Source organism: Legionella nigrisilvae (genome assembly GCF_977063395.2).
The window spans coordinates 461374-519044 of the sequence record NZ_CDRUGZ020000027.1; the positions used below are offsets into that span (position 1 = coordinate 461374).

Sequence of the window (57671 nt, forward strand, 5' to 3'; positions counted from 1 at the left end):
ATGGTTGGAAAACCAATGATGGGGTAGCGCAGAATGCTAAATTGGTGGGTTCACTGCATAAACGTATTCAAATGAATCCTAAAAGACCCAATTATTACTATTCACAGCTCCTTGCGCATGGAGTCAAACCAATAACCGCCGCGCATAACCACCCCTCGCGCGCAGCATTGATTGAATTGGTTACTGCAGAAGGAAATGAATATTGGATAGCTTATCCTAACTTCTTTGTTATAACCCGATACAATTCCAGTCCTCAATATGCGCTAGTAGTTTATCTTTTAGCACAACAATTGAAGCAGCAGTGGACCGTAATGAATAAAAAAAAACTTAGAGCATATGCTTAGGAATGGATACTCTTTTTCTCTTTACTAAACATCTTGATGAAACCGGATGTTTTTGTCTTCAATTAAATGAAGGTGGGACATTAACTCTCCCACCCTCACAACGAAGTTTTGCAGAAATTAAATCATTGCAAACGGATTGCAGAACTTTAGTGATCGAAACTTGTGAGCAAGTTAGTCTTCTTGATCTGGAGTTTTCATGGCTTCCTGAAAGAAAAGCAAGAACCGCAATTCCTTATGCTTTGGAAGAAAAGGTAGCACAACCCGTAGATGAGCTTCATTTCGCTTTCGATAAAGCTAGGTATCAAAACAACCACTATCTTGTTACTGTCATAGGAAAACAGCGAATTCGATATCTGATGGAATTATTCAATCAACAAAATATTGAATTTTTTGCAATTACTGTAGATTGGTTTGCCTTGGAACCCCAGGAACTATGTATCAATGAAACCACTTTACTCATCAATACAGATGACTTCAAAGGTGCACTTTCTGGAGAGTTAGCTAATATCTATCTAAAGAGCCATCCACAATACCAACCCTTACTTTTTACAGACAGCGCAATGCAAGTTGATACATCATCTGCAATAAACCAGGAATCATCATATACCTGGATTGCTCAACGGATATTAAAAGTCAAATTGATGAATCTCTGCCAAGGAGAAATGCAACACGGGAATAAAAGTGATTTAATTAAAAAAGGCTATCAGCTAGTCGGCCTCCTTTTTTGTATCTGGTTAATTTCCCTACTTGTTGTAAATGGAATCAAGTTGCATCTCTTAAATAAAGAAACTCAGAAAATTGATGAGCAAATTGCAGTGATCTATCATGAGTTTTTTCCCGATGCCAAACAAATTATTAGTCCTAAATTTCGCATCACCCAGCTTTTAAAAAATAGTAACACAGAGGAACAAAATCGTTTTTGGTTTTTACTCAATCAATTAGCTAAAGTAATGAAGAATGATCGTAATACTGTAGAGCAATTGCGATATCAAAACAAAACCTTATCTGTAACTATAATAAGCATGGATTTCGCCAGTTTAGAAGAGTTGGAAAATGAATTAAAAAAACTGCAACTCAAAGTAAAACAAACTCAAGCATCAACTCGCGAACAACAAGTCGCCGCCACCTTGGAGTTAATGTGAAAGCTTATTTAAGTACGCTTAATGAAAGGGAAAAATGGATGCTAATTGGAGCAACACTTTGTCTTTTGCTCTATATTTATTATTTATTTTTATATAGCCCATTGAGCCTGAAGGTCTCCCAAAAATCAACTCAGCTCGTAGAAAAAACTGCCACATTGGCATGGATGCAAAAAATAAAACAACAACATCTACTAAAAAAAACAAAGAAACAATCAGTAGATAACAGTCAACTCTTGACGACGCTAGCGACCCAACTAAAAAATGATCCTACGCTGAAGTTTCCTTATCAATTACAACAAACTGGCTTAGGAGATATTCAACTTACGTTTGATGCCGTAGCTTTCAACTTATTTATTGCTTGGTTGGAAAAATTAAATCAACGTTACGCAATTACAGTGAAGCAGTTTGAAGCAGACCGCTCAAAAACCCCTGGCGTAACTCGTTTAATGATTCTAATTAGTTCCGCTTCTAAAACAACATAGCCTCAATTCACCGCAAATTAAGATATCTCCTAATTTGCGGTGAATTGTTCGGTTTATTGTTGTACATTACCCCAGTTAATTACTGTGGCATTACCCCTAATTTCAGGTGGTAACGTACTTAGGGCCTTTTGTGCTTCTTCCGCTGAACCGTAAGTTCCATACACACCCTTATAACGTGTTTTGCCATCACGCTCATATTTGATCTGAGCCATCCGATCTTTTTTGGGGGCTTTATAAAGGACTTGCGCTACTTGAGATGCCTTATCACCCTCTGTCAACTCAATAGTATACCCTTGTGGATTTTGGCTATTTACCCAATTCTGATCTCTATCCTTAAAAGAAACAGGAGAATGTAATTCACCAACATGATACGAATTGGGAATATTAACTTCACGTCTTTGTTGATACTTATAATCATAATTTACCATACGGTAGCTATTTATAGCATAGGGTTCAGTAATGTCCGTATATGAGTAAGCGGGATAGGAGAGATATTCACTATCCTTGGTACAAGAAGACATAATAAAAGCACACAGTACCATAAGTGCTAAGTTTATTTTCTTATCCATTGTTCTTCCCCTAGTTTATTGTTCTTATTATTCACTTCTTGATAACTGTATCTACATATTTAGAAAAAACTTTAGAAAATTGTGTTGTTAAAGAACAAATTTTGTCTTACAGTAATTATTTTTTCATTTCTACGGCCAAAAACTTATGTGGACACATCGACGTTCGGGACAAACTAATCAAAGAGGAAATCTGGATCATCGAGATCCTTATGAACGAGATCGAACCCGAGTGATTCACTGTCCTGCATTCAGACGACTGCAAAGAAAAACACAAATTTTAGGAACTGACGAAGGAGATTTTCATCGAACTCGATTAACCCATTCTCTGGAAGTGGATTCTATAGGACGAAGTATTGTCCACAATCTCTTGATGAATCAAGAAAAGCAGATTAGCCTAGCTGGCTTGTTACCCAATGATGATCTAATCTCCGTTATTTGTTTACTTCATGATATTGGTCATCCACCTTTTGGTCATGGGGGTGAAGTAGCGCTAAATTATATGATGCGCGATTATGGTGGATTTGAAGCTAACGGCCAAACACTAAGATTGCTAACTAAAGTAGAAAGCAGCTATGGAACCTATGGTCTTGATTTAACCCGACGTGCACTGCTTGGCATTTTAAAATATCCAGTGAAGCGCTCTACGGTTGTTGCACCCAACCAAGCGCCAGTTCATGAATCCATCCATAAAACCATTAAGATTAATGATTGGCTACCGCCCAAAGCTTATTTTGATTGTGAGCAACCCGAGATCGATTGGTTGCTATCGCCTTTTTCCAATAGTGATAAAGAATTATTTCAATCCCTGTCGCAAAAGCCTCAGGGCACAAAAACAGGAAAATCGGCCTATCATAGTTTTGATTGTTCTATTATGGACATCGCAGATGATATTGCTTATGGGGTTCATGATCTTGAAGATGCGATCCATTTACGTCTCATCAATCCCACACACCTAGATACGCTTGAATTTCGACAGTTATTAAACAATACATTGTTATCCGGTCGTCAAAATCAATTAATTGAGTCTCTTTTTTCTGCAGATCTTTATTCAAGGAAACAAACCATCGGAGAAATGGTTAATTATTTTATAACTTCAACCCAAATCATAACCACGAATGAACAATTCGAAAATCATTTACTTAAATACAATTTAGCCCTTACTCCTGAAGCAAATGCACTTTTGAATTATTTAAAACAATGCATCTATAATAATGTCATCGATTCTCAAGAGGCCCGTACTTTTGAGTATGGAGGCCAAACCGTGGTATTAAGACTCTTCGATGCCATCAGCTCCAATCCCGGTAGTTTATTAGACAATAAAAACAGAGTTTTGTTTAAACAAGCCGAAGATGAAACAACGGCTTATCGAATCGTTTGCGATTATCTGGCTAATATGACAGATGAGTATGCCTATAGGATGCATGAGCGCTTATTTGGATTTAACACAAGAACAATATTCGAAAGATTATGATCATTATCTATGGGGGTGTCTCATTCATTAAAGGTGGACAATACCTCTAGGAAATCTTCACGATGATTGGATAAAAGAAGAAACAATAGAATGATAAATGTGGCGTCCCCAAGGGGGTTCGAACCCCTGTTACCGCCGTGAAAGGGCAGTGTCCTAGGCCGCTAGACGATGGGGACCTGGATCTTTATATTTTATACTTCTTACTACTAAACTACAACACCAATAATGGCGTCCCCAAGGGGGTTCGAACCCCTGTTACCGCCGTGAAAGGGCAGTGTCCTAGGCCGCTAGACGATGGGGACCTTGAACGTTTTCCCCATCAACATCAATGATGTTGATGGTGGAGCTAGGCGGGATCGAACCGCCGACCTCTTGCATGCCATGCAAGCGCTCTCCCAGCTGAGCTATAACCCCAAAATTAGGTTCGCAGTTTAATGAGCTCCCCAAGATCTGTCAAGTAAATTTTTGCACTTTTCCTAAAGAAGTTAATTTTGTAATCGAAAAACCAAGAATAAACTTTTTAAACGCCTTATTAACAGAAAAATCAATAGATGTGATAGCAAGAAGGAATAAAAACACGAACTATGGGTACAAAATTAATCCTCAAAAAAATACTCATTAAAGTTCGACCTTAAATGAATAATTTTTTTACATATAGCATTGTATATATTCTTTTTTTTCCAATATAATACGCTTCACCATCAGCGAAATAAAAAAATATTCATTACATCTTTAACGCTTAATCTCCTGTTAATAATAACAATGTATTCTTTTATTTCTTTTGATTCTGGGAGTTTTTGCTGTGCCACAATATTCAGAAAACAAATACATTCAGTCCCTACTAGAAAATCTAATAAGTTCATATGAAACTGAAATAAACTATACTCCCTTAGAAATAGAACTTGATTCAAAACAATTCGCTGAAAAAGATATTGACGCCCTCCTCAACTTTATTAACGATGATCGTAAGCGCCTCTTTATTTTTAAAATTCCAGAAAACCAACAGGCATCAAATCGACTTGGACTTATTGCACGTCGAATAATATTAAATAAAACAGCAGAAACCTTACTTAAAAATACATCCAACGAACCCAAAATCAACCCTTTAAAGTACGCATTAAGTTCTAGCTCTCCTGCAGTGCGTGCGCGCATCCAAATTCAAAAAAGCATTCTTTTACCTAAACCCCCAAGTATCCAGAAAGTCATTCACCTCGAACAGAGTGAACATGTAGGAGGCCCCGACCTCAATCTTGTTCCAATTGAATCAACTGAGATTCCTGAATTAATCAAACAACTCAAAGCTTTAGGGATTGATAATCTGCAAGAATCAGCACTCCCCTTGATAAAAGAACATATTTACGCGTTTAGTGACGGTATCATTCCTGGAAATCTTCCTAAAGGATTTTATATAAACAAAGATAAAAAAGCGCTTTGTTATACGGATGCACCAAGAAAACTACCCTCTGGTTTAGCCCCTGTACTCAAAAAACAAGAATTGTTAACCTTACCCTCAATTGAGGAGGCAACGGCACTGTTGCCCCATCTTCCTCAAAATACTCTTTCTCTACTTTTGAGATCTAAGTTCTCATTAGCCAAAAAAAATATGCTTCTAAGTCTTATTCCTGCATATGAAAATGAAATTAAAACGTTTTTAATGGAGCTGTATAAATCAAATGGCTCTCTCTCCCCTAAACAACACGATGAATTCATCGTTCCTCTCCTTTGTAAGCAATATATACTTGGAGGTGAAGCACATACTGTTTTATTGGTCAGACTGCTAAATACTTGTTTAAATAAAAAAATAGATCTTGAGTTTCTTAAAAATCCTGAAGTACAAAATTCACTTTTGAGTACGCGTGGAATTAAAAACCTACAAAAATTAACCCAGCTTCCATCAGAACAAAAAGAATGGTGGAATACACTGGTTCGGTCGCATTTAGAGTATGATAAAAGCAGTTTTGATTTTAATACCTTCTTTGATGCTTATACGCAAATCATTATTCCCCGTATCGCTGAAAAAAATCTTACGCTTCCCAATCCGTGTCCGATTCATCATAAGGGACATTTCCTCGTTACATTAAATAGGGTATTGGATGTAATCGAACATGCAAAAAATCCGCAGGAGCAGTGTCTCTCTTTATCGGATCTTAATTGGGGATCAACAGGTGTACATTATGCCATGTTGCAAAAACCAGCTTCAGAGCAATTTAGGCAGGTTGCTGCGTGTATGCAGCTTGAAAACCCTGAAGATACAATCACAGATCCCCAACTCATTTATCAGAAAATTACACCGGAACCCTATGAGCTTACTCCCTGGCTATTTCGATACATGGGTCAGCATTGGAAAGCTGAAATAAGATTAGCCGACATTCAGGAACAACTTCGTGAAATTGAAAAACTTACTTCATGGACTTCAGCCCAGAAGAATCAATTAACATTTATTTTGGCCTGTACTTTTGCAAATAATGCGGCTTTGGATCCTGCGCAATGGAAAGAAACTTTAATTCATTGTATCCATTCATTACAAGGTCTGGAAGAAAACGAGCGTACTCATTTATTGCAAGCATTCTCTCGATGTTTTTTATTCAAACCTCAACCTTCATTGGTGCAAATTAAAACATTAATGAAACAATGTCGGGAATTTAAAACTGAATTTCCTGATAAAGACCTCAACGTCGATTTCATTGTTCCCCTGGTTTCATGTCTGGAAAATGAAGGGTTTGAATTACTCAATACACTGCAAGAACGTATTCAAAAAACTGCTCCAGCCGAAATCGATAAATTTTCTCTATCCGTTACTGCCGCATTTACAGCGATGCTGCAAAAAAATCGCCAAAACTTCTCTCCGGAGATCATTAAATTACTCGCAAAGCTCAATGAACCTGATTTAAATCAGGAAAGTCTTGAGCGATTATTAGGAACAATTCAAAGCATAAGAGATAAGAAAGGCGAGCTCTTTCATCACGTTATATTAAGTACTTTAAGTCAAATTAATCTTTCAAAGTCTCAAACTTTGCCTAAAGCAGAACAAATTCAACTCCTGCTCCAGGGACTTGCGGATTCAGCAGAGACAATCCCTTCTGAGTGCAAAACTTTAGAAAAACAGGAAGCATGGTTAAAAGCGATCATCATTGAAAAAAATCCTTTTCCGGGTTGTGTGCTGGGTAATGGAGATATTTCTAAGCTCGATGATTTAATTGTTGATGCCCTAGTTGAAGCAATTAAAAAAAGAAGTGCTGTATTCAAAATTGATCTCCTCAAAAAGGCATTACAAAAAAACCTAGACAATTTAATTGTTCCTAAGCAATTACGTGATCAACTGAATAGAGAATTAATACCCCTATTTGATGCAGTTGAGGACTTAGTTAATCTATTACAAAGCCCCAATCCCAAATTTTCTGAAGTGATCGAAAAACTTCGATTTTTCGAAGAAAAAAAACCCCTCTTACTTGAAGGAATGTATAGTCTTCTCATTGGAGAGACTAAAGGGGAATATATTTTAAGTTTCCTACTAACTGGAAAAAGAAAAGCTACCGATCAAACAACTAACAAAACGTTTGCTACTGTTTTAGGTCAAGTACATAACCTGTTTCTTTCACAAATGAGACCTTTTTTTGACAATCCTTTGAATAAGCAAATTGTCAAAGATTTGGATTTGAATACTTGCCTATCGTGGATGGCCGCTTTTAATGAGACACATTCTTTGACATTCTTCTTCAAAGAGGAACTGATTCAGAAAAAAGTACTACCTGCCCTGAAAAAAACCTTACAACAATTAAATACTCAAGATTCTGAATTTGAAAAAAGCATTCTTGAGGAAGCGGCTTTAATCGATGAAAATGCTCCCGCAGATCAAGCATTAGAAGGTTATAAAAACAAAATTGAGTCATTGGCTAATTATCTCAACTTGCTTATAGAGATAAATGATCGACTTCCTCAACAATTTATTAAAATTTACAAACAACTTAATACAGGAAGCTTAGCTCGTTTAAATTATCAGCAAAAACATACCTTAGTTAATAAATTAATTAGTGACAGTTCGGAGAAACTGGATCTTTATTTGAAATTAACAACCCAAACTCTAGATGAACATCCTAATGCAGATAATATTTCCATTGGACGCGCTGTTGATGGCCTAGTTGAGCTTTTTGATTTACCGGATCTTGATCCCGAAACTCAAACCATGTTTTTCAAAATGAGCATGGCTCATAACTTGAAAAGTACTACAGCCTTCCCACTTGCAGCATTAAATAAATTCAAGAAATCAGATCTTTCAGAAGAGACCAAATCATTAATTATCAAACAAATTATTCAAATTTTAGTTGGGCTATCGACTACGGAATCGGGACTCATCCCAGAATTGGTTGAAAAGACTCAATTATTTTTAACTCATAATATCAATCAACATGAACTTTGTATTGCACTACTCAATAGAATCTCTCAGGATAATGCCACACAGAATATGAGCACTTATCCTCATATTCTCGAACAATTAGCTGAAATCAATCCAGAGGAGAAGAGAGCAAAAGTAGCTACGATTTTGACTGGTTTAGCTAAAAATAAAAAAGACTCCACCGTAACTCTAGCTTCTTTGTTAGAAATCACTAAGGGATTAAAACGGCGTTTGTCTGCTGATGTCGATCAGGTCCTTAAATTATTCAGTACACCTCCTTACCCCAATGCACAGAGTCTCAACGCTGCATTACTTGCGCACGACTCTGAAAAAATTAACGCCTATTACCTGAGCTTTGACACGAATCCTTTTGCTAAACCGGGAGAAAAAAGAGATTTAGTAAAACAGTTTGCAACCGATCGAATAAAAGATGCCTTAACTAATCTACAAGATTTGCTACGTGAAGAAGATTTACCGCACGCACTGCAAATGAAGCTTGCAAGACAATTAACCTTCATAGAAACTTTAGGCTATACCGATCCACTCAATCCTGGTGATTTTACCGGCCTAAAAGGTTTAACTGCTTGCTCGCGTCATGACTTAAAAGTACAAGCCGACCTGCGACTTCAACAGCTGCGTTCGCAAAAGTTAGGCCCCAAAGAACGAGAGATAGCTCATTTAGAACTTTTAGCGTATTTAAGAGAAATCTATTTCCGCACCACAGGAATCTTCCCAAACACCACACAAATGCTTGTCCTATTGCTTGCATTAGAAGATCCATCATCTAATTTATTAATGCGTATCAAAACGGGTGAAGGGAAAAGTATAAATACTCCGATGCTTTCTGTTATACAATGGGCCCAAGGGGGTACGGTAGTTCAATGGACAGCAAACCCGACTCTACTGATTCGAGACTATGAAAACAGCTGCGAACCTTTTTTTAATTTTTTAAACATTAGATCGGCACTTATCCAAAGTAACAGCCCTATCGACCGATTCATCCCTAATGGAATTAACTGCTCTACAGTTGAGGACATGGCCAGTTTTCACTTAGCTGTTAAGATGGACCAAAATGAAAAATTACTTGAAACCATTGGTCCAGTACACATTGTTTTGGATGAATGTGACGACGCTCTTTTGGATCAAGTAACGCTTTATAAACTCGTTGCAGAAGTCGAGGATGCTAATGTAAACAATCCTGCACAGTGGATTTATCCCCTTGCATACCAATTTATTAATCTTCCCGGATTTCGTAAACTCAACCCCGCCTGGGATGAAGATGAAGATTTGGATCAATTCAGACTGTTTCTCAATAAGCAAATTAATGAGCAATTTAATGGCGATGTTGAAAAGCAAAATTATTTGATGGCATCGAGTAACACCCAATTGAAGCAATGGATTCATGCCAGTTGCATCGCAGCAACTCTGGTTGAAAACAAGCATTTCATCATGCAACCACTCAAAGAAAAAAATGAGGCTGGGCATGAAATTACGAAAAAAATTGCCTGTATCCCTTTAATTCGGAGTACCCCCAAGACTGGCTCAATTTTTACTGAGTCAGTTCAACAAGCGCTAGAAGCACGGCTTAAAGCAGAACGAAAAGATCAAGCCCAATATATTTGCATTGATGCTGTTCCCTCAGTACTTGGCAGTCAATCTGCACGAGGGTTAATCAAATTCTTCCAAAAAACTTTAGGTCGCCTCCTTGGAATCTCGGCAACTCCGGGAGATAAAACGGAACTGGAGAGTTTGGCTACATCAGTGGGAACTCAAGCAATCAGTGTGGCTCCGTATGCGGGCGATAAACGTATAAACCATCCTCCAATATTCACCTTCAATCGGGATGAGACCGTCAAGGCAATACATGAAACGTTTAAAAAAATTAAGCGCCCCGTCACAAAGCCAACAATGGAAATTAATCCTGATGAAACAATTCTTCCCTATGATGAAACCTTAATTTTACAAAGAAAAAATGCCATTGAAAAATGGAGTCACACACAAACTCAACCTATCCTTATCGTAAATGAAGATTTTGATGAAGCCCAGGCTATTGGTACCAGTTTAAAAATTTATGAGGAGCAAGGGTTTAAAGTTCAAATTATTACCGGAAAAGAATCCGCGGCAGAGTTAGATAAAATCATCAAGCAAGCAGGTCAAGCGAATACTATCACGGTAGGCACTGCAATGCTTGCAAAAGGCATAGACATTAACACAGGCGATCATCCTAAAGGTTTATTTGTAATACAAACTTATCCTGATACTGAAAGAATGACCACCCAAATCGCTGGCCGCGCTGCACGTAATGGAAAACCTGGTGAATGGCTGCCAATCTACCAAGTAAAAACTCCCAAGGATTTACTTAATAAGTTTTTCTATTATGTGTTCCCCTGGACCCGCCAACGTATTAATGAACATACTATTGAAGAAGTGAGAGATAAGCTCAAGCTACAGGCTACAGTCGATAGAACCTATACTCAGGCTATTGATGAGGCCCAACAAATTTTGATGCTGCAAATTGAAGCATGGGAAAGCTTACTTCTCGAGATCTATCCGAATGATCCTAAAATGAAATATGAGCTTTATCAATGGCGTGAAATGCTGCTGAGTGAATTAACTCGCTCCCAAGACCCCGCTGTATCTGAAACTTCCTTGTATGAAAGTATTACTCAGTTTAAAAAATCAGCGTCCAAATTCTGGGAGGCTGCACGCGAAGAACAATGGGCAGCTAAAGCTGCAAAAGCTCCTATGACCAATGAGCAGGCTCTAAGATTTAAGTACTTGAAAGAATTGGATTTTGTTCAAGAATTAAACATTCAAACAAAGCTGCAACAAAGAGGCAAACCGTTTACTGCAGCAACAAAAGCATTAATGTACCAGAACCTGGAAACCGTGATTGCTGATAAAGCAGGAGCTGTTCTTGAGTATACAAATCCCTCTGAACAGGTAAGAAAAAATCTTGAATTGGCTCAAAGCAAACAAATTTTACCTAATCTAATTGGAGAGTTTTGCTCTATATGCCCCAATGCAATCAAAATATTTTTCCCTAAAAATTCGTCACAAAATTCTTCCTATATACCCGAAATAGTTAGAAACGTGATTGACAGCCTCATAAAACAAAAAAACAAAGTGCTACATGGTGATGAGCAACAAGAAGTTTCTGAAAGTATCATCCAGTTTTATCAAAAGAAACTAAAAGATGCGGACAGTAAACAAATTCGGGAATTATTGGCTAAAATGAAACCTTTAATTCTAAATCGTTGCGCTGAATTTACAAAATTTTCACTGGTAGAACAATTTAAAATGCAGGGTTTGATCCTTTCTTTTTCAACTCTTTATAGAAATTTGGAGTTACCTGAAGATGCGGATTTGAATAATCTCCAAAGAAGTTATGATGCAGAAATCATGAAAAAACTGGCAGAATATTTACGCCATGAATTTGCATGGATTAACGAAAATCCAGCTGCTTTTCATGCGATTTTTGAACGCACTGAAGCCAAGAAAGCAGCATTGGATATTTTTAACTTGGCTGGTAATCTAATCAATTCACCTCAAGATGCAGGTCTAATCGGTGAACTTTATAAGGCGCTTCAGCAACATAAAGTCATTTTAAAAGATAAATATTTATTTTCAATTAGTCACTCATCTCCTCGAAAAGTAATTAATGATGCACTTGATGCGATTGACTCATTAAATAATGCCCCGCACTGTGATCTTGATTTTCGCCAAAATTGTCATGATAAAGTGGTTTCCGAGCATCAGATCGCTGCATTTCGTAATTTGTTAACAAAAATGTCCCCTTACTTTTTTAAAACTTCCGATCCTACCTGGAAGCATATGAAGCAAACGCTACTTCGCATCAGTGAACAAAGTAAAGATAATCCAAGTCATGTGATCCATGAATTATATGAAGCCACTGTCCGATTTAGCACATATAAAGCATATCAGCCTTACTTAACGCAATTGAGTTCTTTACAAAAGCAACTTACACGCTCCATAGAGGAGTTGGGTAAAAAGGATGGACTAAATCAAGACGTTCAGGAAAGTCTATTTAAACAAAAACAAGCTCGATTTGCTGAATTACTTCAGGTGGCCCCCGGAAAGTTGCACATTCAAAATGGAACTGATGGCATTCAGTCCTACATAGAACTTCAAGTAGAAGATATGCCCTACCGAAAGGAATTCACCGGATATCAATCCTCTTTTTTAGCCCGCGTAGATTCAGAACGAAACAGACTGAAAACGGCGAAGGAAACACTTGATAAAAATAAAGACTCTCTGCTTAAACTTGATGATAAAGCGATTGAGGTGCTTCCTGAACAAAAACAAGTTGAATTTAAAAAACTAGCACGATTAAAAGCTCTTTTAACATTGGATTGGAATAATTTAGATGTTGATCATCATGAACTTCCTGATTTAATTCGCCAAAAAATGGAGTATGTCGATGAAATAAAACAGTGGAATTGGAAATTAAACCCTGTAGATCAAAATCGACTTAAGGTTATTTTTGGCAAAATACCTGAAGAGCGCTTTTTTGTTCTTATCACCAAGCAGGGTAGAATAGAGGAGGATCTGGGGAGGATACGCCGTAGAATACAAGATATTTCCGAAAAAATAACTGCCCAGGAAAAAGAGATTGAAAATATAGATAAAACGATTAAATCTGCAACAAATCGGATGAATGAAGCCAGCTGTTCTTACCTGGAAAGCGGGCAATTGATAGCAAAGAACCTAATAAACCAACGAGCTATTCGGCATATTAAAGCACAGATTGAATTACTGAATGAAACAAAAATTTCTATCCAAAAAGAGGAACGAGACTGTCTGCATGCTTTAAAAGATCACAATGAACTATTGGACAGCCACCGAGGGGAGCTTGTAAGAAAACTTCTGGAGCAAACCAAACTCGATCTTGCATCCTTCATTGATGATACGTCCCAAAAACAAGTTTCTTTGATAGAACAAGAGTTCATGGAAACTGAACCTGTTATCGAAAGGATTGAAAAAGAAGAACGTCAAAAAACCAAGTATCAAACGCTTCGATTCTTCAAAACAAGTGAATTGTTACGTTATGAGGCAAGCTTGGCTCAAGAGGAAGCTCAAATACTACTCCCTGATCAGCAAGAACAGGTTCAAGGTGCAGAAGTACTTGTCTATTAAGTACTGAATTAATAACAGGCCCGGCAGACCTGGTTGCACCAACCAGGTTGTTTTTTTATACTCGAAATCATGGATTATTAGCGCAAACATTATGCTAAATTTATAGTTTTTAAATAAATAGAATATTTTTATAACTATTGACAACCCATTGAAAACGATGATAAAAACATCACACCCAAACTAATTAGGCATAAAAATGAAAAAATTCTATACTTTTCTTCTCCTGGGGTTAGTAACGGGTTCATCCTTAGCAAATCCATGTATCAGTTCACAAAGAAGTTGTTTAAAGCTCAAAAATCAACACGCTCAATCAGCAAAAATTGAGTGTAACTGGTTGAATGAAGTGGCTTCTGCCGGTAGATCGCAGGGCTCCACTCAATTGGATTTAAGTTATGGTGATGGTCTTGGAGCTCCGGAACCTCGACAAGTTTCTTGCAAACTTACCATAGGACAAACCAAACAAAGCTTCGAATTTCATAATCCATATTGGGGTTCATTAATTGAATTTAGTTTGATCTCTGAACGGCAACTCGAAGTACACATTACAGATGGATGGAGCACGAGAGAAACACGATATGCATTTACTTGGTAATTACCCCCTTAGCTTGGGTGAAACGAAGTTCAGTTAGGGTTACAGCTTCCTTCACCGAAGCTAAAAAACATTAGTCCTAAGAGGATCTTGACGATAAAATTGAGTGAGTAAATCATAAATATCAGGATAGTACCGGTTGATTACTTCAGGTTTTTCAAAAAATAATTCAGAAAATACGGCAAAAAATTCAGCAGGTGAGGTAGCTGCATAGGGGTCAATTGGAATAGGATCCTCTTGCTGGATACGGCTTATCAGATTTTCATATCCCTTGTTGAATGCCTCAGCCCAGTGTTTCGCTGACATTCCTTTATGAAGTGGAGGAAATCCATTCGCCCTTCCATTTTGCATATCTAATTTATGGGCAAATTCATGAATTACCACATTACGCCCTCCTTTTCCACCATGATGTAATGCATCATCCCAAGAAATAATGACTGGCCCCTGCTGCCATGACTCACCACTTAAGTAGGATCTTCCTAAATGTTCTATACCAAACTCATCAATTGTTTTGCTTTCATGCGAGTAGGCGCCGGGATATATCACAACCGAAATCCAACCGTCATACCAATCGAAACCAAGATTCAAAATAGGGAGGCAGGCTTGTAGTGCAATAGTTAATTTCATAGCAAGTGTTATTTGCAGGTCTCCAACCGCTTCCAAGGATTTATAGTGAAGAAATAAAATTGCCAAACGCTTAAGCTTTATTTGTTCTTGCTCACTTAAACGTCGTAGTAACTGTAAGTTTTGAAATACGTCTTCCCATTGTTCGTCCCTGACAGGTGAATGACCTATGATGCGTTTGTACCGCCATCTTTTTAGCCAGTGAAACATTACTAGAACCTGGCTGGAACTAAGAAGATTAAAATTCCTTTTACAAGAATATCAAGGGATCGGCTGTTTACATAAAAATGAAGTATTGTATTAATTTTTTTCCTTAATTCTTTAGCCATATGATCCCTTATAACTTATTGTTCAATTATATTTTATGTATCACAAAAAACCGTGATCAATCTAAATTAGCATCTTATATCCATCTTCTCCAAGAGAATGATCCGCTACTAAATCAAAATTGACTCTCATATCTTGACTATTAAAATGTCCTGGATCATTGCGGCCCAAAACATAGCTAGTCAAATCAGAGTATTCAATTGGTTTATCATCAAATTGGAGCAGCTCTTTAATTGCAATAAATTTGGATTGATTTAATGCATTAACCAATGCAAGTCCAGAAGTAGTTGTACTGTAAAAACTATAACTGTAACGATCGCGTTGCAATGCAACTGCCAGAATATCTCTAAGGATATAACTCAGCTGTTCTTCATCGAATGCATCTTCGCCTTCGCGTTGAAGATCATTTCTTATTTTAAGTAATAACCCACCTTTTTCACCTTGTTTACTTGTATTGGTCATCTTACTGTTAATAAATTCGATCAAATCGACCAATACTGCGTTTGTTAAAGGGGTCTTTTTCCTTTCTAAATAAGGCCGCTCTGGCTCTACTTTTAAACAGAGTTCCCCTGGATCCTGGGATTCAGTATCGATAAGTTCACGATGGGTTTTATTTAAATATTTTGCTGAATTCGAGACTGTAATCTTCGATTGATCCTGAGAATGCAAGACTCTACTTTTAGGGATGATGGTGGCAATAATTTCAGCTAAAATACATTTCCATTTCGCTCCCTCTCGTTGAAATTCATTAATGATCTCGGACAGTTCTATATTCTCTCCGGATTTTACTATGCTCCCCACCCTATCCAAGAACTGATACATAATCGCTTTACTCAGTTTTCTGATTACAGGAATCACATCCACTCCATAACGTAGATGAACGGCATCATTTTCTTTATCAACATCCTGAAATGCTTTTAAATGCGCACCTAAAATAACTTCTTCTCTAACCTGACAATGTTGAGGATAAGTAGGTCTTATAGGAATATGGAATTTTGCAAGGATCTGATCGACAAAGTCTTCAGTGTCATCACCCACTTCAAGATAAGGATAGAGCGTTTCAACATAATTTAAATTTTTAGAATGAGATAAATCAATTGCGTTATTGGTTAAGGTATACTGAAAAACATCTAAAAAAGGAACATAAAATAAATTACCAGGTACAGGATCTAAAAGAAGCAAATTGGTTTCCAAATGAAAATGATCAATATGAGCTAACTTTATAGCTGCCATAATCGCAGCAATACCACCTCGACTTAAACCGATGCCATTAAATTTTACTTTATATCCATCTTTAATTAATCTTTTGATCACTTCGACTACTTGATCACTTTGTTTTTTAACTCCAGCACCGAATAAAAGCCCTTTCACTCCATAATCAACACCGCATCCATTAAAACCCATTTTAAAATGGGTAGCATCTTTATATTGTTCAACCTCCTGAGCAGAGGTAATGCGTACCCCCTTACAATCTTTCGATAAAACTTGATGCAAATGAGTATTCGGTTCTTCAATACTGTAGATTGTTCCTTCAAATATCGCGGTTAGAGTGATCTCTTTCATTAATTAAAACCTAATAAATACAGATTGTAAGGAACCGCATTCTAACAACATCAAGCATGATGGGCAATTAACAATCAAACAAAGAACTTTTTTTATCCAGTTGTTTTATTTTTATAAGTCTGATTTAATCCGCTATGTATTTTAAGTAGAAGCTGTGGATAAAAAGTAATCCTTGCGTTTATAAGATAAACGAATTTTTTGTACGTAATCAAGATCGAACTGTAACCTAGATAATGAATCAGCCACTCACTTTTTTAATAGATAAATTAAACAAACAACTCCATGAACTGGACTTAAATTTACATGCGGCGCAGTGTAAGAAGCAAGAGTTCGAACAACAAATCCAAAATATTGAAGAACAGATTGACCAAACACAAACTAACTCCCGTCTCGTTAATCCTGCAAGTGAAATCAATTGGCTTAACTTCATTATTCAACAGCAAGAAAAAAAAGAATCGATTACTTTGGATCTTAAAAATTACCGAGATGTAGAAAATAAATTAAAGGAGAAAATCAATCGAATTAAAATGGAATTAAACATGTTAACGAATTATTTGCATCGACAATCAACTAATGAGCAGAAAAGTTCATTAGTTTAATTTTTCTTAACTACTAATCCCTAATCGTTAAATAGACTTTACTTAAATGCATCGGAAAGCACACTCTTCTATATTAACTTCCGCCTTTACCTCATCATGCATTCCCGGCGCATCCACGACCTTTCCTGAAAATAATGCCTCTATTGAAGCAGCAGAACGAGTAACTACAGAAATTAAGCTATGAGGAACACTAAGAATTGCTAATAAAGCACTCACAGCAGCTGTAAAAAGGGCAACTCCAACAAACTGTACCATAAATCCCGTAAATTCTAGTGCGTCATCCCGGAGCGTCGGAGCATCAAATAAAGCACTGCCAGCGGCGACAAGCAAACCTCCAACGCAAATTACGGTAGAAAGGACTGAAGCATATACGGAAAATCCAGCAGTCACAACTCCAGAGAGCGGGTATATACCTGGAGCAATTAATTCACCGAGGAACTCATATCTATTTTTATACGGAGTGAAAAAACCAGGACGATCTCTGTATGTGTTAATTGCTCGATGGGCGATATCCTCAATGGTTTCACCCTCTAAAATGAAATTTATTTCTTTTTCGCCAATCAAATAAAACATAAATCTTCCACATTTCATGTGTCCATTATTTTTAAATAAAACCAAAGGGAGTTTTTATTGCAGTTTACTTTCTTGTACTTCAGTAGTAGTTTCCATATTGTTCATGCATTCTAGTACTTCAGCGCCCATAGAAGCAATACTACGAGTACCCAAAGTAATCAAAGCACAGGGAATGCTAAGAGCTGCAAGTAAAAGACTGGCTGATGCGACTAAAAGCGCATAGCCTGTTAAATATAAAAAAATAGAAGCAGCTTCAAATGCTGTATCCCAGAGTTCTGTATTTCCGAAGGCAGCAGCTCCAAGACCTAAAACCACCCCCCCAACGCAAATAAGTGGGGAAATAACACCTACAACAACCCCCATTATACCCAAAGCAGCAAACTCCAAGGGATGCACAACTGGAGCGAGCACACCGCCAAGAAACTCTTTATTGTCTTGATAGGGTTGAAAAAAACCAGGACGCTTTTTATAAAGCTCAATAAATCGTGCTCTTTCATAGGAAAAAAATGAAGAATCATCGGGATCGTTCATATCATTTAATAGATACCAGATATCATCTAAACTTATCATTCCCAGCATACAATCTCCCTCGCTTATTTTTTGCCCATGCTAAAGAGATGCCATGTGGATGTCAATCTATTATCTTCTTAGAACTGTCGTTATTTTCAAACTGAGGATGGAACAAATTCTTACTAAATTCCTTTAATAATCTCAATGCAGAACCTCATCCGATCGCTTTTTTATAAATATCACTTCACTCAAATAGGAATTAAGTTTTATGCTTTGGTGGCCGATGGGCAACCCAACCGCCCCCTAATGCTTTAACCAAACCAATGGCAGAAGCCATTTGCAAACCGTCTATTTGTGTTGCAGCCTGCGCAAGTGTAAGAGCGCTAATTTGCGCCGTAAGTACATTTATATAAGGGACAGTGCCCGCTTTATATTGGTTTTTTACCAGTTTAAGTACGTACAGCGCGTCTTTTGCTTCTTTATCTTGAACCCTACTTTGTTTTTCTAAAAAGCGTAAAGAAACCAGGTTATCTTCCACATCCTGGAATGCAGTTAGGACTACTTGACGATAGTTGGCAACTTGGGCCATATATTGTTCTTTGGCCCCCCTCACTCCTGCCGCCCGGTACCCTCCATCAAAAATAGTTTCTGCTAATTGCATCCCTGCTGACCAACTGATTGCGGGTTTATGAATTAATTGATGAAAACTATGACCAGCTGCGCTGACAGTTCCATTTAAGACTAAGTTGGGAAAATACGCCGCAACTGCAACTCCAATTAAGGCACTTGCTTGTTGCACCAACCGTTCAGCTTGGGCGATGTCCGGTCTGCGTTCGAGCCAAATGGAAGGCACCTCCAAAGGAATCACAGGCGGTTTTAATTTTATAATGGCAGGTTTTAATGAGAAATTAGCAGGCGGACGTCCCATTAATACAGCAATGGCATGTTCATATTGACCTCGTAAAATTCCATTATTAATTGCTGATGCTTGAGCTGATTCAAGTTGGATTTGTGCCTGAACCACATCAGCCCGCGATACAACACCTGATGCATATTGGTTTCGTGTAAATTGTAAGACCTTTCTATAAGTGGTTACTATGTCGTCTAAATATTTTTGAACTCGATCCAATGTGCGTAATTCAAAATAATACTGGGCCAAAGCACCTTGGGCTGATAAACGAGTCACACCAATCAACGCTTCATTGGATTGCGCAAAAGCAAGATCAGATTCAATTGTTCGGCGAACCAGTCCCCAAAGGTCAGGTTCCCAGCTTGCATTCAAAAATGAGGTATAAATTGTCGTGGTGGTTGCTACAGAGGCTATATTTGTTGTAGCAGTTCCCGTAGTACCAGAAGTACTAATAATTGAGGTACTTCCTCCTGCCTGTCTTTGTCGGAACAAACTAAATGCACCCACGACTGTTGGGTATAAATTGGCACGCGTTTGATCTACAATAGCAAGTGCTTGCCTGTAATTTGCCTCCGCATTCACAATATTTTGATTGAAATAATTCAACTGATTTTCCAACTCATTTAATACAGGATCATTGAAAATTTTCCACCATTCACCACGATTCATATTGTCATGGGGCTTGATGGGTTTCCAATTTTTGCGCTTTTGTCCTATTGCTTCTTTACCTTTGGCTTCTTTGAATTGTGTTGGAACTACAAGTTTCGGAGGCACATAATTGGGACCGACCATACAGGAACATATAAAAAAAGAAGATAGAATTAAACACTGTATCCTGAGAGCTTCCAGAGAATATCTATAGAGTGCTTTTAATCGATTATGATTGGCCATAGGCGCCTCGTAACTTAAGCCGGTTCATAAAATTTCGAAAACGTATGCCTGCATTGTCCATTGCTAAATAAATAACTGGTGTCGTGTACAGGGTTAATAATTGACTCATAATGAGCCCACCAACAATAGTTATACCTAATGGGCGACGAAGCTCTGAACCCACTCCAAAGCCAATAACCAGAGGCATAGCACCTAAAATAGCAGCCATTGTTGTCATCATGATAGGGCGAAAACGCAATAAAGCAGCTTCATAAATTGCTTCGCGTGAGGATTTATTTTCTAAGCGCTCCGTTTCTAATGCAAAATCAATCATCATAATGGCATTTTTTTTCACAATACCAATTAAAAGAATCATTCCAATCAAAGCAATAATGCTCAAATCGGACTTAAATAACAATAAAGCCAATAATGCGCCTACACCAGCTGAGGGTAAAGTAGACAAAATAGTTATTGGATGAATCAAACTTTCATACAGCATTCCCAGCACAATATAGACTGCTAAAATAGCAGTCATTATTAAATATTTCTCATTTGCAAATGATTCTTGAAACGCTTGTGCTGTCCCCTGAAACGTACCTCGCATGGTTGGCGGTAAATTCATTTTTTTGATTCCTGCACTAATTTGTTTCACTACTCCACCTAACGATACTCCAGGAATCAAATTAAATGAAAAGGTTGCCGCAGGGGCCAGACCTAGATGATTTACTGATAATAAGGTAGAACCAGTCTCAAAACTGGCAAATACCGATAATGGCACTTCCTCTCCCATTGACGACTTGACGTAAATTTCTTCCAATACAGCAGGATATTGCCAATATTTTGGAGCAACATTCATGACCACATAATATTGATTCATTGGCATATACATTACCGAGATCTGACTTTGCCCAAAAGCATAATACAGCACTCGATCAATCTGTTCTGGGGTAATCCCAAAACGCGATGCAGTGTCATGATCTACATTCACATAAGTTTGCAAGCCATGATTAAGCTGGTCATTATTTAAATCAGTAATTCCATGGATCTTTGCCAATTGCTCCATAATCCGTGGCGTCCAAGTAGCGAGATCGTTTAAATTATCAGAAGTTATCGTATATTGAAATTGAGCTGCCGTTTGTCGGCCACCTATTGTTAAATCCTGGGCAGCCTGCATATACAAAGTAGCACCAGTAATTAAAGATAATTTGCTACGCAATCGCTCGATTACCTGAGAGGTAGTTGGACTATTATTTTGGACAGGCTTAAGCGTAATAAAGACAGAGCCTGTATTTGCTGTATTATTACCCGGCCCACTACCAATAAAGGCACCCACATTAGCGACAGCCGAGTCTTTGCGAATTGCCGAGACAAATTGAATAAGTTTCTTCTGCATTGCTTGAAACGAAATATTTTGATCCGCCCGTAAAGATCCTGCGATTCGATCGGTATTTTGTTGAGGGAAAAATCCTCTAGGTATCGCCATAAACAAACTTGCAGTCAGTAAAACAGTTGCAAAAGTGAGAATTAACATGACTCGTGGGTGAAATAACGCCCAATGCAAACCCTTTGCATAATGCAAACGTACTTTTTCTGTAAAGCGCATAAAAAAGTTGCTTTTCGTTCCTTCATTCTCATGCAACAGTTTGGAACACATCATCGGTGTCAAGGTTAGGGAAACAACCAGGGAAGTCAAAATTGCTACCGAAAGGGTCACCACAAACTCACGAAATAAGCGTCCTACTATCCCACTCATAAGAAAAATGGGAATAAAAACGGCAATTAATGAAATACTAATCGACAACACTGTAAAACCAATTTCTTTTGATCCATCAAAAGCAGCTTGCAACGGCTTTTTTCCCATAGCGATATGACGAGAAATATTTTCCAGTACTACAACTGCATCATCGACAACAAAACCTGTAGAAATGGTTAAAGCCATCAACGATAAATTATCTAAGCTGTAATTTAATAATTTCATTACTGCAAAAGTACCAAGTAAAGATAAAGGAACTGCAATTCCAGGAATCATCATCGCCCGAAAACTTCCAAGAAAAAGATAAGTAACAAAAATTACTAAACACATCGCTATAAGTAGAGTAAGCTCCACATCATGTAATGAAGTACGAATTGAGGTGGTTCTATCCATTAAAATATTTAATTTAATATCCTTAGATATGGAAGCCTCCAGTTGGGGTAATATTTGTTTAACATGATCCACTGTTTTTATCACATTGGCCCCAGGTTGCTTAAATAAAACTAAAAGCACTGCGGGTTTCCCATTTGCCAGACCCGCAGTATGAACGTCAGCAACTGAATCAAATACATGGGCAATATCAGAAAGGCGTACTGGTTGATTATTGAAATAGCTAATAATAAGCGGTCCATAGTCGCTTGCCTTTTGTAGCTGATCATTACTACGGATTATGGAAACAGTATCATCATGAATCAATTGTCCTTTTGCCAAGTTCACGTTGGCATTATTAATTATTCCTGCAAGCTGGTTTAATCCAATTTTATATTTATTTAAAGCTGTAGGGTTAATTTCAACGCGAACTGCGGGCAATGAGCTCCCACCAACACCAACCTGCCCTACACCTTCAATCCGCAAAATCTTTTGTTGCAAAATAGTTGAAGCGACATCATACATCTGTCCTGGAGTATATTTATCCGATGTCAATGCAAGAATCATAATCGGCGCGTCAGCAGGATTTACTTTACGATAAGTAGGATTATTCGTTAAATTAGGGGGTAATTGACTTAAGGATGCATTAATTGCTGCTTGGATGTCTCGGGCAGCTCCATCAATATTACGGGATAGATCAAATTGTACGGTGATGCTGGCTTGTCCTAAAGTACTTGAGGAAGTCAGTTGAGTAACCCCTGCAATTCGCCCTATCTGACGCTCCAAAGGCGCTGCAACTGAGGTTGCCATAATTTCTGGACTACCTCCTGGTAATTGAGCTTGAACCATAATTGTTGGGAAATCAATTTGAGGTAACGGTGCCACAGGTAATAAATTAAATGCGAGAATTCCTGCGAAGCTTAATCCAAACGCTAATAAGATTGTGGCAATGGGTTTGTTAATGAATAAGGAGGATAAATTCACAATCCAGCCTCCGTAACACCTGGATTATGTTTACCATAACTCATTATCTTACGTGAGATACGATCAAATGTTAGATAAATAATCGGAGTCGTATATAAAGTAACTAACTGACTGACCATCAGCCCCCCAATTATCGCAATACCTAATGGACGTCGTAACTCACCACCTAGCCCATTACTAAATGCCAGAGGAATTGCCCCCAGCATAGAGGCCATTGTAGTCATCAAAATGGGTCTGAAACGTAATACAGCGGCTTCATAAATTGCATGTTCTGGTTTGAGTTTGTATTCACGTTCTTGTTCAAGCGCAAAGTCAATCATCATAATTGCATTTTTTAATACAATTCCAATCAATAAAATAATCGCAATCAAGGCAATGATACTCAGCTCATTGTTTGTTATATACAATGCAAGTAAAGCCCCCATCGAAGCTGAGGGTAAGGTTGATAAAATAGTTAGTGGATGGATGTAACTTTCATAGAGTACCCCTAATATAATGTAAACCACAACCACTGAAGCAATAACCAGCCACCCTTCATTAGCTAGGGATTTTTGAAAATTTTTTGTGGTTCCTTGAAAACCCGCTTCTACATTGAGAGGCATATTAAGACTATTTTTTATATCGTCAATCTGAGTCACTGCATCTCCTAAGGATGCATTATTTGCAAGATTGAACGAAAGCGTAGCAGAAGGGAATTGGTCTTTATGCGCAATAACTAAAGGACCAACAGTCTGCTTTAAACGAGCAAAAGTCTTAATTGGAACAGAGCCACTGGTTATCATCTCCGAAAAAGAATTATTATTTTGTGAAGTACTCGAGGAGCCGGAAGCGTTGGTAGAAGAATTAATTACAGAAGAATTAATATAAATATTGTCAAAAGCAATCGACTCTCTTTGCAGTGGGGGCAATACTTCCAATACAACCCGGTATTGGTTTCGTTGAGTAAACATAATAGATATTTGCCGCTGACCAAATGAATCATATAAAGTCTGGTCAATCGTCTGCATGGTAATACCCAGTCGGTATGCGGTATCGCGATCAATATCCAATAAGGTCACCAAACCTGTATTTTGTTGATCGGTATTGACCTCTTTTAAAATAGATAGTTGGCGCATTTTCTCTAACATTAACTGCGACCATTTAGTAACGTCCTCCCTATCAGGAGCGCTAATGCTGTATTGATATTGTGTGCGACTGGTTAATGTATCAATTGTTAAATCTTGTACCGGCTGCATGTATAAGGAAGCACCAATAACTTGATTCATTTTAGATTGCAAACGATTCATAACCTCGGTAACACCTGAACGTTGCTCAAAAGGTTTCAAATTAATCAAAATACGCCCGCTATTTAGCGTTATATTCGTACCATCAATACCAATAAAGGATGATACATTTTCAACAGCGGGATCAGAAAGCACTGCATGCACCAAAGCTTGTTGTCGAGTTGTCATTTCTTTAAATGAAACCGATTCAGAAGCTAGTGATATTCCTTGAATAATTCCTGTATCTTGAATGGGAAAAAATCCTTTAGGAATGAAATATAATAAAATGCCTGTGATTAATACAGTAATGAAAAAGACCAGTAAAATAAAAGGTTGGCGCGAAAGAACCCAATGAAGAGAAATTTTATATCGCTCAATAAGAGAATCGGACTGACGTTTAAGAAATCTCTCTAACTTATTGACTTTATTATTATTTTTTACATTTAACAGTCTAGAACAAAGCATAGGAGTCAGCGTTAACGAAACGAACGCTGAAATTGCAATAGTCATGGTTAAGGTCACTGCGAATTCACGAAATAATCGACCGACTATATCCCCCATAAATAATAAAGGAATCAGTACCGCAATCAGAGAAATAGATAAAGAAACAATAGTAAAGCCAATTTGCGCGGCTCCTTTATGAGCAGCATCCAAAGGTTCCTTTCCCATTTCGATATAGCGTATGATGTTTTCAATCATCACGATCGCATCATCAACTACAAAGCCTGCAGCAATGGTTAATCCCATCAAAGTAAGATTATTAAGACTAAACCCGAGTAAATACATTAAACCTAATGTGCCTACGAGTGCCAAGGGTACTGAAATACTTGGAATTATTGTCGCGGATAGTTTACGTAAAAAAAGGAAAATCACCATTACAACCAAGGCAACGGACAACAGTAATTCAAATTGAACATTTTCTACGGAAGAACGAATACTGGTCGTACGATCGGTAAGAATTTTGATATCCATTCCTGCCGGAATTGCCAAGCTCATTTGTTTCAATAGAGTTTTGACACGTTCGGCTACCTCAATGACATTTGCTGCGGGTTGGCGTTGGATATTGAGTATAATCGCCGGTTCTGTATCCATCCATGCTGCTTGCATTGTATTTTCTGTCCCATCAATAACATCAGCTACATCAGATAAACGAACGGGAGACCCATTCTGGTATGAAACAATTAAAGGACGATAATCTGCAGCAGACAAAAGCTGGTCATTGGAATTAATCGTATAGGCTAAGCGTGGGCCATCGAAATTTCCCTTAGCAGCATTCACATTGGAAGCTATAACGATAGAACGTACGTCTTCCATAGTTAATCCATACGCAGACAATGCATTTGGATTAGCTTGAATTCGTACCGCAGGTCGATGCCCGCCACCGATGCTTACCAACCCCACACCCGATAATTGAGAGATTTTAGGAACAAGACGTGTTTCTGCATAATCCTCTACTTGAGTTAATGGTAAAGTTCTTGCAGTCAAAGCCAAGGTTAGGATGGGTGTATCTGCCGGATTGACTTTACTGTAAACAGGAGGATTGGGAAGATCGATCGGCAAATAACTACTTGCAGCGTTTATCGCTTGTTGAACTTCTTGCTCTGCTACATCCAAACTCATATCCAAATTGAATTGCAAAGTTATAATGGATGACCCATTTGAGCTGTTTGAGGTCATTTGCTCCAAACCTGGCATTTGTCCGAATTGACGTTCAAGTGGGGCCGTAACGGTAGTGCTCATTACATCTGGACTTGCTCCAGGATAAAAAGTTGATACTTGAATTGTTGGATACTCCACGTCAGGGAGCGCTGAAATAGGTAAGAGTTTGTAAGAAAGAACGCCAGTCAGCAAAATAGCAAACATCAATAGTGAAGTGGCTATAGCTCTTGCAATAAAGGGGCCTGAAATACTCATGTGAGGTTATTCACCTTTAAACGATACTCGCTTTTTTGAACTGAGACACTTGCTGGATATTCTTTTTGGACCAAAACTTTGGACCCATTCATTAATTTATCGGCACCGTTTACCACTACTCGTTGATTGGGTAATAAACCATTTTTAATTACAGTATCATCACCAAGGGTAGGTCCCAGAGTTACCGTTTGAATTTTTACTGTATTATCCTCATTAATGACGTAAATAAAATCTTCTGTTGTAGTATGTTGAAGCGCAGCTGTGGGCACAACCGTCGCTTGGTGCAACGTCTCAACGAGTATTTTCACATTCACAAATTGGTTAGGGAATAATTTGTTTTTATGGTTATCAAATATCGCCCTAAGTCGTACGGTTCCTGTTGTCGTACTAATTTGGTTATCCAAAGCCAATAATTTTCCTGTGGCAAGTAAATGGTTTTGTTGTCTATCAAAAACGTTCACTTGCATCTCTTTACCACCATAGGCTTGGGGTGCAATAAGCGACACAAAATCTTCTGCTACAGGAAAAATTACCGTAACAGGATCATGAGTAGTGATCACTGCAATACCTTGGGTACTTGAAGTTTGAACAAAGTTCCCTGGATCTACCAAACGCAAACCGATTCGTCCCTCAATAGGCGAAGTAATATTGCAATAAATAAGGTTGACTTTAGTACTTTGAATGAGACCGAGGTCGGTTTTAACATTACCTTCATATTGCTCAACAAGTGACTCCTGAGTAGCTAATGTTTGTTGGGAAATCGAATCTTCTTTCCATAATTTTTGATAGCGTTTTAAATCAATTTTGGCATTCGCTAACAAAGCGGAATCCCGTTTGAGATCCCCTTCATATTGAGTGAGTAAGGCTTCATAAGGCCGCTGATCAATTTGGGCAAGTAACTGGCCCTTTTTAACCAATTGACCTTCCTTGAAGAGAACCTTCATTAATAAACCATTTATTTGGGTTTGAACCGTCACAGTATAAACAGGTGTTACTGTGCCCAGTGCCGCAATATAAATAGGTACATCTCGAGTTGTAGAAATTCCCGCAACAATTGGAATAGGTTGAGGACTAACAGTTTGTGTTTTTTTAGTAGAGATATAGAACCATAATACAGCAACTAAGGTGAGTAAAATGATGATTAAACCTAAGGAATTTTCTGCCGGGAACTGTTCTCGCCAACGTCCAGTAATCACCATTTTTTTATTCCGGGTAGGTGATTTTTCTCCTTCCATAAGTCCTACGTCCCTTCAGCAAAATAATGAAATTCATCATAACGAATTTTCATTTGGGTAGCAAAAAAATCTAGATGAACCACTGCAACTCTTGTTTTGATTAAAATGAGGTCAATTAATCAAGAAAAAAACCAAAATTGACACTATACTAATAAAAACATTTTCTGATTGTCATACTTAGTTACAAGGAGTGCTCTATGGAAATAAAAGCCTTTCAATTCCTTAGAAAAAAAGGATGGAGTTTGAAAGAATTTCCAGATCTTGATTCAGAGAACACCCTAGTGCTTATTTTTGCAGCCCCTGAGTTCATGGATTTTCAAGAGCCAATAATGAAGCTGGCTAACTTTTATTCTAAATCGAAAATCATCGGTTGCTCTACTGCTGGAGAAATTTTTGGTGATCATCTTTTTGACCACAGTATTACCGTGGCAGTAATCAAATTTGCTAAAACCTCTTTGAAAATTGCAAAAGCTGAGGTGAATAACGGTAAAGACTCTGAAAAAGCTGGCGAGCTCATTGCTGAACAGCTCAAAGCAGACGATCTGCACAGTATTTTTATTTTGTCCGATGGACTCAATGTAAATGGTTCCGAATTAGTTCAAGGATTAAATACAGTCAAAAGTCATCAAAAACTTGTCATTACCGGTGGCTTAGCAGGTGATGGCAGTCACTTCACAAAAACATGGGCAATTTTAAATAATAAAATAATGGACCATTATGCCGTTGCGGTTGGTTTTTATGGTGCGAATATTCATATTGGACATGCTTCTAAGGGAGGATGGGATATTTTTGGTCCGGTTCGTCGAATTACCCGGTCCGAATCCAATGTCTTATATGAGCTTGATTATCAACCCGCCTTACAACTATATAAAGAATATTTAGGTGAAAAAGCCTCTGAATTACCTTCTTCAGGATTACTTTATCCATTGGCTATTAATAATCCTCAGGCACATGATGATATCCAATTAGTGCGTACAATCCTTGCAGTTAATGAGAAAGAGCAATCCCTGACTTTTGCGGGGGATATTCCAATGGGATGGCATGCGCAATTAATGAGAGCAAACTTTGATCGATTAATTGATAGTGCTAATGAAGCAGGTCTGCTCGCAAATAAATTGATGCTCAATGATAACTTAGAACAACTAGGCCCCGTTTTGGCGATTGATATCAGTTGTGTAGGCAGGAGATTGCTTTTAGGAGAACGAACAGAAGAAGAAATTGAATCCACTCTGACTGCTCTACCAAAAGGTTCTACGCAAGTGGGGTTTTATTCATATGGGGAATTATCACCTTTTTCTGTTGGGAATTGTCAATTACATAACCAAACCATGACGATTACAACCATTTATGAGACATAAAAACTTAAGGCTAAAATAAGACAATATGGAAATTCATAAATTATTAAAACGACAACTTGAACACTCAAATATTGCTCAAGATAAAAAACCAGAATCGGATGAGCAATGGGAAATTTTTCTCCACCGCATCAATAATACGTATATAGAAGCGGATCAAGAGCGTTATTTGCATGAACGTTCTATAAAAATTTCTTCTCGAGAAATGATGAGCTTGAATGAAAAGCTAGAGTTTGCCCAACATATTGCAGGATTAGGATATTGGTCGTTTGATGGCAACACCGGGCACACCATCTGGTCAAGTGAATTATTCAATCTGTTTCAGTTAAATCCAATTAATAAACCTCCTTCTTTGCAGGAATTTCTAGAGTTAGTTCATGAACAAGATCGATTTGAGTTACTCCAAAAGGTAGAGTGTGCTTTAAACGATAGAATGGATTATGAATGTGAAATACGGGTAAGGAAGCCTGATGGAAATTATCACTGGTATAGAGCAATTGGCCGATGCCAAGAGGGAGAGAAACAGCTTGCTGGTATTGTTATTGATATTCATAAAAGTAAAATTGCCGAAGAAAAAATCAAAGAATTAAATCGAAAAATATCATCTACCGCCCGTCGTGCGGGAATGGCAGAGGTCGCTACAACCATTTTGCACAATATTGGAAATATTTTAAATAGCTCCAACGTTTCCATCACCTTATTAAAAAATAGCTTTAAACAAGATTATGATAAAAAATTATTAAAAATTACAGAGATGATGGAGAAAAACCAACTCAATTTAGCTGATTTTTTAACCCTGGATCCTAAAGGTAAAATTATCCCTGAATATCTATTAACTCTTGCTAAAATTATTTTGGAAGAAAATAAAAAAAATAGTATCGAAGTACATAATCTTCAGAATGATTTACAGCATATAAGTCAAATCGTAGATACCCAAAAATCGATTAGTGGGCTATCGAGTATGAATGAAAGAGTCTATCTTCCAGAATTGTTAGAAACAGCATTGAATATCACTATGAGCTCCTCAAAAAATGGGATTAAGATAATTAAAGAGTATCATCCAGCACCTTTAGTCATTGTTGATAAATCCAAGTTATTACAAATATTGATCAATCTAATTCAAAATGCCAAAGAATCGATCTTGGAAAACACGACTACTCCCATTAAAGAAATCAAATTGATAATACAAAAAACAGAAAAAAAATCAGTACAAGTTATTGTCAAGGATAATGGAGTTGGGATCAATGCAGATAATCTACAACGGATTTTTGCTTTTGGATTTACTACAAAACAAAATGGGCATGGTTTTGGATTACACAGTTCTGCACTATCAGCTCGTGATATGGGGGGGACTCTTTTAGCAGAGAGTAAAGGTGAAGGATATGGCGCGCAATTTGTATTGACTTTACCTATCCGGGACAGGTTAGATAAATAGGGAGAACTCATGAGTGAAATAGCACTAAATATTATGATCATTGATGATAATCCCTCAATTCATCAAGATTTTATTAAAGTCTTGACTGCTTCGAATACAAAGTCGGAACTTCGCCATTTAGAACAACAATTATTTGATGACGAGCCTTCTTTAAGCGGTTCCTATAACCCGGATATCGAATACTTTTTACCAAAATTTATTTTAAATACCGCGTGCCAGGGCAAAGAAGCAATTACCAAAATTAATGAGGATGTAGAAAAAGGGATACATTATGCCCTGGCCTTCGTCGATATAAGAATGCCTCCAGGATGGGATGGTATTGAAACCATTAAACATATGTGGGAGATTGATCCCGAGATTCAAGTGGTAATTTGTACTGCTTATTCGGATTACAGTTGGGAAGAAACCGTAAAAGAATTAGGAATGGGAGATAATTACCTGATTTTAAAAAAACCATTTGATGTAGTCGCGGTAAGACAACTCGCTTGTGCATTAACAAGAAAATGGATTTTGGCCAATAATGCAAAACATCATGAACAAATACTGCAGCAGACGGTTAAGAAACGTACAGAATCCTTGCAGCAATCATTATCTCTTTTAAGGTCCACGTTTGAATCTTCCGCAGATGGAATTTTAGTCATCGATTTAAATGACAAGTTAATCGATTGTAATTCCAAGTTTACCTCGATGTGGAATATTCCTAAATCCATGTTAGATACTAATGATGGTAGCATCTTTTTATATTATATGCTGAATCAGATTGCTGAGCCTGAAGAGTATTTAGCGGAGATCGAGCGTCTTAGAAAAAACATTGACGAAATCAGTAGAGTGATTATTACTTTCAAGAATGGCAAAATATTGGAGTGTTATACCCTTCCCCACAGATTAAACAAGAAAATCATCGGTCGTGTCTGGAGTTTTCGTGATATAACAGAACAAGCAAACCTTGAAAAACAGCTAAAATACCAAGCCCTGCATGATCCATTGACTAAATTACCTAACCGAGCCCTATTATTCGATCAAATACAAGCGAGTATTGATTATGCACGGAAACATGAACACCAATTTGCCATCCTGTATTTTGATTTAGATCGATTTAAATTAATTAATGACAGTTTGTCGCACGAAGTTGGCGATCAACTATTGCGTATGGTGGGGCAACGATGGTCTTCTCTAGTTAGGAAAGAAGATACCTTAGCGAGGATGGGTGGTGATGAGTTCGTCATGATTTGTCAGATATTTAAAAATGAGGATGTTAGTGTCATTGCTAACAAAATTATAGACTCCATGACAGAACCGTTCAAAATGGTAAAAAGAGATATAACTATTACTACCGCTGCCGGGATAAGTATTTATCCTAAAGATGGAAATACACCCAGTGATTTGTTAAAAAATGCTGATCTAGCAATGTATCAGGCCAAGAGATTGGGAGGAAATCAGTATGCTTTTTATGCTACTCAACTACATGAATATACTGATCAATGCTTTAAAATCGAAACCGATTTAAGGAAGGCCCTTAAGAATAAAGAGTTCTTTTTACTGTACCAACCTCAATTTAATGTTGATAACGAAAACATCTTGTCTGTAGAAGCCTTAATTCGTTGGAATCATCCAGAGAATGGATTGATGTTGCCAATCGATTTTATTCCTATAGCTGAAGAAACGGGTTTAATTATCCCTATAGGTGAGTGGATTATTAGTGAAGTGTGTCAGCAAATTAAAGCTTGGCATAGAAAAGGTCTGCCTTATATTCGCGTTGGCATTAATATTACTACTCGGCAATTACAACAGCCCAATTTTATCACGGTTGTAGAGAATATTTTAAAAGAACATTTACTTTCTCCGGAACATATAGAATTTGAAATTTCTGAAAATGTGATCATTACGCACAGAGACATTATAAAGACACTAAATCAACTCAAACAACTTGGTATTCGTATTTCATTAGATGATTTTGGGACAGGAAACTCCAGCATCAATTATCTAAAACAACTTCACATTGATTGTTTAAAGATTGATCAATCTTTTATCCAAAATATATCGGCGTCGCGTAGTGATGAAGTAATTATTGAAGCGATCATTTCTATGGCTCGAAGTTTTAATTTTAAGGTTCTTGCTGAGGGCGTTGAAAGTAAAAAACAATTAGATTTTTTAAAACAACAACGTTGTGACGAGGTCCAAGGCTTTCTTTTCAGTAAACCATTAACACCTACTGCGCTTGAGAAATTCATAAAGCATCATATTTAGGTGCATCACAGGATTTAGGGAAGAAATTATTCCATACTTAAATTTAAAGTCCCCAAACTTAGATAGAGCTTGGGGAAACAGTATAAAGATCTCGTAGATAAAGTCCTACTTTTTATTAAAGGCCTATCTAAATATGAGATCTTACTTCTGGTCTAATTTTCTGCCATTGATTCAATGGTGAGTTATCAGGCGTTGCCATTTTATCGACGGGTAAGTAAAACGTTTGTTCTAACAAATGCTGACCACTCAATGCTGCATGCGACACATGATCGGTAAAAACTATCCAAGTGCTTTTAGCAGGAAAATCAATTTGCATCTTCTCAACATTTGCCTGATAAACATCATCCAACTTCATTGTGTCATGTAAATGAAGCATATAATGATCATACGGGGGTCTTAAAGTTTTTGTTGCTTTGACCCACTTCAGCATTTTGGCTTTTATTTTACTGTACGGCGCAATTTTAGGTGCAAACCGATTAAGAACCTCTTCAAATGGTTCACCAAGATTCCAAACTCGAGGTTCTGTAGGATTGATATTACAAAAAACTCGTAAAATCCTTAAACCATGGACAGGACTTGCCGAAAAAGAATCCACATGCAAACGTGTATCATCTTTACGTTTTGAGGAAACACGACCATTAATTTCCGCAGGTCTAAAACTGGTCCTGCCCCATTGCAAATGAGATACGTAAGAAGGAAGAGCACTCTGAATTAAATGGTGGGCAAATTCTGCATAACCATGCATCATATCCCTGAGTTTAACCTCAAGATCGCCAATATCTTTATTATAAGCGCTTAACTTTTTATTACGAATATCATAACTTACATTTTTACGACTACCATCCAAGACATTTTCAGATAATAAAAGCGTGTCTACGGGAGTAAAAAAATATTCTGGGAAAAACAAGACCTTGCCTGCTTCTAATTGATTAACGCTCTTTTGATGATCGATTTGTTCTACGCTTTGTGTAAATAAATAGGAATTCATTATTTTACCTTAAATAATGTGTAATTTAGTAAAAATTTGAAGCTATATCGAATATAATTCAAAATCCAATTTTTACTTTTAGCTGCTGGATCATATCATGTCACTTTGCCCTTGTGGATCACAAAATAAATATGAATTGTGTTGTGGTTTATACCTTGAAAAACAACAGCACCCACAAACTCCAGAACAATTGATGCGATCACGCTATACAGCGTACAGTATGGGTAAAATTGATTACATCAAAAAAACAATGAAAGGAAAAGCTTTAGTAGGCTTTAATGAACTTCAAGCGGAGCAATGGGCTAAAAGCGTAACCTGGGTTAGTTTAGAAGTGTTGAATTCGAATATCCCGGATCCCAATATTGGTTATGTTGAATTTGCAGCACGTTATTCCGAAGATAACACAATAAAAATTATCCATGAGTTAAGTGAATTTCACAAAGAAAATGACCGTTGGTTTTATGTAAGTGGAGTACATAAGCAGGGGTTAGAAAAAACCAAAAAACCCAAAGTTGCCCGGAATGCACCCTGCCCCTGTGGTAGTGGAAAAAAATTTAAGAATTGTCATGCCAAATAACAATCAGAGTTAAAATTATGAATGGTCACTTAATGCTTAATATCTTCATCTTTCTTGCCGCGGCCAGCATTATGGTTCCTATTGCCAGCCGTTTCAAATTGGGCTCAGTTCTCGGTTACCTCACTGTAGGTATCCTTATTGGTCCTTTCGGATTCAAACTTATAGCAAACTCACAACAAATTATGAATTTTGGTGAATTTGGCGTGATTATGATGTTGTTTCTGATTGGATTGGAATTAGAACCAGTCATGTTATGGAAACTTCGCAAAATAATTGTGGGTTTAGGTGGTTTACAAGTACTCTTAACTACAAGTATCTTAACAGCCATTGGGCTCCTTATAGGCTTTGATTGGCGAGCAACTTTAGCAGTAAGTATGGCTTTGTCCCTGTCATCCACTGCTCTAGTTTTGCAGATACTTCAAGAAAAAAACTTGCTCAAAACCGCAGAAGGTGAAACCTCATTCGCTGTACTATTATTCCAAGATATTGCAGTAATCCCAATTCTAATTATTATTCCATTACTTGAACAACATGCAAATATAAAAATCAATATCCACGAAACCGCATTTATCATGAATCTCCCACGATGGATGCATGCAATTTTGGTAACGGGCGTGATTGGAGTAGTTATACTAGTGGGTCACTACTTATCTAGACATTTGTTTTCAATTATTGCTAAAACCAATCTACGCGAAGTATTTACCGCATTTTCGCTAGCTTTAGTAGTAGGTGTGACTTTATTAATGGAATCTATAGGGGTCTCTCCTGCTTTAGGCGCCTTTATTGCAGGTGTAGTGTTAGCTAACTCTCAATATAAACATGCAGTGGATGCTGATATTCAACCTTTTAAAGGCATTTTACTGGGATTATTCTTTATCTCTGTAGGGATGGGGATGAATTTCTCCCTTTTTTCTAATAAAGCCATGCTGATTATTATGGCTGTACTTTCTTTAATTACCTGTAAAGCAATTATCTTGTATATATTGGGACGTTTTTTTGATTTAACAAAATTGCAAAGCTTGGGTTTTGCGTTTGCCCTATCTCAAGGAAGTGAATTTGCTTTCGTACTTTTTGAATATGCAGGGGTGACCAAAGTAATCAGTCAAGAAAGTGCCGCTTTTTGCACTCTAGTTGTTGCATTATCTATGCTTGCGACTCCTTTTTTAATGCTTTTTTATCATCGATTTGTGATACCCAAATTTATGAGCTTTTTACCGGAACGAGAATACGACTCGTTTAATGAAAAAAATGGGATTATTCTTGCAGGTTATGGACGTTTTGGGCAAATTATAGGGCGCCTGCTTAACGGTGAAAATATAAAAATGACCGTATTGGAAAAAAATCCAGAACAAATTGAGCTGCTCAGAAAATTCGGTTATGTCGGATATTTCGGGGATGCAAGCCGATTGGATATGTTAAAAAGCGCGGGGGCCGAACATGCAAAACTTCTGATAGTCGCCGTGGGAAATGTAGAGGCTAATTTAAAAATTGTGAAGTTAGCCAAACAACATTTTCCCCATTTAAAGATTTATGCCAGAGCTCGTAATCGACGCCATGCTTTTGAATTACATCGAGTAGGTGTGGATTATTTTATTAGAGAATTATTTGATTCTTCTCTGAGTATGACCAAAGAGATTATGAAATTCTTAGGATATAATCAGGAGGACATTCAAAAAAAAGCAACAGCCTTCAAAGAACACGATGAAACTACATTAGTTCAATCCTTTGATTTTTTTGAAAAAGAAAGCGATTTAATCAGTTTCTCACGCCAAGCGAAAGGTGAATTAGAACGGATTTTACAATCGAATTAACAGACACGTTTGTTTACCTATGTTCCCGGTCTTACGCAGTGGAATTAAGGGTACAAATGACTATGGAGTATTAACGACCCATGATCAATCTTCAGCAAATTTCTGTAGAAACTTTTCTTAGTGAATATTGGCAAAAAAAACCTCTAATAATTCGCAATGCTTTCCCGGACTTTATTAATCCCTTATCTCCCGATGAGTTGGCTGGTCTGGCTCTGGAAGAAGATGTTGAAAGTCGGTTGGTTTTAGAAACACCCAATGAAAAACCGTATTGGCATTTAAAACGGGGTCCGTTCTCAGAACATGATTTCAATACTCTCCCGCCAACACATTGGACTTTGCTCGTACAAGGGGTTGATCGATTAATTCCTGAAGTTTATTCCTTGCTTGAACATTTTGATTTTATCCCACAATGGCGGATCGACGATATCATGATTAGTTATGCTGCACTTCAAGGGAGTGTTGGACCTCACTACGATAATTATGATGTTTTTTTATATCAAGGCGTGGGTAGACGAGAATGGTTACTTACCACTAAAAAATGCAATACTCATAATTATCTCAAAGATCTCGAACTTCGTATTATGGAGCAATTTGATGTCGAAGAACGTATTGTTCTCGAAGAAGGCGATATGTTGTATCTTCCTCCCCATGTGGGACATCATGGCATTTCACTGACCCAGGATTGCATGACCTATTCTTTTGGTTTTCGCAGTTATCAAGGACAAGAATTATTGGAAAGTCTTAGTGAGTACTTAGCGGAAAAAGGTACATTCAAAACTTTATATCAAGATCCCAACTGGTCTCATTTGCGCAATACTTCTGAAATCACTCGCCCGGCCTGGAACAATGCGCAAAGATTGTTACAACAATTAATCAGTGATGAACACATTATGAAATCATGGTTTGGATGCTTTGCAACACAGTTGGATCTACAAGCAGAGCATCAATTACCTTTGCCATTAGAAGAAGATGAATTAATTGATTTACCAAGTTTTATTAACGAATTAAACACAGGATTAGATCTCTTTAGAGATGCCTCGTGTCGCTTTGCTTATCAAAGTGCGGATGAGCAATCCGAATATCAACTCTATATTAACGGCTGTGAGTGGGAAATAACGGGTGTATCACATGATTTACTTAGCTATGTGGCAAATCATCGTTACTTAACCCATCAAGTACTTGCAGTATATTTAAATACTACACAAAATCAAATATTTATTTATAATTTATGGAAATTGCAATGGCTACAAATTGCAGAGCATTAGAAATTAATAACCTTTTTTCTCAATCCATAATAGTGAGAAAAAACGTTAGAAAACTTGAATAAAAATTGGTTAAACTTAAAATCGTAGAGTATAGTTAATATACATACTATAACAAGGATAGGTAATGAAAAAAATAATACTGGCCGTAATTCTAGTGTGTTCAACTGGGTTCTTAGTCAACTGTTCTAACGGTAACGCATGTTGCGGAACTTGTGCGAGTGATTGTGGGGGCTGCGGTGGTTGCAATGGAAGTTGGTATTAAAATTATCTGATCACTACAGTATGTGTCGTAATCCGGAGGCTCTTGCTTAGTTCCGGTTTACGACTGCGCCATCTTTCAGGTAGCCAGCATTTTACGAGGATGCTTATACTAGGGTCTAAAACCAAGCTACCCGACATCTTCACTGCGTCGTATGAACTCAAACTTTAATGAGCCCAAATTAATTTTATGGCTGAATAAAGTAATAAGTGCACCTGTCAATACCAATACCACTCCCACACCCCCCCATAGGCTCACTTTTTCACCTAAGAGGAATACTCCAAAAATGACCACAAACACGGGTTCTAGAACTGACAAAATGGAAGCTTTTTCTGAGCTGATGTATTTCAGACTGTACAACAACAAAATAATGGGAGCTACCGTTGCAATAATTGAAATTCCAAAGAGATGGTACCAAACATCTATTGATGAAGGGATTGTAAAGGAATGATTAAAAAGTGAAAAAAATAAACTGGTTACCATGCATCCCAAACAAACCATAAAGGTAGACATATTTGGAGAGAGCTCGTTTCGTTTACTGCCAATCACGTAACAAGCATAAAAAAAAGCTGAAGCAACGCCTAACAAAATACCCCACAAGTTAAAAGACAATGCATCGAAGTCCACCATAAGCACCATACCCATTAAAATTACTAGAATAGCGAAATAGTAAACACGTCGAATAGACTGCTCATAAAAGAAATAATTCAGCAACATAATCAGTACTGGGTAGGTAAAAAAGATAACCATTGCCAATCCAGAACCTATATATTGAGATGCTAAAAAGTAAAGCCAAGTTGATATGCCGTAAAAAAAAGCACCTGTTAAAAAGGCAATCCCCATATTTTTGTAAGAATCGGTCGTTTTTTTTATTTTGAGCAGCATTATAAGCAAAATAATCATGCTGGAAATTAAAAAGCGCCAAAATAGCATTGTGCTGGCAGATAGATTGCCATTAATCGCACTCAAACCAAAATAACCTATAAAACCGTATAGGAAACCGGATAAAATGGCATAGATAGAACCGCGATATTCTTGATTTATCATTTTGATACTGCCTGAAGACTAACTTAAAAAGCAGGTTAGATTATTTCCAACCAGAAAGCATGAAGGTTCATTTACCTACATAAAAATATAAAAAAGTAGTGTATCATTTTTTCAACATAATATCATGTTGAAAACAAATAATACATAATGTATCATTTACTGACTTTTTATTGAGACTTTTCCCATGCTTCGATTTTTATTCATTATCTCATGTCTTTTTGTATTAGTTAATGAGGGTTATGCTGATCCTGCTGCGTGTAATGAACATCAATGTATCGCGGTAGTAGATGCTGGAAGTACCGGTTCAAGACTTCATATTTTTGCTTATGATCTTGATGAAACCAATACCCCATCCGGTATTGCAGAAATATGGTCCAAAAAGATAAAACCTGGATTTGCTACCATTGAGGCAAACCAAAATACTATAGATGCATATCTCACTACCCTTTTCTCCGGAGCTCCTGTACAAAACATTCCTGTTTACTTCTATGCAACCGCAGGAATGCGTCTTGTACCACAAACCAAACAAAAAATTTACTATCAAGAAGTACAAAAATGGTTTAACCAACAATCTGCATGGCAGCTTATAGAAGCCAAAACCATCACTGGACATGATGAAGCATTATACGACTGGCTAGCGGTAAATTATCATATAGGCGCACTCAAATCGCCCTCTAGTACTCCCGTAGGAGTCATGGATATTGGTGGGGCCTCAGTACAAATTGTATTCCCAATACAAAAAAATACTGAAGAGAAAGGAACCCAAGTTGAATTGGATCTATACGGCCAACATATCAATTTATCCGTACATAGTTTCTTAGGACTTGGGCAAAATGAAATGGCCCATCAACTTCTCGATACTGCTTCTTGCTTTTCTGAGGGTTATCCACTTTCTGACGGACGTACTGGACAAGGTGATGCTTTACTTTGTGAGCAAGAGGTATCTCCTTTAATTAAAATGCATAAGGTCAAAAAAGAGGTACAACCTATTCTTTCTGCGAGTCATATCAGCTCTTGGTACGCCATCGGCGGTTTTCCAAATCTTGCAGAAAGCAAACCGTTCCAATTTCAAAACAATCAATTGACCATTCAAGATTTGTTTCAACAAGCAAACAATCTGATCTGTCATCAACAATGGGAACGTCTCAGTAATCAATTTCCAAACAACGAATACATTGAGTCATATTGTCTTCTACCTGCTTTTTATTATGCGCTGATGGTCGAGGGATATGGTTTAACAGCAAATCAACAGTTAAATTATGTTCCTTCAGCGGAAAATCTGGATTGGACATTAGGAGTAGCGTTACATCATTGATGTATAGTGTAACTGGAGTGACACCATTTAAATCCGCTGTAGTGCGCTCCACGTAACTATATGGATTCTATAGAGCTCATAATTCTTCTAAAGAAAAATCCTCAACCCTTAAAATTTTTGATTGCTCATAAAAGGAACTTAGAGCATCACGAAATTTTTGTGCGCGTGCGGGTAACCCATGCTGACAATAATAAACTACTTGCTCATAAACCGCTTTTTTAAAAGCAACCGTGTCCGACTCCGCCTCTGCACCACCATTTAAATTATCAATACTGACATGAAATTTATGCCCGGCAGCTTTTGAGAGAATCCACTCCAATGCTTGGGGCTTTACTTCAACATGTTGAAATAAAGCTTGTTGTTCTGCACTACGCCCATCAGGCATATACCAATACCCAAAATCCACTTGCTTTCTACGTTCTTCTCCCGCAATAAGCCAATGAGAACATTCATGGAGTGCGCTGCTAAAAAAACCATGAGCAAAATATAACGCATTATAAGAATGCGCCTCATTTGCTGGTAGATAAATGGGCTCATCATCCCCTTTAATGAGCCTGGTATTAAATTCTTTGCCAAAGCAACGATCAAAAAGAGTTATTAAATCCTGATATTGATGCACAAATAGCTTTTCACTCATTAATTTACACATAATGCCTAATTTATACTAATATATTAAAAGAGTCATTATTTTTAATGAGTTTACGGAACTTGGAGTTTCGCGATAAACATGCAAAAAAAAGCACTGTCATACCGATTAGGAAGATTTATAAATAAGCTTCGTTGGCCCATTATAGTTTTATGGTTGCTTGCAATTTTACTCTGTATCCCCTTTTTGCCGCACATTATTACACCGTTTAAGACCACTGGATTTGTGGATGAAAGCTCTCAAAGTGCCCGTGCCGAAGAGTATATGAATAAACAATTGGGATATAATGATAAAAATAAATTTCTTATCATGTACCACAGCAAAAAGCTTTTAGCGACAAAAGATAAATTCAAAGAAAAAATTAAAAAATCCTTGGCTGATTTAAAGGATTTTCCCATTAAACACAAAATTATTTATCCTGATGATACGCATCAAATTTCCAAAGATAAACATACAGCATATGTTGCCGTGATCATCAAAAGCAATAAGCCTCTTACTAATGATTTATTAAATCAATTTAAAGACTCCATAAAAAAACCAAGTCAGATGACTATGTGGATTGGAGGTGAACCGCTGTTCGTAGAAAATGTGAACAAACAAACACAAACCGACCTATATAAAGCAGATATTGTCGCCACGCCTATAGCGATTATCACCTTAATTCTGGTATTTGGGTCGGTAGTTGCTGCCACACTTCCAATTATTCTTGGCGGCGGGTGCGCGATCATTATTCTTACAACGCTTTATTTCTTTGGGCATCTTTTTACCCTTTCCATTTTCACCATCAACATCGCTTTATTGCTCGGCTTGTGTCTTTGTCTTGATTATTCATTATTTTTTATAAATCGCTTTAGAGATGAGCTAAAGAACGGATTAACGGTTCAAGAGGCGATAGCAACTACCCAAGAAACAGCTGGAAAAGCAATTTTTTTTAGTGGGTTGGCCGTTTTTGTAAGCCTCAGTGCTTTATTTTTGTTTCCTGTTAACATTCTTTTTTCCGTTGCGGTAGGTGGTTTGGCTGCCGTTTTCTTTGCAGTATTAATCTCTACAATTTTTTTACCTGCCATTCTTGCCGTCCTGAAATCAAAGATTAATTTTCTATCAGTACACGTATATAAGAATAAAAATCACTCCAGTTCTTGGCGTTGGCTCGCAGAACGAGTTGTTCGGCATCCCTATCTTTTTTTCTTCCCTATTCTTATTTTCTTGTTAGTGCTTGGATATCCCTTTTTAGAGGCAAAATTTGGTGTCTCTGACTATCGTATTTTCCCTGAGAAATCAGAAAACCGAGCTTTTTATGATACCTATGCAAAGAAATTTCAGCTTGAACAATTAAGCCCTATAATCTTAGTGATCGAATCGCCCTCTTCATCTATTTTGTCTCGCAATAACCTATCCAAAATATATAATTTGGTACATAAATTGAAAGATAATCCACGTGTCAAAGAGGTCAATGGTATTATCAGTAGCACTTCCGACCTTAAAAAGAATCAATATTACACGCTTTATCATTTGAATAAAAAATTGCTTGATCCCCAGGTAAAACAATTATTGGATACGACAACGACCAAACATATGGCAGTCATTAATGTAATTAGCAAATATCCAGTTAACTCGGAAGAAACGAAACAACTGGTAAGTGAATTACAAAATATAAAAATAGGCAGCGGATTAAAGGTCCAACTTACCGGAGTAACAGTGAGTAATATTGATGTGTTACACAGTATTTATCGTTATCTGCCCTATGCGGTTCTATGGATTATTGTATTTTCATATTTGATCTTGCTTCTATTATTAAGATCTCTCCTCCTGCCTCTGAAAGCAATAATAATGACTTTGTTAAGTTTATGTGCTTCATATGGTGCGTTGGTTTTCGTATTCCAACAGGGATATCTATCCAGTATTCTTAACTTCCAACCACAAGAAATGCTCGATATCAGTTTATTAGTAATAATATTTTGTGCCCTGTTTGGTTTTTCGATGGACTATGAAGTATTTTTGCTCTCTCGAATCAAAGAGGCGCATCAATTAACTCGTGATAATAACAAAAGCATTATATTTGGCATTGAAAAAAGCAGTCGTATTATTACCAGTGCTGCACTTATTGTTATTGTGATTACCTGCTCCTTTTTGATTGCTGATGTTTTGATGGTCAAAGCATTTGGTCTTGGCATTGCTGTTGCTATTTTCGTCGATGCCTTTTTAATACGAAGTTTTTTAGTCCCCGCAACCATGGCCATTTTTAAAAATTGGCTCTGGTATCTACCTAAATGGCTGGATCGAATTCTACCCAAACTATAATCCTAACTCGAATTTGAATATCCCAAAAGGTTTACTATACTGAATTTAAAGGGTTTTTAATTATTTTTTATAACCGATGAGGTAATTCCAATAATTTGAGGGGGATGACACTTCATAATAAATAAAAAATACTTTAAGACTTTAAATTCAGCATAAAATTTTGTTTACCGCTATTCTTTAACTGCCGAATTTAGGATAAGAAAATGGCGAATAAAAAAATAATACAAGCCTTATTTGAAGAACATGCGCATCATTTCCCAAATCATATTGCTGCTGTAAAGGGAAATGAACAACTGACTTATAGCGAGCTAAATCGAAGAGCAAATCAACTCGCTCACTACTTAAAAAGCTTAGGCTTAAAACCAGATTCTCCTATTGCACTTTGTTTGGAGCGTTCATTTGATTTTCTAATTACACTTGTAGCCATTTTAAAGGCAGGTGGTGCTTACTTACCGATAGATGCATCGCAACCTGAGGATCGTTTATTTTTTTTACTTCAGGATAGCAAAGCCTCAATTTTAATTACTCAATCTATGTTCAAAGATAAATTTAAACCGTATCAAGGAACTCTTGTGTTATTGGACATTGATGATAAGGTTATCAACCAACAAGCATGGAATAATCCATCTCCAACAAATACTCCAGAGCATTTAGCATATATCATCTATACATCGGGCTCTACTGGAACTCCCAAAGGCGTGCTTATTGAACACCGTTCGGTGGTCAATTATTGTCATTGGTTTGCCCACTATACACAGTGCAAACCGCAACAGCGTATCGATTTTTCTGCAAACCCTATTTTTGATATGTCAGTCACTACGACCGTTGTGCCATTAATGTTGGGATTAACTGTGGTTCTTTGCGAGGAAAAAACAAAGAAGGAAATTCACTCGTATTTGCATTATCTAGCGAAAGCACGCATCAACATTATTAAACTAACTCCAAGTTATTTTAAAGTGCTGTTGCACGAAATAAAAAATAATTTCATTACATTGCCGCACCTGCATTCCATTATTCTCGGAGGAGAAAATTTATCTGCTGCTGAATGTCAATCTTGGCTTAAATCCTATCCTAAACATGTTCTATTTAATGAATACGGACCCACTGAAGCAACGGTGGCGGTTTCAACATATAAAGTTACTAATTTGAACTGCTCCTATCTGGATACGAATGTCCCTATTGGCATTGCAGGCACTAATATGAGTTGCATTATTCTCGATGCCAACAATGAACCGGTTCCCGATGGAGAGGTCGGTGAGCTTTTTATTGGGGGGACATGTTTGGCGCGCGGTTACTTAAATCAACTTCAACTTACACAAGAACGATTTATTACCTTAAGTAAAACTCGTTTATATAAAACAGGGGATTTATGTAAAAAACGGCCTGACGGAACCATTGAATATTTAGGTAGAATTGACGAGCAAGTAAAAATACGTGGGTATCGTATTGAGCCAAGCGAAATTGAAAAACACATGATTGGCCATCCCGGTATTGAAGAAGTTGCAGTACTGCCCCAAAAAGATGCTTTTGGAGAACAACGCTTGGTAGCCTATTACGTTTTAAAAGACCCCGAAGCTTCATTAAATACGAATCAAATACGCCAGCATTTACACCAAAAGGTACCGGAATATATGGTTCCTACAGTTTTTGTAAATGTGGATAAGTTTCCCTTGACTAGGAATGGAAAGCTGGATAAAGCCGCATTACCTGTACCTTTGTTAACTGCGAGTTATAATTATACTGAGCCTGTTACTGCACTTGAAAAAAAACTTGCGCGAATTTGGTCAGATGAATTGGGCGTTCAACTCATTGGTATTCATGATAATTTTTTTGATTTAGGGGGACATTCTTTATCTGCGGCACGTATCATTTCAAAAATAAATGATGAATTAAATAGAACTATCAGTCTATCTGACTTTTATAAGGCCACCAACATTGCAGCTTTAGCTCCTATTGTTAGAAACACAAAAAGAAATAAGAAAAAAACAAAAAATAAAACAGTTAGCTATCATAAAATAAGTCATCTACCTCTGAGTGATTTCCAGTTTTTACTTTGGATGTCACATATTTTTGAACCCAGAGCACAAAAGTTAAATATTGTCGCTAGAAAGAGATTCAGTGGTCACTTAAACGAAAAGGCTTTAGATTTTGCTTTTCAAGCGATTTTAAAAAAGCATGAAACACTTACTTATCAAATCTTCAAATTAAAACCGGCCCAAAAAACACAAAAAAAATGGTCATTTAAACTCGCAACTACTGATCTTACAATGCTTCCGTCCCACAAAAGTGAAAAAGAATTGCAAGATTCAATGACACAACTCATTGATTTTTATCCCTGGCCGAAAAAAACAGCTTTAATTATCGGCAAATTATTTTACTTAACTGAGAACGAATCTGAGCTTCAAATTTGCATACCGCATTTAATTTCTGATGAGCATTGTACTGATATTTTATTCGCTGAGTTATCTCATTTTTATGAACGATACACGCACTTAATGCTTGATGAAATTGCACTAGACTCACACTTTAAAGAACATATTTTTAATGAACGATCTGCAATGAAAATTCACCTGGATGAAGACATTCCATTTTGGGAGAAGTATCTAAAAGATACCCATTTATTTACTTTTCCCGAGGAGTATATAGTTCGTAATATGCAAGCTGAACAAATTCCTTATTCCACGTACTCAGTCATACCAGAAGCCTCTTTAAATCATTTCAAGCTTTTTTGCGAACTAAATCATATAAGTATCAATAACGCGTTATGCGCTGTAATTGCATTGGCGTTACGAAATTGTTCCGGTAACTGTAAAAGTGAGACACCTTACACCCTCATGAATATCATTCAATCAACACGTGATAATCCAATGTATGATAATACAATTGGTTGTTTCCTGAGAGTTGAGCCGGCTAAAATTATCCTTGATGAGGCGGCAACTTTGACTGGTCTATCTCAAGAACTACGTAATTCGATTATTGATACAAGTAACTATCAGCACTGTTCAAATTTAATAAAACTGAGTTCCATAGGTTCCTTTAAACCCAACATACTTGAAAATATATTTACCCATCTAATCACTCCACTTTATCTAAAACTACTCAACATACCTTCCATTTATCGTAAAATCTTAAAACGATGTGGCAGTCGAATGATTTCATTTAAACGAAATACCAAATTTGTTATTAACCTCAACATCCGTACTAACTTTACTGACCTGACTAATAAAAATTTAAAATTATTTGGTTTGAATACCAAACAAATTAAAAATAATAAGGATGATTTACTAGCGATAGATTATATTTTCGAAGCCAGTTTTATTCGAGATGACAATGAAAACGTTCATCAATTAGTTATTTCCGCAAATTTAAGACCCGAATTTCGCGAAAAAATTGCTCTAGAAGCAATTCAGATTATGAATTCAGTAGGTTTTGAAAAAAATCTACACGAAGCCTCCCTCAAATATGAAGAAGAAGAGCAGTTGCTTTCATAAACAATAAATCAAAAATACTTTTACCGCTTTCAATATTCGCAAATTAAAATGCGATATTAATATCGATGTCTTTTGCAGGCAGATTAATTTTCTGATAGAGTAACTTGCATAGAATTTCGAGTTAAATAGAGGATATTAAAAATGATACGAGGATTTTTTGCAGGTTTAATGTGCTTACTCAGTTTCTCTGCTTTTTCATATGGTAGTTCTTGTGGTAATGCAGTTCCTACGAATGATGTAAATTTTTGCTCCTCATTTAAGAAAGTTGCAACTTGCTACTGTACTTCTTCCGGTTTGCCTTCTGGTATGTGTCAAGATATGAATATGCTTTATGCACGTATGGTGAGTGTCTATGGATCCCTGGATAAAGCATGCGCAGCTCAACCTTATACTACAAAACAAGATTGTCTTGATAATTGGAATTGCTATCGTCTGGGAGGAGTTGATTCTCGAGGCAGAATATGTAGTTCTACCAAAAAACCCTGTCAGTAATTTATATAAATTAAAATCATAACATGATTAAGGTTGGGCTACGGCCCAACACAATGCTAACGATCTAAGGAATCCTGGTAGAGTAATTATTGTGCGTGATAAAAAATCGAAATTATTTTTATTCTCATTCTTATTTCTTTCTACGCCGTATTGTCTGGCTGAGACAGAAAATCTACCACATCACCCTTTTTATATCGGTGCCATTGGAGGATTTGGTTCAACTACCTGGACGGGTTTGGTTCCCACTAAGGAAAATCAAAATGTTGCCCTAATGTTATCCACACCTACAGATGTTGAGGAAGGTGGAAGTGTTTGGGGAGTAATGGCTGGATACGAATTTACTCGATATTTTGCAATTGAAGTAAATTACGTGCACTTTCCTGAAGCAAATGTCTTTTTCGATCCCATAAGTTTATTCAGTTTCGAGCATGATGGTTTAGATACGTTAGCATCTCAAACTGAGACTTTAACTTTGATGGGAAAACTTATGGTCCCTATTCCGCACTCGCAAATGAAAATTTTTTCTGGCGCAGGAGTGGCTGGTGTCCATCGTAAAGATATTGTGGTAGATGATTGGCGACCGGGACCTGCTTTTAGTGTGGGTGTTAATTATAATTTTACTGAACGAATTATGGGTGAAATTGCCGGAAGTTTTACTGCAGGTTATGGAGAGTCGCAGCTTAATCCTGCCGACGCATATTATCCATTTCTTTATTCAATCGCCGGACATCTAATTTTTCGTTTTTAAGTGATGTTTATTGCCATCAGTGTTAGAGAAGGGTTCGCAAATAACAACGTCATTCTAGCGGCACAGCACTCATGCTAACATAGTTAATGCTTACCTAAACGATAGGTTTCATAGTGTTTTTCCAATATAGATTTTAGTTTCTCTTTATTATCCAAACCTAATTGGCGAACCAAACTTAAAGTAGATAATATATGGAATGCCTTAGCTTTGGTGGCTTTAAAAGGGACCTGTAAATGAGCATTCTTAGTATCGTCACTTTCGGTCAATAAAGTTTTTTTTGTAATTCCTTGCATATGTTTATTTTCCTGTTCTTTTCTTGGTAAGAAGTTTTTATCCTTTATTAAGCATCGTGTTATCTGATAATAAGTATTGAGTTGTTGGTATGTAAGTTTAATTTCAACAGTATTATTTGCATGATACATATCCATTGATTGATTTCGCATCAGCGAGGGATGATGTATTTTGGCTAATCCCAGGATGTTCTTTTCTAACGAAGTCTTAGAGCTTTGAGGAAGCAATTTGTTCAACATATAATATCCAAATGGACGAACTGCATAGGTGTAAGGAACTAAAACGTAATAATAAAGAAAGGATCTCGCAATCGCATTAAATAAAAGATGGTGCGTTTTACGTTGATTATTGTCTTCTTCCGCAGAAACATATTGAAACTCGGTATCTGCAAATCCTGCATAATTTAAACAGTGATCGCAAAATGCATTAGGTCCTTGTTTGTCTTGTGGGGGTACAACTTGAAGAATCTCCCAATCCTTTTTCCAAATCCCAAAAGCTGAAACCGGATCATTACCTTGTTTTTGCACTACTACCCTAGGTTTATCTTTTAAGTCATCCCAATGATCATAGCTTCTTTTAAATAGAGGCTCATAAAGTCCAGGAGGATTTAAAGCATCCACCCGTGATAGCTTATAATTACCTTTATCGATAGCAAGCAATAGACTTAAAGCACCTCCCAAACTTACCCCACACACATGAATCGTGTTTTTCTGTTGGTTTAGCCACGTTCGTATTCTCTCTCGTCCACTACGATATAAAGAGAGACCAACCGTTTCAAATCCCATTGTGTCAGTCTTTACTTGGGTAAGAAAACCTTGTCCTGCAGGATAAGTAGTGCCCATAAAAATTAAATGGGATTCTGCTTTCTCATGGAAAAGGGGCTTAAGTCCATAAGCAAAAACACGGTCATTATCATAAGTAAAAAAACTCTTCCACCAGTGTGGTTCTGTTAATTCAATTGGGGTAACTTGATATTCAACCAAGTCCCAATGTCCGTCAATACATTGAGGTAGGGTAATGGATTCATAGGGGGTTAAATCACCATAAGGAAGCATAGACAAACAGTTACTTAAATAGAGTTGTACCTGTTCCGCCTCTTCCCGACTTAAATTTTTGCCTTGCAATTGTTTAAAGAGTTCCAAAAAACCTTGCTGCATGGCGAAACGAACTTCTCTTAACAAAGCAGTGTCGCGTTGAAAGAAAAATGAATATAGGACAGCTGGGGTTAAAAATTGAGTCCAGGATTCAGTCCATCCCATAGTAAAAAAACGCAATATATTACGCGCTAAAATAGGAGCGTAGTCAGCACGATCCACTCCATCAAGCGATTCAAATTCTTGTGGGTCAACAAACTTAAGTTCTAAGCCCCCTTTAAAAACTGTTCCTTCAGACAAATTTATCTCCTTATCCCTAATAATCATAAAATGATATACCTAGTAAAAAGAAGTCTAAATCGAGTACGAGTGCAACTATTTATGCTTGCCAATAGAATATTGAGTGTAGTATTTTTCTAAACTTGGCTTTAATTTTTTATTCTCAACTCCAAGTTGTTCCACTAAAGTTAAAGTATGTCGAATATGAGCTGCTTTGGCTCGGGTAACTCTAAAAGGCACTACCAAATCCTGCTTTTGGGGCTCCGAGCATTCTTTTAGTAAGAATTTTTTAGTAACTCCATCAACATGTTTGCTTTTCTTTTCCTCGCTCGGCAAAAAATGTTTCCCTTTTACAAGACGACGCATCACATCATAATAGGTATGGATTTGTTGATAAGTCAAATCGACTTCTACAGCATTACTTTTATTATAAATATCCATAGTGGGATTACGAGCAAGAGAAGGATCGTGTAATTGAGCTAGTCCTTCCTTTCCAGCAAGCTCAGGTTCTGCTGACGATGCTTTTGAAATGCCATTTTTAGGAAAACAAAAGGAAGATATAAAAACGCTAGCAAATAAACCTCCAACTATGCCCATAAATGCAAGTAGTGGTAAAACACCGGCAACTACAAGAGGGGCACACACTAAAATTCCTAATACAGGCACCGTAATTTTCCAGTTGTGCGCGAGAAAATAAAAAAGTGGCCGTACCAGATAAGTATAGGGAAGTAAGAATAGACCATAAATTAAACTTCTACCGAGATTATAGAGCCAAAAATTACGTGTTTTTCTTTTCGCATTATCCTCTTCTGCCTCAATGTAATCGAACTGTGTTTCGGCAAAGCCTGCATAATTTAAAAAATGGTCACAAAATCCATTAGGGCCTTTTTTGTCACTTGGTGGAGTGACTTGGATAATATACCAATCATCCTTCCAAACCCCAAAAGCTGAAACTGGATCATTTCCTTGTTTTTGTACGACAACTAGAGGTTTATCTTTTAATTTATCCCAATAATCATACTTTCGTTTGTTGGCATGAAGTCCTGCTGGGTTTAATGCATCAACCCTTGAAAGTTGATACTCTCCTCTATCAATAGCAAGCAATAAACTTAAAGATCCTCCCAAACTTACTCCACATACATGGATCTTATTTTTTTGGGATTTCAGCCATTCGTGAATTCTCTTCCGCCCCATAATATAAAGAGATTCGCCAACTGTTTCAGAACCATTGGAATCAGTATTCACTTGGGGTATAAAACCTTGTCCCGCTGGGTAAGTTGTTCCCATAAAAATTAAATGCGACTCCGCACCTTTATGGAAAAGGGGTTCAAGTCCATAAGCAAACACACGATCGGTATCTTGAATAAAAAACCGCGCCCATCCTGAGCGTTTTGTTAGTTCAATGGGTTTAACCTGGTACTCGACAAGCTCCCAATTTCCATTAATACATTGAGGGATTTTGATGGATTCATAAGGAGTTAAATCTCCATAAGGAAGTAATGTTAAACAATTACTTAAATAAAGATGAGCTTGTTCTTCTTGCTCTTTAGTTAATTGTTTATTTTTTAATTGCTCAAAAAGCTCCAAAAAGCCTTGCTGAAAAGCAAAACGTAATTCTCTTAATAATTCATGATCACGTTTTACAAAAATGGCATGAGCCACTGAAGGAGTTAGAAATTCAGTCCACTGCTTCGTCCAGCCCATCATTAAAAAACGTACGGCATTGCGAGCAATAATAGAAGCCTGATTTTCTTTAGCCACCCCTTCTATGGGTTCAAAATTACTTTGTGAGGAAAAATTTAAATCTATACCACCCTTAAAACTAGGTTTTATAGGCATATCTCACCTCTTAAATAACCACTGTGAGTAATGATCTTATCCCCTGAAGTAAAAAAGAACGATCGAATTAAACACGTATTAAACGAAAATACGAACGTTCTTAATTTAGCTAGAAATAAATACTTATTATAATTTTTCTTGTTGCAATGAGGTCACTACAGCTGGACGTTCTGCAACAACTTTCATGAACTGTTCTAAATGTTTATACGACGAAAGATCTATTTTAAAATGATAAGACCAGCGCAGCACTACAAATAAATAAGCATCTGGCAGTGTAAAATCCTTGCCCATTAAATAGGGTCCTTTCGCAAGATGCTCGTTAACAAATTTTAGTTTCGTATTAACAAGCGACATAAACATGTTTTTTGTCTCTTCATTAAGATTTGGATTAAAAAACATACCTAGTGTCTTATGTAATTCGGTAGCAACATAATTAAGCCATTCAAGGGTATGGTATCTTCTTAAATCACCCACTGAAGCTAATAGCTTTTGACCCGGTGTACTATCTGCCAAATATTGTAAAATGACCTGATTTTCTGTAAGTATATCTCCATTATCGAGATAAAGTGCGGGTACTGCACCTTTAGGATTAATTGCTAAATAATTTTCATCAGACTTCGTTTTTTTAGCTTTTAAATCAACCTCTTCATCCTGAAAAGTGCGACCCAATTCATTAAGGACAATACGTGCCGCTAATGAACATGCTGATTTAGCATAATAAAGTTTCATATCCACTCCTTTGATTCATTGTCAATTATCAAGGTTACAACTTCTCAGCTCAGATAATAGCTTGGGTAAAGCGGGGAAAAACCCAGCTTTAAAAATAAGTTCCCGTTCCGTCTCGCTTTACCTAGGCTACTCTGATGGGTTTCGATAAGAAACCCCCTAGAATTATCTATAATAATCTTTTTAGATTCACAATAGAACACCCAATATACTCGCTAACTACTTAGTTCAGGTGTTTTATTTTTTTGAAGCTCTTCTTCAAGTTGATTTATCAGTTTCATAGTGGACGATTGTCGTTTAATAAAAGGAAGATCATCCCAAAAGTATGTTTTTCTCAAAACTTGTAAATCACCTTTATTTTGATCTTTCCAAGTCTGGATATATCTCAATAATTGCTCTATAGATGAACTTTTACTGGGTCCCACTATGTCTAAATATAATTCTTTGAGTCTCAAGAATTTCTTCTGAGTACTAGAAGAGTCAGGCTCCAGGAGTAGCATATTTTCCATTCTTGAGTACAGCATTGTAATTACTTTCTTCTTTGTGTTATTTGATTCAACGATGGTTACTGGGGGTGGTGGAAGTACATAGTATGGGATTTTTTTACAAGGCTTGCCGTATTCCAACACCGTTTCACAAGGTAAATCCTTAAAAAAGATAGATGAAACCAAAGAAGATACTGGAGCATGCCGAACGGTCTCAAGAAGCTCTATTGCTGTATGCCTACATGTATTACCAATATGTAACTCACTAATACTCGCTTTTATTTTATTTAAACGATCGTTCGGTATGGGTTTTACATCGGGGGAGGATGCAATTTTCGTGCTAGTTAATTTTAATGTGACTTCATCCCCGCTTGTTGAGTCGGGCTTGTAATATTCAAATTCGTTATGGGCGCGCAAACTTTCTAATATGCTGACAAACTCGAGATATTGTTCATAGGATATATCGTACGCTTGATAACTGATTCGATCCCTTTGTATTTTTTTTCGAAAGATCCCTTCATCCGTTAATTGTCCCCTATTCTTAAAAAAAAGAGAATTGCAGAGGAAATCCATTTGCATAAAATAATCTGCTTTTATAGTCTGAACATGGCCTCCATTAGAGGTAATTATTTGAAGAACTTGCTCAGCACTTAGATGTAATCGGGCAGCTTTCTGAGGGTTAATTTGATTTATATTTTTATTGAATTCATCATAATCAGCAATATTCACTTCTTCAGCATACGGTACTTTTTTAGTTTTTTCTCCATCGGTGTCTTCTCCATTTTCAGTAATTTTTACTACTTTTTGGCGAACGTAATACAACTTTTGGATACCTTGATCCTGACAATATATATAGTCGTATTTATATGCTGTGAGATCTTTTGGTAGTTGAGGCATTAAATGAAGGTCACACTTCGCCCCACTGGGATAGCCAAACTTACCTACGCGGCAAAGTAAACGACGGACTTTATTTTGGTCATATACCCCCAGCATTAGAAAAGCATGCGGTCCTTGTTTGTTAATTGAAATAAAAAAATGATCCGTTTTTTTATTAACTTTTAGCAAATCAGGCGGTGGGCTATTTTTTGACATAATCATTATCTTTTGAACTTAGAGCGCAAATTGTATCACATGAAATGTACGCAAACCAACTAGAATCGAATTTATAATAAAAGGTAAAGGTTTTATCGGTGAAATTAGAAAGAGCTCCTTCTAAATGGAAAAGAAGGAGCAAAGAGGATGACTCAAGACATGCACTGTAATTCGGGGTAATTTTGCAAAATTACTTTATACAAATTCCGGTTTGCTTTAATAATCTCGTCACCGAGTCTAGACTTAGGATTTCCCTCCCCTCCCTTACCATTTAAAGCAACTACAGTAGTCACATTATTGCAGGGTTGCCAAAAATACATGACCCGAAACCCTAAGGTACTGCCTTTATACACCCAAAAACGTTGCTTCAGATCTTTATCGTAAAGATATCCCACACCCAAGCCAAATCCAGAAGGATCGTTTTCTGTCACTGTAGGAATAGTTTTTCCTGTTTTCATTGATACAACAGACTCTAATTCGGCTAGAATCCGCTCTCTGAAAATCGGCTTAATTAATGTGCCATGATAAAGCTGTTGAACCCACCGAGCGACATCTTCAGTTGTACCCACAATGGCACCCGCAGCTCCAGCCCAAGAGAGATCATTACTTAAAGTATCAATTAGTTTATTCTCTGCTTCATCATAAAAATATCCATGAACTCTCCGAGCCTCAATCGATTTTCCTAGAGACTGACCATCAGGCCCAGCCAAATAAAACATATCATTTAAACCGTTTTGAGAATTAAGAATTCGCAATTTTAATTGGTTGGCAAAAGTATCATTGGTTACTTTTTCTATAACTAAAGCAGCTAAAATATAATTAGAGTTTGAATATTCAAAAAGATTTCCCTTTTTCGTCTCAAGTGGTTTTTCCGGATGGGCATACTTAAGTAACTCTTCATCAGTCCAAACGGCATCCAAATGAGACTCCATTTTCTTAGAAAATTCATCATCTGCAGAGTAATTGGGGATCCTGCTGGTCATGTTTAATAGCTGTCTTAAAGTGACATTTTTCCAATTAGGATATTGTGGTAACCATGTTCCTAAATGATCATCTAAAGACAATTTATTTTCAGTTTGCAATTGCAGAATAATCAACGCCGTAAATGATTTAGTAATACTACCAATATCAAATAAATTGCTTGGAGTAATAGGTTGGGATAGAGGAGGATATCCCATAGTCCCGTGCAACACCGTTTTGATTTCTTTTTGGTAATTGGTTTGATTCTGAGGAATTAAAACAGAGGCTGCAATAGCAGTGAATTTTTCTTTTTGATTGTACTTTGTATAATAATCATCAATTACGTTCTGTAATTGAGCTGTAATATTAGAAGTTGCCTCTGAAGCAGCGAACAATATTGGCGAAATCAAAGAAGGAATTAAGCCTAACCCCAGGAGTATTGATTTTAATTTCATAAGATACCATCCTTGTTACATAAAAAATTTCTCTCCTATTAATTCAGTATGTGATTTAATACGAGCTTACATCTGCAGGTTAATATTCTAAATCAACCTGCAGTCCATAAGTGGTTATCAGCTAGTTGCCTGTGCTCTAATTTTTAACTGTTCTAAAGCATTGTTAAGACGGGTTAATGCCCTTTCTTTGCCTAATAAAGTTAATGTCATATCAATAGATGGTGACATACTCGAGCCAGTTACGGCTACTCGTAAAGGTTGGGCTATCTTCCCCATATTGATATCAAATTTTGCACTGACATCATTAATGCATTCTTGTAAATGATCTTTTTCCCAGGAACTTATCTTGTGCAACTGCTCATAAAGTGCGGTCAATGGCTCCAGAATCACCGGACGTAAATGCTTTTTTACCGCAGCTTCATCGTACTCAATCGAATCAGTGAAAAAGTATAAACTCATTTGACACATTTCATTCAAGTTTTTGCACCGCTCAGCTTGAATAGAAACCAAATCAGTCAATTTAGGTCCATTGGATATATCAATTCCCGCCTGCTCAAAATGCCAACGCAAGGACTCAGCAACATCCTCAACTGGATCATTTTTTTGATAATGTTGATTTAACCAATATAATTTCTCATAGTTAAAACTGGAAACACCACGACTTACATTTTTCAAATCAAAGCGCTCGATCATTTCATTGATGCTGAAAATTTCTTGATCCCCATATGACCAGCCTAAACGAACTAAATAATTTAACAACGCATGGGGTAAAACACCTAATTCTTTAAATTGCAATACACTGACAGCACCATGCCTTTTAGACAAACGTTTACCATCTTCCCCTAAAATCATAGGCAAGTGAGCGAATACGGGGATAGAGGCGTTCAATGCCTGAAACAGATTAATTTGTCGTGGGGTATTGTTAATGTGATCATCCCCGCGAATTACATGGGTAATGTTCATGTCCGCATCATCGATAACCACAGCAAAATTATAGGTTGGATGGCCATCAGAACGCACCAAAATCAAATCATCCAACTCATTATTGGCTACATGAATTTCGCCATATACTTCATCGTGAAAGGATACAGTTCCGTGCTCCGGATTTTTAAAACGGATTACAAAAGGCTTATCCGATAAAGGCAAATTTTTATCTCGACAATGACCATCATAACGAGGTTTTTCTTTGGCAGCTAATTGTTCCGTTCGTAACGCTTCCAAACGTTCTTTGCTGCATTCACAACGATAAGCTTTTCCTTCGTCCAAAAATTGTTGCGCCACCTGGTTGTATCGCTCATAACGCGCCGTTTGATAATAAGGACCTTCAGCATAATCCATACCCAACCAAGCCATACCATCTAGAATAGCTTGCACCGATTCTTGAGTAGAACGTTCCTGATCGGTGTCCTCTATGCGCAAAATAAATTCACCATGATGGCGTTTTGCATAAAGCCATGAAAATAAAGCAGTTCTTACCCCACCTACATGTAAAAATCCAGTTGGGCTTGGTGCAAATCGGGTTCTAACAGTCATAATCTGTTCCACATTGTAAGGAATAAAATAATCGGGCTATAATAACTGACTTTGCAGCCTGGGTGAAGCAAGTCACTTGATATTGTACAATCATTTCAGGTTACACTATGCCCTACTCAGGCTAAAATATAAGTATTACTCGAACTATTGGTGAGTTATCTTGAAACGCATTGGTATTAAGTATCAACTGAGAATTACCACCCTAATTCCAGCCTTTCTAGTCGCCCTGCTCCTCGCTATTTTTTATAATGGACTATTTGGTAATGACTTAAAGCAACACATGTCCCGATTAGGAGAAGCGTATATCCGCCAACTATTACCTGCAGCACAATATGCTATGCTGCGGCGTGATGATCGTACTTTACAGGGTTTAATTAATGCATCCACCATCAATCCCGAAGTAATCGCACTTGCCTTTTACAGTAGTGATGGACAATTACTTGCATATCGCGGTGGAAAACACTCTTTGAATAAACCGTTTGATCCCCCTAAATTCACGGGAGATTACATTGAAAGCAAACAAATAAATCCTTTTACGATTAATTTTATTGCACCCGTTACTATTCCAAAATTCAATCTTTATTCCAGTTCCCCTTTCAAGAAGCTCTTAAGCCCCATGGCCACCCGGGCGGATGACATTCTAGGATGGTTATCCATCGATATTGATACGCGTTCTATGATAATAAAACGCTATCAAATGCTCATCGTTACCATCTTTATTACCTTATTTGGTTTGCTAATGGGACTAACCATTCACTATTTTCTTTCCAAACGTATTTATTTACCTATTTCCCGTTTACGTCGAAGTATGAAGCAAATTTTACGGAATGAATTTGAAACCGAAATTAAAACAACAAGTCCAGGTGAGTTAGGCATTATTGAGCAAGGTTGTGCTCATTTGCAAAAAAAATACCTCGAAACAATCCGGGATTTGAATCAACATATTGAAGTTGCTACTGAAGATTTACAACAAAGTCTCGAACTGCTGGAAGAAAAAAATATTGAACTCTCACTTGAAAAGAAGAAAATTGAAGAAAAAAGCCGGCAAAAATCAGAATTTATTGCCAATATGAGCCATGAAATCCGTACACCGATGAATGGAGTAATTGGATTCACCAATGTTTTATTGGAAAGCAAGCTTGATCCATTACAATTGGATTATGTAAAAACGATCAAAGCCTCTGCCCAAGATTTATTAGGAATAATTAACGACATTCTCGATTTTTCCAAAATCGATGCCGGAAAACTTCATCTAGATTGCATTCCGTTAAATATTCGTCACTGTATTGATGAAGTTCTT

37 protein-coding genes and 3 tRNA genes (2 of these 40 only partly in view) are annotated in these 57671 nt (G+C 37.1%); 19 read left to right on the top strand and 21 right to left on the bottom strand.

Going from position 1 to position 57671, the window contains the following annotated elements; all coding sequences use genetic code 11:
* The 3 genes in view from mltB to lspM are tightly spaced (at most 2 nt apart) and all read left to right on the top strand, a layout consistent with a single transcriptional unit that may run on beyond the window.
* Nucleotides 1–344 carry the end of a lytic murein transglycosylase B gene (gene mltB / locus ACWTE2_RS19360; protein WP_454783946.1) on the top strand. Its footprint begins 679 nt before the window's first position, so only the last 344 of its 1023 coding nucleotides appear in the window; the start codon falls outside the window, past its left edge; it ends in the stop codon at nucleotides 342–344.
* 2 nt (nucleotides 345–346) lie between these two features.
* Entirely contained in the window at nucleotides 347–1486 is a 1140-nt protein-coding gene (gspL, locus tag ACWTE2_RS19365; protein ID WP_454783947.1) for a type II secretion system protein GspL, read from the top strand.
* Nucleotides 1483–1968 carry a GspM family type II secretion system protein LspM gene (lspM, locus tag ACWTE2_RS19370; RefSeq protein ID WP_454783948.1) on the top strand — a complete coding sequence of 162 codons (486 nt, stop codon included), beginning with the start codon at nucleotides 1483–1485 and terminating at the stop codon, nucleotides 1966–1968. Before gspL ends, lspM begins: the two co-directional genes overlap by 4 nt.
* A 53-nt stretch (nucleotides 1969–2021) precedes the next feature.
* Here lspM and ACWTE2_RS19375 read toward each other — a convergent pair whose 3' ends face one another.
* Complete coding sequence (locus ACWTE2_RS19375) at nucleotides 2022–2537, bottom strand: SPOR domain-containing protein (RefSeq protein WP_454783949.1); 516 nt, start codon at nucleotides 2535–2537, stop codon at nucleotides 2022–2024.
* Nucleotides 2538–2682: 145 nt separating this feature from the next.
* On the opposite strand from ACWTE2_RS19375, the gene ACWTE2_RS19380 reads away from it, so the two are divergent.
* Nucleotides 2683–4008 (top strand): anti-phage deoxyguanosine triphosphatase, encoded by a 1326-nt coding sequence (locus ACWTE2_RS19380; protein WP_454783950.1) that lies wholly within the window; start codon nucleotides 2683–2685, stop codon nucleotides 4006–4008.
* A gap of 100 nt (nucleotides 4009–4108) precedes the next feature.
* Here the strand turns inward: ACWTE2_RS19380 and ACWTE2_RS19385 are convergent.
* The 3 genes from ACWTE2_RS19385 to ACWTE2_RS19395 form a co-directional block, all read right to left on the bottom strand.
* Nucleotides 4109–4184: transfer RNA gene (locus tag ACWTE2_RS19385), tRNA-Glu, on the bottom strand.
* Nucleotides 4185–4234: 50 nt separating this feature from the next.
* Nucleotides 4235–4310, bottom strand: a tRNA-Glu gene (locus ACWTE2_RS19390).
* 36 nt (nucleotides 4311–4346) lie between these two features.
* A tRNA-Ala gene (locus tag ACWTE2_RS19395) sits at nucleotides 4347–4422 on the bottom strand.
* 388 nt (nucleotides 4423–4810) lie between these two features.
* Between ACWTE2_RS19395 and ACWTE2_RS19400 the strand changes: the two genes are divergently transcribed.
* Together ACWTE2_RS19400 and ACWTE2_RS19405 are read left to right on the top strand one after the other, a co-directional pair.
* Nucleotides 4811–13558 (top strand): helicase-related protein, encoded by an 8748-nt coding sequence (locus tag ACWTE2_RS19400; RefSeq protein ID WP_454783951.1) that lies wholly within the window; start codon nucleotides 4811–4813, stop codon nucleotides 13556–13558.
* 196 nt (nucleotides 13559–13754) lie between these two features.
* On the top strand, nucleotides 13755–14150 hold the full coding sequence (locus ACWTE2_RS19405) for a hypothetical protein (protein ID WP_454783952.1): 396 nt from the start codon (nucleotides 13755–13757) through the stop codon (nucleotides 14148–14150).
* A gap of 60 nt (nucleotides 14151–14210) precedes the next feature.
* Here the strand turns inward: ACWTE2_RS19405 and ACWTE2_RS19410 are convergent, their stop codons facing one another.
* Both ACWTE2_RS19410 and ACWTE2_RS19415 read right to left on the bottom strand, forming a co-directional pair.
* Nucleotides 14211–14981: a M90 family metallopeptidase gene (locus tag ACWTE2_RS19410; RefSeq protein ID WP_454783953.1), complete on the bottom strand. Its 771-nt coding sequence runs from the start codon at nucleotides 14979–14981 to the stop codon at nucleotides 14211–14213.
* Between the two features lie 180 nt (nucleotides 14982–15161).
* Entirely contained in the window at nucleotides 15162–16661 is a 1500-nt protein-coding gene (locus ACWTE2_RS19415) for a hypothetical protein (RefSeq protein ID WP_454783954.1), read from the bottom strand.
* Nucleotides 16662–16894: 233 nt separating this feature from the next.
* On the opposite strand from ACWTE2_RS19415, the gene ACWTE2_RS19420 reads away from it, so the two are divergent.
* Entirely contained in the window at nucleotides 16895–17260 is a 366-nt protein-coding gene (locus tag ACWTE2_RS19420; protein ID WP_454783955.1) for a hypothetical protein, read from the top strand.
* Between the two features lie 42 nt (nucleotides 17261–17302).
* Here the strand turns inward: ACWTE2_RS19420 and ACWTE2_RS19425 are convergent, their stop codons facing one another.
* The 6 genes from ACWTE2_RS19425 to ACWTE2_RS19450 all read right to left on the bottom strand — a co-directional run bounded on the left by ACWTE2_RS19425 (nucleotide 17303) and on the right by ACWTE2_RS19450 (nucleotide 27640).
* Complete coding sequence (locus ACWTE2_RS19425; protein ID WP_454783956.1) at nucleotides 17303–17833, bottom strand: hypothetical protein; 531 nt, start codon at nucleotides 17831–17833, stop codon at nucleotides 17303–17305.
* A gap of 54 nt (nucleotides 17834–17887) precedes the next feature.
* Nucleotides 17888–18412, bottom strand: coding sequence for a hypothetical protein (locus ACWTE2_RS19430; protein WP_454783957.1), 525 nt, complete (start codon nucleotides 18410–18412; stop codon nucleotides 17888–17890).
* 190 nt (nucleotides 18413–18602) lie between these two features.
* Nucleotides 18603–20102 carry an efflux transporter outer membrane subunit gene (locus ACWTE2_RS19435; protein ID WP_454784428.1) on the bottom strand — a complete coding sequence of 500 codons (1500 nt, stop codon included), beginning with the start codon at nucleotides 20100–20102 and terminating at the stop codon, nucleotides 18603–18605.
* A gap of 28 nt (nucleotides 20103–20130) precedes the next feature.
* Nucleotides 20131–23229: an efflux RND transporter permease subunit gene (locus ACWTE2_RS19440; RefSeq protein WP_454783958.1), complete on the bottom strand. Its 3099-nt coding sequence runs from the start codon at nucleotides 23227–23229 to the stop codon at nucleotides 20131–20133.
* Complete coding sequence (locus ACWTE2_RS19445) at nucleotides 23226–26405, bottom strand: efflux RND transporter permease subunit (RefSeq protein ID WP_454783959.1); 3180 nt, start codon at nucleotides 26403–26405, stop codon at nucleotides 23226–23228. Before ACWTE2_RS19445 ends, ACWTE2_RS19440 begins: the two co-directional genes overlap by 4 nt.
* On the bottom strand, nucleotides 26402–27640 hold the full coding sequence (locus ACWTE2_RS19450; protein ID WP_454783960.1) for an efflux RND transporter periplasmic adaptor subunit: 1239 nt from the start codon (nucleotides 27638–27640) through the stop codon (nucleotides 26402–26404). Before ACWTE2_RS19450 ends, ACWTE2_RS19445 begins: the two co-directional genes overlap by 4 nt.
* A 197-nt stretch (nucleotides 27641–27837) precedes the next feature.
* Here ACWTE2_RS19450 and ACWTE2_RS19455 point away from each other — a divergent pair, with 197 nt between their 5' ends.
* From ACWTE2_RS19455 to ACWTE2_RS19465, 3 genes are read left to right on the top strand one after another with little or no spacing between them, the layout of a single operon-like run.
* Nucleotides 27838–28998: an FIST signal transduction protein gene (locus ACWTE2_RS19455; protein ID WP_454783961.1), complete on the top strand. Its 1161-nt coding sequence runs from the start codon at nucleotides 27838–27840 to the stop codon at nucleotides 28996–28998.
* Nucleotides 28999–29023: 25 nt separating this feature from the next.
* Nucleotides 29024–30430, top strand: a complete 1407-nt coding sequence (locus ACWTE2_RS19460; RefSeq protein ID WP_454783962.1) for a sensor histidine kinase — start codon at nucleotides 29024–29026, stop codon at nucleotides 30428–30430.
* Nucleotides 30431–30439: 9 nt separating this feature from the next.
* Entirely contained in the window at nucleotides 30440–32677 is a 2238-nt protein-coding gene (locus ACWTE2_RS19465; protein ID WP_454783963.1) for an EAL domain-containing protein, read from the top strand.
* A 127-nt stretch (nucleotides 32678–32804) separates the two neighbouring features.
* Here ACWTE2_RS19465 and kdoO read toward each other — a convergent pair whose 3' ends face one another.
* Nucleotides 32805–33665: a Kdo hydroxylase KdoO gene (gene kdoO / locus ACWTE2_RS19470; RefSeq protein ID WP_454783964.1), complete on the bottom strand. Its 861-nt coding sequence runs from the start codon at nucleotides 33663–33665 to the stop codon at nucleotides 32805–32807.
* A gap of 97 nt (nucleotides 33666–33762) precedes the next feature.
* On the opposite strand from kdoO, the gene ACWTE2_RS19475 reads away from it, so the two are divergent.
* The 3 genes from ACWTE2_RS19475 (at nucleotide 33763) to ACWTE2_RS19485 (ending at nucleotide 37318) form a co-directional block, all read left to right on the top strand.
* Complete coding sequence (locus tag ACWTE2_RS19475) at nucleotides 33763–34242, top strand: YchJ family protein (RefSeq protein WP_182390944.1); 480 nt, start codon at nucleotides 33763–33765, stop codon at nucleotides 34240–34242.
* Between the two features lie 17 nt (nucleotides 34243–34259).
* Nucleotides 34260–36053: a monovalent cation:proton antiporter-2 (CPA2) family protein gene (locus tag ACWTE2_RS19480; RefSeq protein ID WP_454783965.1), complete on the top strand. Its 1794-nt coding sequence runs from the start codon at nucleotides 34260–34262 to the stop codon at nucleotides 36051–36053.
* Nucleotides 36054–36133: 80 nt separating this feature from the next.
* Nucleotides 36134–37318, top strand: coding sequence for a JmjC domain-containing protein (locus ACWTE2_RS19485; protein ID WP_454783966.1), 1185 nt, complete (start codon nucleotides 36134–36136; stop codon nucleotides 37316–37318).
* 388 nt (nucleotides 37319–37706) lie between these two features.
* Here ACWTE2_RS19485 and ACWTE2_RS19490 read toward each other — a convergent pair whose 3' ends face one another.
* Nucleotides 37707–38624: a DMT family transporter gene (locus tag ACWTE2_RS19490; RefSeq protein WP_454783967.1), complete on the bottom strand. Its 918-nt coding sequence runs from the start codon at nucleotides 38622–38624 to the stop codon at nucleotides 37707–37709.
* Nucleotides 38625–38808: 184 nt separating this feature from the next.
* Here ACWTE2_RS19490 and ACWTE2_RS19495 point away from each other — a divergent pair, with 184 nt between their 5' ends.
* The gene (locus ACWTE2_RS19495) at nucleotides 38809–39939 is read left to right on the top strand and encodes a multidrug DMT transporter permease (RefSeq protein ID WP_454783968.1); all 1131 of its coding nucleotides are present in this window, start codon (nucleotides 38809–38811) and stop codon (nucleotides 39937–39939) included.
* 76 nt (nucleotides 39940–40015) lie between these two features.
* Here ACWTE2_RS19495 and ACWTE2_RS19500 read toward each other — a convergent pair whose 3' ends face one another.
* A complete protein-coding gene (locus ACWTE2_RS19500; RefSeq protein ID WP_454784429.1) occupies nucleotides 40016–40558 on the bottom strand; it encodes an elongation factor P hydroxylase in 543 nt (180 codons plus the stop codon).
* A 108-nt stretch (nucleotides 40559–40666) separates the two neighbouring features.
* Here ACWTE2_RS19500 and ACWTE2_RS19505 point away from each other — a divergent pair, with 108 nt between their 5' ends.
* From ACWTE2_RS19505 to ACWTE2_RS19520, 4 genes are all read left to right on the top strand, one after another.
* The gene (locus ACWTE2_RS19505) at nucleotides 40667–42886 is read left to right on the top strand and encodes an MMPL family transporter (RefSeq protein ID WP_454783969.1); all 2220 of its coding nucleotides are present in this window, start codon (nucleotides 40667–40669) and stop codon (nucleotides 42884–42886) included.
* Nucleotides 42887–43089: 203 nt separating this feature from the next.
* Nucleotides 43090–46377 (top strand): amino acid adenylation domain-containing protein, encoded by a 3288-nt coding sequence (locus ACWTE2_RS19510; protein ID WP_454783970.1) that lies wholly within the window; start codon nucleotides 43090–43092, stop codon nucleotides 46375–46377.
* Nucleotides 46378–46518: 141 nt separating this feature from the next.
* Nucleotides 46519–46869, top strand: coding sequence for a hypothetical protein (locus tag ACWTE2_RS19515; protein ID WP_182390952.1), 351 nt, complete (start codon nucleotides 46519–46521; stop codon nucleotides 46867–46869).
* Between the two features lie 91 nt (nucleotides 46870–46960).
* Nucleotides 46961–47617, top strand: coding sequence for a hypothetical protein (locus ACWTE2_RS19520; RefSeq protein ID WP_454783971.1), 657 nt, complete (start codon nucleotides 46961–46963; stop codon nucleotides 47615–47617).
* A gap of 83 nt (nucleotides 47618–47700) precedes the next feature.
* Here the strand turns inward: ACWTE2_RS19520 and ACWTE2_RS19525 are convergent, their stop codons facing one another.
* From ACWTE2_RS19525 to gltX, 6 genes are all read right to left on the bottom strand, one after another.
* Complete coding sequence (locus ACWTE2_RS19525; protein WP_454783972.1) at nucleotides 47701–49302, bottom strand: hypothetical protein; 1602 nt, start codon at nucleotides 49300–49302, stop codon at nucleotides 47701–47703.
* Between the two features lie 75 nt (nucleotides 49303–49377).
* Complete coding sequence (locus tag ACWTE2_RS19530) at nucleotides 49378–51120, bottom strand: hypothetical protein (RefSeq protein WP_454783973.1); 1743 nt, start codon at nucleotides 51118–51120, stop codon at nucleotides 49378–49380.
* 126 nt (nucleotides 51121–51246) lie between these two features.
* Nucleotides 51247–51849, bottom strand: coding sequence for a glutathione transferase GstA (gene gstA / locus ACWTE2_RS19535; RefSeq protein WP_454783974.1), 603 nt, complete (start codon nucleotides 51847–51849; stop codon nucleotides 51247–51249).
* Nucleotides 51850–52061: 212 nt separating this feature from the next.
* On the bottom strand, nucleotides 52062–53423 hold the full coding sequence (locus ACWTE2_RS19540) for a hypothetical protein (protein ID WP_454783975.1): 1362 nt from the start codon (nucleotides 53421–53423) through the stop codon (nucleotides 52062–52064).
* Nucleotides 53424–53575: 152 nt separating this feature from the next.
* Complete coding sequence (locus tag ACWTE2_RS19545; RefSeq protein ID WP_454783976.1) at nucleotides 53576–54838, bottom strand: serine hydrolase domain-containing protein; 1263 nt, start codon at nucleotides 54836–54838, stop codon at nucleotides 53576–53578.
* Nucleotides 54839–54955: 117 nt separating this feature from the next.
* Nucleotides 54956–56371, bottom strand: coding sequence for a glutamate--tRNA ligase (gltX, locus tag ACWTE2_RS19550; RefSeq protein WP_182390958.1), 1416 nt, complete (start codon nucleotides 56369–56371; stop codon nucleotides 54956–54958).
* 157 nt (nucleotides 56372–56528) lie between these two features.
* Here gltX and letS point away from each other — a divergent pair, with 157 nt between their 5' ends.
* On the top strand, nucleotides 56529–57671 hold the start of the coding sequence (gene letS, locus ACWTE2_RS19555; protein WP_454784430.1) for a two-component system sensor histidine kinase LetS. Its footprint extends 1593 nt past the window's final position; 1143 of the gene's 2736 nt are visible here — the first part of the coding sequence; its start codon is at nucleotides 56529–56531; its stop codon lies off the right edge, out of view.

What these genes read in the sequence shown, in the direction of transcription:
- ACWTE2_RS19515 (WP_182390952.1), top strand. Translation starts at nt 46,519, where the DNA reads ATGATACGAGGATTTTTTGCAGGTTTAATGTGCTTACTCAGTTTCTCT.
- ACWTE2_RS19410 (WP_454783953.1), bottom strand. Translation starts at nt 14,981, where the DNA reads ATGTTTCACTGGCTAAAAAGATGGCGGTACAAACGCATCATAGGTCAT.
- ACWTE2_RS19545 (WP_454783976.1), bottom strand. Translation starts at nt 54,838, where the DNA reads ATGAAATTAAAATCAATACTCCTGGGGTTAGGCTTAATTCCTTCTTTG.
- ACWTE2_RS19505 (WP_454783969.1), top strand. Translation starts at nt 40,667, where the DNA reads ATGCAAAAAAAAGCACTGTCATACCGATTAGGAAGATTTATAAATAAG.
- gltX (WP_182390958.1), bottom strand. Translation starts at nt 56,371, where the DNA reads ATGACTGTTAGAACCCGATTTGCACCAAGCCCAACTGGATTTTTACAT.
- gspL (WP_454783947.1), top strand. Translation starts at nt 347, where the DNA reads ATGGATACTCTTTTTCTCTTTACTAAACATCTTGATGAAACCGGATGT.
- ACWTE2_RS19380 (WP_454783950.1), top strand. Translation starts at nt 2,683, where the DNA reads ATGTGGACACATCGACGTTCGGGACAAACTAATCAAAGAGGAAATCTG.
- ACWTE2_RS19475 (WP_182390944.1), top strand. Translation starts at nt 33,763, where the DNA reads ATGTCACTTTGCCCTTGTGGATCACAAAATAAATATGAATTGTGTTGT.
- ACWTE2_RS19490 (WP_454783967.1), bottom strand. Translation starts at nt 38,624, where the DNA reads ATGATAAATCAAGAATATCGCGGTTCTATCTATGCCATTTTATCCGGT.
- gstA (WP_454783974.1), bottom strand. Translation starts at nt 51,849, where the DNA reads ATGAAACTTTATTATGCTAAATCAGCATGTTCATTAGCGGCACGTATT.
- ACWTE2_RS19445 (WP_454783959.1), bottom strand. Translation starts at nt 26,405, where the DNA reads ATGAGTATTTCAGGCCCCTTTATTGCAAGAGCTATAGCCACTTCACTA.
- ACWTE2_RS19430 (WP_454783957.1), bottom strand. Translation starts at nt 18,412, where the DNA reads ATGCTGGGAATGATAAGTTTAGATGATATCTGGTATCTATTAAATGAT.
- ACWTE2_RS19425 (WP_454783956.1), bottom strand. Translation starts at nt 17,833, where the DNA reads ATGTTTTATTTGATTGGCGAAAAAGAAATAAATTTCATTTTAGAGGGT.
- ACWTE2_RS19460 (WP_454783962.1), top strand. Translation starts at nt 29,024, where the DNA reads ATGGAAATTCATAAATTATTAAAACGACAACTTGAACACTCAAATATT.
- ACWTE2_RS19375 (WP_454783949.1), bottom strand. Translation starts at nt 2,537, where the DNA reads ATGGATAAGAAAATAAACTTAGCACTTATGGTACTGTGTGCTTTTATT.
- ACWTE2_RS19450 (WP_454783960.1), bottom strand. Translation starts at nt 27,640, where the DNA reads ATGGAAGGAGAAAAATCACCTACCCGGAATAAAAAAATGGTGATTACT.
- ACWTE2_RS19465 (WP_454783963.1), top strand. Translation starts at nt 30,440, where the DNA reads ATGAGTGAAATAGCACTAAATATTATGATCATTGATGATAATCCCTCA.
- ACWTE2_RS19480 (WP_454783965.1), top strand. Translation starts at nt 34,260, where the DNA reads ATGAATGGTCACTTAATGCTTAATATCTTCATCTTTCTTGCCGCGGCC.
- ACWTE2_RS19455 (WP_454783961.1), top strand. Translation starts at nt 27,838, where the DNA reads ATGGAAATAAAAGCCTTTCAATTCCTTAGAAAAAAAGGATGGAGTTTG.
- kdoO (WP_454783964.1), bottom strand. Translation starts at nt 33,665, where the DNA reads ATGAATTCCTATTTATTTACACAAAGCGTAGAACAAATCGATCATCAA.
- ACWTE2_RS19540 (WP_454783975.1), bottom strand. Translation starts at nt 53,423, where the DNA reads ATGTCAAAAAATAGCCCACCGCCTGATTTGCTAAAAGTTAATAAAAAA.
- ACWTE2_RS19485 (WP_454783966.1), top strand. Translation starts at nt 36,134, where the DNA reads ATGATCAATCTTCAGCAAATTTCTGTAGAAACTTTTCTTAGTGAATAT.
- ACWTE2_RS19420 (WP_454783955.1), top strand. Translation starts at nt 16,895, where the DNA reads ATGAATCAGCCACTCACTTTTTTAATAGATAAATTAAACAAACAACTC.
- ACWTE2_RS19495 (WP_454783968.1), top strand. Translation starts at nt 38,809, where the DNA reads ATGCTTCGATTTTTATTCATTATCTCATGTCTTTTTGTATTAGTTAAT.
- ACWTE2_RS19510 (WP_454783970.1), top strand. Translation starts at nt 43,090, where the DNA reads ATGGCGAATAAAAAAATAATACAAGCCTTATTTGAAGAACATGCGCAT.
- ACWTE2_RS19530 (WP_454783973.1), bottom strand. Translation starts at nt 51,120, where the DNA reads ATGCCTATAAAACCTAGTTTTAAGGGTGGTATAGATTTAAATTTTTCC.
- ACWTE2_RS19415 (WP_454783954.1), bottom strand. Translation starts at nt 16,661, where the DNA reads ATGAAAGAGATCACTCTAACCGCGATATTTGAAGGAACAATCTACAGT.
- ACWTE2_RS19405 (WP_454783952.1), top strand. Translation starts at nt 13,755, where the DNA reads ATGAAAAAATTCTATACTTTTCTTCTCCTGGGGTTAGTAACGGGTTCA.